Genomic DNA, 56,453 nt, shown 5'->3' with positions numbered 1-56,453 from the left:
ATTGGTGTCATGTTAGCCTCTAACCGCGCTCCTGTTTAAATTCTTGGCGCTTATGGTATACGCAAATTTCACGTACAAACGCGAGTTTATGCTCACTTAGCCGGAGCTTTAAACTTCGGGCCATTCTTCCAGCCCTGCACACGGCCAGACCGCTTGCTGATCTTCCTGTAGCTCCCGCCTAGCAGAATCTCCCAGACGCGCCCATTCTCTCCCAGCACGGGAAATACCTGGCCAGCTTCAATGCCAAGCCCTGCACAGACACATACCACCTCACCTTTCATCGCCGCCCCCCTAACGCAAACTGGTTGTAGTAGGCAGCAGCAGGGGAGGGGTCATTAAATTGACGCTGAATCTCTTCCTGTCTGCGCTTCAGTTCCTCCAAGGCGTTGCTGTTGTGGGCCATAGCCTCTTGCTTACGGGCTTCCCACTGTTCCGGTGTGCGGTGCAGTCTTGCGGTATCGACCTTTGCAACTGGTGATTTTTTCTTCTTGTCACTATTCACATTCTCGCGCGCGCGATCTTCTTTCTTGTAGTTCTGTCCTTGTAAGGGATCTAAAGGATTTAAAGAATTTAAAGACTTACCCTGACAGCCGTGACGGGAGGTGGTGACAATTTGGCTAAAAAGAGAACGCACAGCAGACCCCAACTTATACACAGACGGGAAGTTGAATCGCTCGTTCTCTGGGTGCTTACGCCGGAAGACGTTGAAGAAGTCGATCTCTTCCAGCTTCTTCAGTGCGCGTTGGACTGTTCGAGGTGAGTATGCCGACTTGGCGGCAATGGTTTTGACGCATAACGTAATCGCCCAGTCTTGCGCCTTATTTAGGCAACTGGCGATCACAAGGGCTACGTCTCGGGTGCTACGAGTGCCAAACGTGTTAATCGGGAGCTTGGCTAGGGTAGCTACAATCTGGTCACTGTGAGATAATGTGAGTTTGGTCATGGTACGAATCGTTCTCAGAATCTTACCAAAGTAGCGTCCTAAGTCACTGTTTTTACTGGAATTATAAAGAGCCCCCATGAAGTTCATTATCAAGCTGTTCCCGGAAATCACCATCAAGAGCAAGTCGGTTCGCCAGCGCTTTATCAAGATCCTGCAGGGCAATATCCGCAATGTCCTGCGCCGCTTCGACGACGATGCCCGCGTACGGATGGATTGGGACAAGCTGATCGTGAGCTCCCGCAATGACCAGTTCCGCGAGCAGGCAATCGAAGCCCTGGCCTGCATTCCCGGCATTCAGGCCTTCCTCGAGGTACAAGCCAGCAAGTTTACCGATCTGCACGACATCTTCGAGCAGGTGAAAGCCGTGTGGGGCGACCAGCTCAAGGGCAAAACCTTCTGCGTGCGCGCCAAGCGCCACGGTAAGCATGAGTTCTCCTCCCTCGAGGTTGAGCGCTATGTGGGCGGTGGATTGAATCAGCACTGCGAAAGCAATGGTGTGCGCCTCAAGAACCCGGATGTGAAGATCAACCTCGAGATCGACGGTGAGGAGCTCTTCATCGTCAGCGCCATCCATCAGGGCCTGAGCGGCATGCCCATCGCGACCCAGGAAGATGTGCTGAGTCTGCTCTCCGGCGGTTTTGACTCCGGTGTGGCGTCGTTCCAGTTCATCAAGCGCGGCTGCCGGGTGCACTACTGCTTCTTCAATCTGGGCGGTGCGGCCCACGAGATCGGCGTCAAGCAGGTGGCCTATCACTTGTGGAACCGCTTCGGTTCATCCCATCGGGTGCGTTTCACCGCTGTGGACTTCGAGCCGGTGGTCGCCGAGATCCTCGAGAAGATCGACAACGGTCAGATGGGCGTGGTGCTCAAGCGGATGATGATGCGTGCCGCTGCCAAGGTGGCTGACGAGTTCCAGATCCCGGCGCTGGTGACCGGTGAGTGTGTGGGTCAGGTCTCCAGCCAGACTCTCACCAACCTGAACGTGATCGACCGGGTGACCGACAAGGTGATCCTGCGCCCGCTTATCACTTGGGACAAGCCGGATATCATCAGTGAAGCCCGCCGCATCGGCACCCTGGAGTTCGCCGAAACCATGCCAGAGTATTGCGGTGTCATCTCCAAGAAGCCGACCGTGAAGGCCGAGCTCTCCCGCATTGAAGAGGAAGAGGCCAATTTTGACTTCTCCATTCTGGACAAGGTGGTCTCCGAGGCCCGTTACCTCGATATCCGTCGTATCGGTGAAGAGACTGCCGCTGAAGTGCAAGAGGTGGAAACCACCCAGGTGCTGGGTGCTGACGAGGTGATCCTGGATATCCGCTCTGCCGACGAACACGACGAGAAGCCGCTGGTGGTGGAAGGTCGTGAAGTACTGCATATCCCCTTCTTCAAGCTGGCCACCGCCTTTGGCGATCTGCCCAAAGAGAAGACCTACCTGCTCTACTGCGATCGCGGTGTGATGAGCAAGCTGCAGGCCCTCTATCTGAAAGAGAAGGGCTTTGACAACGTCAAGGTGTACCGCCCGTAAGCGTGTTTTTTACCTTCAATAAAAAAATCCGGCCAATGTGCCGGATTTTTTAATTTCACAGAGTGAGCCCTGACTATCAGGGACAGGGAACCGGAGTGAAGGAGTCTTGCCCCTGACAACGCCAGCCCATTTCCGCCTCCCGCATCTGCCACAGGTTGTTGCTGCGATAGAGGGTCAGGATGTAGATCATGTCGCTCTTACTGCCGTCGAGGGCGACTGAGAGCACCAGATCATTGTCCAGCTGCTGGGCATGGATGCGGCTGGGCGTGTCACCATGACCGACGAATCGCAGAGCTACCTCACGGTAGTCATTGACCCAGTTTTGCTGTTGATGGCTTGCCTGGCGTATCTGTTGGTTGAACTGCTGCACCGGCGCCGAGGCCAGTCGTCCAAATACCACTTGTGCTTCGGCGTGGGCTGCCGTCACGTTCGCCAGGAGGAGGGTGGTAAGCATACCGATTTTGCGCATGAGAAGTTCCGGCTAACAACGACTGCTTCTATGACAACAGAAAAGCCTATTTGGTTCAACGCGTGGCCCACAGCGACATGATGACGCTGTGGGCCTGCTCTCAATTGCGTTGCAGGGAGAAGGTCGGTAGCGAAAGATGCCAGTAGATAGCCGCGACCCGCAGGCCAAACACGGCCGTCATGCAGATGAGCATGGCAGTTACCCTGTCCATGTTTGCCTCCAGCGCCAGGGTATAGAGAATGCCGCCAAGGATACAGGCGGTGGCATAGATCTCTTTTTGCAGCACCATGGGGACCTCCCGCGCCAGTACATCGCGGATCATGCCACCGGCTACCCCGGTCATGGTGCCCATGATCACGGCAATCAGCCCCGGGGTGCCGAAGTTGAGGGCCTTCTGGGCACCGATCACGGTAAAGAGGGCCAGTCCGAAGGCATCCGCCACCGGCAGCACATACCAGGGCATTCTGCGGGGCAGTTTGACCATCCACATACCGATCAACGCCGTCGCAATAACGACCCAGATATAGAGGGGATCGCGCACCCAGAACACGGGGGTGGCTCCCAGGATCATGTCACGGATGGTGCCGCCGCCGATGGCAGTGACCGCCGCCAAAACCATGACGCCAAACCCGTCCATTCTGAGTCGGCCAGCCACCAATACCCCTGAAAACGCGAATACCGCAGTACCAAACATGTCGCTGATGTAAACAATCTGCTCAACCAGTGTCTGCATGGAGAACAACTCACGCCAAATTGTTGATGGGGCCGCGATTTTAGGGGCTGGTGAGCCCAATCGCCAACAGTGCTCGACAAAATTGAGAGTCGGGACGGATTTTTTCTCGCAGCACGAACGGTAGTGTCTCGTTTGCCCCCTGCCGTTGGCGAGCTTCAGAATGTTGAGTTTGTCACTGGTTTTGGCCCGATTTTTTCCTTAAGTATCCCCCCGACCCGCCGATATATAAGGTAAGCGGCGTTAATGCGATGAAGCGTTGAAAAAAATGCTAAAGACATCCAAAAACGAGCCGTTAAATAAGACGCATCGGGCACGGAAAATAATAAAGCCTGAGCGAATAGAAGAGTAAATTTAATAGCTTAGGAGAATAGTCATGGGCCTTTATATCAACACTAACGTTTCATCGCTCAACGCGCAGCGTAACCTGATGAATACGACCAAATCACTGGATACTTCCTACACTCGACTGGCATCCGGCTTGCGTATCAACAGCGCCAAAGATGATGCCGCGGGTCTGCAAATCGCCAACCGTTTGACGTCTCAGGTGAACGGTTTGAATCAGGGTAACCGCAACGCCAACGATGGTATTTCGGTAGCGCAAACTGCGGAAGGTGCAATGGATGAAGTGACTTCCATGCTGCAGCGTATGCGTACCCTGGCTCAACAATCAGCCAACGGCTCCAACAACACTGATGACCGTACCGCGTTGCAGCAAGAGTATGACCAGCTGATGACCGAAATTGATCGTGTGGCAAAAGATACCACATTCGGTGGTAAGCAACTGCTTAACGGTGGTTATGTCGGCTCTTTCCAGGTTGGTGCCGATGCGGCTCAAACCATTACTTTCAGAATGACCACTGCGTTTACCATCGCAGGTATGGCTTCGGCTGCCAAGGGCAATGCAACAATCTCTGCCGGTTCAACTGGTAGCAAAGAGCCTTTCAAAGTAACGGCCTCAACCAGCGCAGTGACTGTGGCAAACATGAATAGCATCAAGTTGGCGAGTTCGGCCCAGTCTGCTATGGCCAACCTCGACTACATGATTAAAGTTGTAGACAGCAAGCGAGCTGAATTGGGTGCAGTGCAAAACCGCTTCGATTCAACCATTCGCAATCAGGCGAACGTCTCCGAAAACGTTAGTGCTGCCCGCTCACGGATCCGTGATGCTGACTTTGCGACTGAAACCGCCAACCTGACCAAGCAGAACATTCTGCAGCAGGCCGCATCGACCATTCTGTCTCAGGCAAACCAGCGCCCGCAGTCTGCACTGTCACTGTTGCAAGGCTAACAAAAGAAAACAGGGCGGTTGTTCAGGCCGCCCTGGTCAAGAGATGGAACAAAGGGGTGTTCGGGTCGCACTCTGTTCTATCGGGAGAGATATAATCTCTACTAGTAATGCCAAGTGTTGTCCAGCTGTTCAGTTCTGTCACGCTTGGTCATATTCTCCTGAGCATATGCTCATCTTTAGGCCGGTTTACCGGCCTCTTTTTATTGTGTCGCCAAATTGACGTCACTCTGTCAGTTCAAAGCATGAATCGTGCCAACGCATCTTATCCCGTAAACGAGGTCATCATCAGCGGTGATTTGCATGGTGATGCTGCTCAATTCATGTTCTGTTGCCGCTTGCCGGAGAAAACTTGCCGCTTTAGGCAACAATTTTCCTAAAGCTTGTATCTGCGCTGCCGTTAAATAAAGTGAAGCAATCGAGGGGTGTTCGGAATCCAACGTTTGCACTACTGCGGGTGGCCTGTTCGTTCAAACAGACACCCGCCTGAAGAGACAGGCATGTTCAACCTGCTCTTCAAACGGTGGGACGTCGTGTTGTTTAGACGACGCAACCTGCAGTCGCATGTTCTTCGGGAGAATATTTTATGGCCATGTATATCAACACCAACATTTCATCATTGAACGCCCAGCGTAACTTGATGAATACCAACAAGTCTCTGGATACCTCCTATACCAGATTGGCATCCGGTCTTCGCATCAACACCGCCAAAGACGATGCTGCTGGCTTGCAGATCTCCAACCGTTTGACTTCACAGGTTAACGGCTTGAACCAGGGTAATCGCAACGCAAACGATGGTATTTCTGTAGCCCAGACCGCAGAAGGGGCCATGGATGAAATAACCTCCATGTTGCAGCGGATGCGGACTCTGGCGCAGCAATCAGCCAACGGTTCCAACAATACGGATGACCGCGTTGCATTGCAGCAAGAGTACGATCAACTGACAACCGAGATCGATCGCATCTCCAGTGATACCACGTTCGGTGGTCAGAAGTTGCTGGACGGTAAATATAAGGGCTCATTCCAGGTCGGTGCGGATGCTACCCAGACCATTACCTTCAAGATGACCAGTGCCTTTACCATTAGCGGTATTGCTGGCGCATCAAAAGGCAGTGCCACCATCGCCGCCGGTTCTACTGGTAGTAAAGAGCCGTACAAGGTAACCGCTGCGACAACTGCTGTAACTGTTGCCAACATGAACAGTATCAAAACAGCCAGTGGTGCCCAGTCTGCTATGGCCAACCTCGACTACATGATCAAGGCGGTTGATAGCAAACGTGCAGAGCTTGGTGCGGTCCAGAACCGTTTCGACTCGACCATTCGCAACCAGTCCAACGTGTCCGAGAACTTGAGTGCAGCACGTTCGCGTATCCGTGATGCGGACTTTGCGACAGAAACCGCCAACCTGACCAAGCAGAACATCCTGCAGCAGGCTGCTTCAAGTATCCTGGCGCAAGCTAACCAAAGACCGCAATCTGCGCTGTCCCTGTTGGGTTAACGGGTAGTGATGAGATAGAAAAGGAGCGACGATATGGCCAATGACATTGGAATTCCCTCATCGGTCACTCCTTCTTCTCTTCAGTCAAGTAGCAAGAGCGGCCAATCGGCCGCTCAAGTGCTATCTGGCATGGCGGAAGAGCAGCGGGTGATGACACAGGATGTGGAAAAACAACAAGAGGAGCGAGCCAAAGAGAAGGTTCGCAAATCCGATGTCTCAGATAAGGATATTGAAAAAGAGGTACAAAACTTGCAGGAGTTCAGCAAGTTGCAGGGATGGACCGTCAACTTCAGCGTCGAAAAGGATCTCGAGCAAGTTGTTATCAAGGTGATGGACGCCAATACCAAGTCAATGATCCGCCAGATCCCAAGTGAAGAGTTGCTGGCTATCAGCAAGCGGCTCAAGGATCTGCGTGAAGTTGATGTTATAGGTGGTGGCTCAAGAGTCGGATTATTGCTTGATAAAGAGATTTAATACGCAAGTTTTACGAGGAGAGTGAGAATGGCCACGATTACGTCTGCTGGTGCGGGTTCACAGCTGGACTTGGAGTCTGTCATTGCCGCGAGCGTCAATGCCAAGAAGGCGCAACTGATGCAGCCCATCACCACCAAAAAGACCAATGCCCAGATCACTCTCTCCGGGGTTGGACAGTTGAAGTCGGCCATCGCCTCTTTTGTGACGACACTTCAGGCCATGTCCAAAGATGATGCGTTCAACAAACGCTCGATTAATATTACCCAGGACAAGGACAAACCCGTTCTCAAGGTGGAGAGCAAGGCGGGGGCTTCCAACGGGCAATATGATATCAGCGTCGAACAATTGGCGAAGACCAGTAAATTTGACGGTACTTTCGACTCATCGACGACTCCCCTTATCACTGAGGATGGGAAGCTGACCTTCAAGGCTGGTGACAAGACCTTCGATGTCGATGTGAAAGCAGGGGATTCACTACAGTCCATCCGTAAACGCATCAACAATGACGCCGACAATTTCGGTTTGAGCGTCAATATAGTCAATACCTCCGATGGTAAATCCAAGCTGATGATCGATTCCGGGGTAAGCGGCAGCGGCAAGGACCTGCAGATCACTGGCAGTACTACCGACCTGACCGATAATCTCGTATCCAAACTGACCAAGCGCCAAGATGCTCAAGATGCCAAGATCACCGTTGATGGAAATACTCTGACCAGTTCATCCAATACCTTCGATGGCACCATTGTCGGACTTAAACTGACCGTGTTGCGGGAGTCGGATAGCACAACCTCTACCGATGCCAGCGGTAATCCGGTCAAGACCTACAGCTCTAACAAGGTTGACGTGACCACCGACAAGGCTGGCATAAAGGACATGGTCAAAAGCTTTGTCGACGGTTACAACGCGTTGGTGAAGAAGAGCAATGAGCTCGGCAAGCGTAATACGATCGTTGAAGGGAAGAGCAAGAATGATGGTGGGGCTCTGGCGGGCGATGCAACGACGCGTGCCGTAGTCAATATGATGAATGGCATCATCACCGAGCCTTCGAAAAACTCCTCTACTTATAAAACGATTTTTCAGATGGGCATAAAGATGGATAACAAAGGGGTATTGTCTATCGACGATACCAAGTTCAACGAGGCCATCGACAAGAATTTCGATCAGGTAGTGGCAGTTTTTGGCGGTAAGGATGGGATCGCCGGTCAGCTGGCCAGCCAGCTGGAAACCTACTCCAAGACCGGTGGTTTGTTGGCGAAACGGGAAGACTCTTTGAATTCCGATCTGCGCGAAGTGGGTCGTAAGGAGTCAGATGTTGCCACTCAGCTGACCAAGTATGAAGAGACCTTGCGGGCCCGTTACGGAAGTCTGGATGCTATGTTGGCCAAGATGAATAAATCTGCCTCATATTTAAGTATGCTAAATACAAACAATAGTTAATGTGAAGTCATGAGTGGTGTTTCATATGTATCATAAAAATATAAAGGCCTATACCACCCAGAATCTGCAATCCGAATTGGCAGTAGCCGATCCTTACCGCGTGATTCAACTTTTGATGCAAGGTTGCCTGGAGCGCTTGGCTCAGGCTCGTGGTGCTATCGAACGTCGAGATTTTGAGCAAAAATCCCAGTCTATCTCTAAAGCAATGGCCATTATCAACGGGCTGCAAGATTCACTTGATCTCTCTTATGGTAAGGTTCCCGAAGACCTTTCTGCGCTTTATGACTACATGAAAGCTAGGATGATGGATGCCAGCCGTGATATGGATATCACAGCTGTCGATGAGGTTATGAATCTGATGCTGACAGTTAAAAGCGGTTGGGATGCTATTCCTGTCGAGGAGCGAGATAAGGCCTTGGCTCAACAAAAAGTGGGCGGAACCGAATGAGCAATAACCGTTTGCCAGAATTAATCGCAGCAGGTCAAGAGTTACTGACCTTGTTCGAACAGGAGGATGTGCAAACGGCTGAACAGTTGATCGACCATTATCTCATTCTCCTTGATGCTGTTTTCCAGAATATCCCTCCACATGTGGTTCTTGACATGGATCACCAACAAGCATTGGTGCAGTTTCAAACCCTACATGAGCTGATAGAACATGCAAAGAATCAGACAGAAGCAGCTTTGTGGAAATTTTCAAAAGCAGGTCGAGCATCTGATATGTACAAGCTGAACGCAGGTTAGGCATACATGGATATTAAACAAGAAATTACAAATATCGAGAGTGAACTTGTTCGCCTTGAGAGGCAAAAGCAACAGGAAATTGCTATGTTGGAGGTATTGCCTGTTCGTTTTGCAATGAACATGGATGCCTTTAAAAAATTCATGCCAAGTATATATGATTTTTTTGAATCATATCAACCAGTACGGCCATTCCGTTTTTTTTGCAATGAAAATGGTATCCCTAATATATTGTGGCTTGATGAGCAAGTTTCGTTATACGGTGACGATCCATTCGCAGATGCTGAATCACAAATTGATGAAGTAATTGAACAAAGTATTTTGCAATGTATTGATTTTGCACCACAATGGTATTTTGATGACCAAATACATATAAAATATAACAACGAAATATCCAAGCTTAAACAACAATCAACGCTCGAAGGGTTATCACTCAAGAGTTCACTATCAATGGATATCCCATTATCCTTGATGTATGGAATAGGTTTGGGTTATCAACTGGGCTATTTATACGAGCGATGCAAAGTCAAGAATTTGTTCGCCTTTGAACCAGATCTTGATATGTTTTATGCATCTTTATATTGTTTTGACTGGTGCTCTTTGCTGGATTATATGGAGCAAGAGTCATTAAGCTTGCATTTATTTATAGGAGTTGACGAAAAATTATTAGCAGCCGATATGATGGAGGCGCTTCATCGTAAAGGGGCATTCTGGTCTGCAGCATATTTCTCATTCTGCCATTATCATTCGCCAAAGTTGCATTCGCTTATTAACCAGGTTGAAAATGAGTTCTATCTGCTGCGTACGGGTTGGGGTTTTTTTGATGATAATGTCTTTGCTCTAGCTCATAGCCATAGTCATCTGCAAGATGGCACACCATTTCTTCTGCGCCAACGTGATACGTCTTCATCTGAGACTATACCTGTATTTGTTGTTGGCAATGGGCCATCGTTAGATCAGAGCATTGATTTTATTCGAGATCATCAACGTCAGGCTATTATCATTGCCTGTGGCACTGCAGTCAGCGCACTTTATAAAGCTGGGATCAAGCCAGATATTTATGTTGCTGTTGAGCGTACCAAAAGTTCAGCAGATTTTTTGCATATTCTGGATGCAGGGGAGTTTCTCAAGGATAGTGTTTTTTTAAGCGTGGATGTGATTCATCCTGAGTGTAAGACGTTTTTCCGTAAAACCGGTTTGGCATTCAAACCAAATGAACCTATGTATAAACTGCTGACTACTAACTTTGGTGAACAGTTTGAGTTTGAATCAATCGAGTATTCAAATCCATTTGTTGGAAATACCGGTCTTAATTACGCAGCGTTGCTTGGCTTTAAGGATATCTATCTGTTTGGGATTGACAATGGGTATAAGTTTGCTGATAAGCATCATTCTAGTTTGAGCCTTTATTATAATGAAAAGCAGGAAGCAAAATACCATCTGGATCTGAACGAGACATTTCCAGCTCGTGGTAACTTTGGTGGTGAAGTCCGTATCAATCATTTATTTGGTCTCTCTATTCACAATATGGCTCAGGTTTTGGAAAATAATCCTGAAATACGTTGTGTCAATAGTAGTGATGGTGCTTATGTTGCTGGTGCCGAACCTCGTCGGGTTGAGCATATCAACCCCACTTGGCCAGATATTAATAAGCGAGCCTTCATTGATGATTTGCTATCACGTTGTTTCAAACCATTTAATGTAGCCAGTATTGATTTCCAATCTGCCATTAACGTGCCGTTTTTTAATGATGTAGTTAATAAACTGCTCGATGATTGGAAAGCAGTTCCTCGTGAACGCAACGCAATTCAATCGATGATGCAACGCCATCATGATTATCTGCTGTATTTGTTCATGAGTCGTGATAGCCATCTTTACCGTGTATTGATAGGATCAATAAATTATTTCTATGCCAATATCATCAGTTTGATGATGGCTCATATCAATGATTCTGATGATGCGCTGACAGAAAATTTGAATGCTACAATCACTATATTGGAACAGTTTTTTACTGATGCCAAACATATTTATGCTAGCGCATTGGAAAGACATGACACTGCCTATTTTATAGGCCTCAATATATTTAAGTAGCAGTCTATTATAACGTGTATCTATTGTCACGTTATACACGTTGTGTTCTAAATAAATTATCAGTCATTATTTGGAAACCTTAGCCCCAAACGTGACATGCGTTTGGGGTGTTATTGCGAGCAAGCTTGTTTATCATGCTCGCATATGAGATTCCCTTCGTTTCACCCGCTCAGCATTATTATTTCTCTGGTGTTGTAAGAAGAGTTGCAAACTCAACTTCAAGCCAGTCTGCCAATCCCAGCCAGTCATGGCGCTCCTGGCAAGCCAGCAGGGCACTCACTATGGTCACGGCATCGCCTTGGTGCTCCGGAGGTAGAGCATGCAATGCCTGCTCTACCAGAGCCGGTAGCTGCAGCGCACTTTCAACATGAAGGCCAAGGCGAAAATTGTGTGCCAGTGCAATGCACTGCTCTGTGATGGTCATTGCATCAGCTCCGGATGATAGTCACAACCGAGCAGGGCTGCACCGTCGCGGCTACTGTTCCAGAATTTGACTTCCGGGTGGCTTGCCATATAGCGTTCAAGCTCGATCTGATAGGTGGTGAAATTGGGGTTGGTGCTGACGCGCTGACCATGACCATCCAGTACCCAGCTGAGGGCCTGGCTGGCAACAGGACCCAAAGCACCATCATCCCAGCCGGTATGGGTCTGGCCACCGGGGAAGGCGAAGTCACAGCCGAGCAGAATGATCTCGCGACAACCCATCTTGACGGCGAGATCGACGGTGGGATGGATCACGCTGCCTCCTTGATGGAGTAACCCTTTGGGATGAGTATGACGAAGTTGCTCATACACGGGGCTGATGGAGTAGGCGGTAAAACGCGGCCCTTGCCAACTTGCGAGCGTCTCATGGGGCACCATGGGGGCATATACCAGAGGAACCGAAGTCAGCCCCTGGCTGGCCAGTCGATCCGGAGTCAGAGCGTCGTCGATAGTTACGACCAGATCCACACTGATGCCGTATTGTCGCAGAGGGGCGAGCGCAGTATCGACACAGAGTACCTTCCACTCGGGATGTTGCTGCAACAAGCCTGCAAGGCGAGGGAGATGGTGTTGCAGGCTGGGACCGCTGGCGATGACAAGTGCAGTAGCATCTGGGTGTGAGCCAAAAAGCGTGGCAACATCGCCATCTTCACCCACAAGTGGCAGATTCTCGGTCAGTCGTCCGGTAATGCGCGGCAAGTCGGGGACGAAGCGTTGTTTTGTGTAAGTCGCCATCACTTCGCTCACCAGTCGACCACGAATACGGCAGGCCGCATCTTCGGCCAGCTCCAGTTCGCTGGGGAGGGCGAAGAAGGGGAGGACAATCTCCTGTTCATCGGCCGCGAGGCTCAGCTCGACCCGGGGGTCTTGCAGCCACTCGTCGTGCTCGAGCAAGGCCAGCACCAGAGTGAATAGATTGTGGTGCATGATATGGACATGGAGGGTTTCTAACCGGGGGCGTGCCAGCAGCACCTTCTGCAGATCGCCGAGTCCGGTGCCATAAAGATGAAGCACGGGTCCATCGGGAAGAGTTGCCGCTTGCAGTTCTGCCTCGGCCACCCGGTCATGGCGGCTGGTGAGCTGGATGCCATTGACCAGCAGTGTGCTGCTGAGGCCTTCACACAACTCCACCTGCAGATCGCCCAGCTGTGCCACCGTGAGGTGGGCTGCAAGCCGTGGCCAACGCTGTTCGATGATCGCCAGATGGTGACGTAGCAGCTCTTCATTCATCTTGTGCAATCCACTCCCAGTTGAGAGGCTGATTGGCTGCCATGTCGCGGTTGACCCGCTTGCCGATGAGCCGATCGTAATCGGCCGGGGGCAGGCCGAGGGCGGGACGTACCGATTTGATGTGCGCTGCGGTGAGCACATCTCCGGCTGCAATATCCCTGACCAGATAGAGGGAGCGGCGAAACGCGCGGTTACCCTGTTCACTGGCTGTGAGCTGGTAATCGGCCACTCCGAGGGCGGCATGGGCGGTATTGACCGAGGTTACCAGTTCGGTAAGTTCCGCCGGCTCCATGGAGAAGGCGCAATCCGGCCCGCCGTCGGCGCGGGCCAGGGTGAAGTGTTTCTCGATAAGGGTGGCCCCGAGCGCGGTAGCGGCGATGGCTGTGGCCGACCCCAGGGTGTGATCGGAGAGCCCCACCTCGACCCCGAAGCGCTGGCGCAACATGGGGATGGTACGCAGGTTATATTCGGCCGCCGGCGCCGGATAGCCGCTGACGCAGTGCAGCATCGCCAGCTGGCCGTTGCCGTGCTTGAGTGCCATCTCGACGGCGGCGGCGATCTCGGCCTCGTCCGCCATGCCGGTGGACATGATAAGCGGCTTGCCGGTCTGGGCGGCGTAGCGAATGAGGGGAAGATCCACCAGCTCGAAGGAGGCTATCTTGTAGGCTGGGCAGTCGAGGGATTCCAGCAGGTCCACCGCACTGAAGTCGAACGGGCTGCTAAAGACCGTTAGGCCCAGCTCGCGGCCTTTGGCAAACAGCGCCTGGTGCCACTCCCAGGGAGTGTGCGCCCACTCATAAAGGTCATAGAGGCTGTGGCCATCCCACAAACCGCCGTGGATCTGAAATTCCGGTCGATCACTTTTGAGGGTGATGGTATCCGGGCGGTAGGTTTGCAGCTTGACGGCGCTGGCCCCCGCTGTTTTGGCGGCGGTCATGATGGCCAGGGCTCGGTCCAGATTGCCATTGTGGTTGGCCGACAGTTCGGCAATCACATAGGGGGCCTGTTCCTGGTTGATGGGGCGATGATCGATCTGCATCTGTGTTCAGATTCCTGTGCCAAGTTGCCAGCCTTGCGGCGCCGGTTGCCAGGGGGCAGGGGGCGCTATCTGCGGTGGCTCGGCAAGATAGAGGGGAAATTGGGAGAAAATTGTTTGCAAGCGATGTGCCAGCTCTTGCCACTCCATGGGCTGAAGTGACCGGGTGGCCTGCCATGTCAGCCGCTGGCCGTTCAGCGTCAGGGTGAGCAGCAGTTTGCCATCATGGCGTAGTTGCCACAGTTGGCCATCTGGTAACAGCTGATAATCCGATTGTTGCAGCAACCGGGCGGTGAGCCGATCCAGCCCCAGCCCGTCCACCTGCTGCTGGCCACGGCGGCGGTAGTCGTCTGAGTGTTGTTCAAGCCGTTGCAGAGCCTCCAGCAGTCGATCAGGCTCGGCCAGCTCGCTCAGGGTTAGCCGCTCGGCAAGCTGAAAGAGGGCGATCACCTGGTCGTTGAACTGCTGGTTGTCGACGATAGGGACTGCCAGGGTCGGCAGGCCGAGGCAGGCCCGCTCCCAGGTCATGCCGCCCGCTGCTCCGATAGCGAAGTCGTGTCGGCTCATCAGGTCGGCCATCTGGTCGCTCTGACGCAGCAGGGTGAGCGGCAGATCGGGCAGTTCGGCAACCCTTTGTTGCAGCTCTGGCCAGAAAGGATTTGCCCCACCGGCTACCAGAGTCCAGCTGACGGTTTTAGCCCATAGCAGTCGAGCCAGCGTGTTGAGGGTGATGAGGCAGGCTCCGGCTGGATCGGCACCACCAAAGCAGATGAGGCCACGTTGCCACCGGCTGACCTTTTGGCGTGCAAGCTGGCGATAGGCGGGGCGCAGCAGGGCATAGTCGGTGCCCAGCAGCAGCCGACAGTCGGCAGGGACGAGTGACTGGTAATCGGCTGTGCTGCGTAGTGGCCCCTGATCCAGCAGCAACTGACCATGATGAGGGCGATCGGCCAGATCGTCGATCACCAGCAACTGACCACAGTGACTTGCCAGTGTCTGCTCGATTTGCCGATCAATCTGGTAGTGATCACACACCAGCCACTCCGGGACCAAGGTGGGCAAGGGGCCTGCATCGTCCAGACCACAAAGAGCGTGATGCTGGTGGGATTGCAGCAGTGGCAACAGGTGGGCCGGTAGCTGATGGCAGAGAAAGTGGCACTCTGCTCCGGCGGCATGCAGCCGGTCAGCGATGGCCAGACAGCGCATCAGATGACCCAGTCCAATCTCGGCCCCGGCATCGAGCCGGAAGGCTACCTTAAACGTCATCTTGGGCCAGCACTTGATAGAGCAGTTCGGCCAGGTGCCAATCTTCCGGTGTATCGATATCGACCACCCTGTGTCTTGACAGAATATGGCCGATCCCCTCTCCGCCGACGGGGCTGATCCCGCCCAACCAGGCAGCCCGCGTCCCCCAATAGAACTGGCCTGCATCCTGATAGGCAGGCTCCAGATCCTGAGAGCGTTTCGCCATCTGCTCCGGCCAGAAGGGGGTGACCCGGCCCTGCTCATCCATGCGCACGGCGCGCTGGATAGGGAAGCCGAATTCGGCCACGGTGTAGACAAATGGAGCATGACTTGCGATCAGTCGCTGATGGGCGGCCTTCAAGTCATCGGCTTGAATAAGCGGGACAGTGGCATAGATGCAGCAGTAGTGCTCTGCCTGGATGCCGAGCTGGTCGAGCCGCTGGATGGTGTCGATCACCACAGGGGTGGTACCTGTGTGATCATCGGCGAGGTTGGCTGGCCGCAGAAATGGTACTTCCGCGCCCAGTTGACGAGCAACTTCGGCAATATCCTCATCATCGGTGGAGACCACCACCTTGCTGAAACAGCTCGATTGTTGCGCCGCCTGGATGGCATAGGCGAGCATGGGCTGGCCACAGAAGGGGCGGATATTCTTGCGTGGAATGCGTTTGCTGCCACCCCGGGCCGGGATAATGGCGATGGCCATGATGGGCTCTCTCCGCTGGTTCAATGACTGGCCAAAGCCAGGATAATCGATGACAACTCTTTGATTATTTTTGATATTATACTGTTTTTCTTGCTTGTATTATCGATTTTTACTACGGAATGGCAGCAGTGTGGTCGATAAGAGAGACAGGTCATGAAAAGTGGATGGCGTTGAAGATGAGTTATGGCGTTGAGCTACGCCCGATAGAACCGTGGGATCTTCCTGCCTTGCGACGTTGGCGCAATCAGGATGAGGTGCGAATGCAGATGGTATCACAGACGCGCATTTCGCCACGGCAACAGCGCCAATGGTTCACCGCCACCAGTGAGCGACGGGATCAGCAGCACTGGGTGCTCTGGTGCAAGGGCGTGCGAGCGGGTTACGTCAATCTGAAAGGTGAGTGCCAGGATGTGCTACAGGGTCAGGCGATTGCCGATGCGGGACTTTATCTGGGCAATTCGACCGTGCGGCATCCCATGTTGGCGATTGCTGCTGCCTTATCCCAGCTTGATCAGGGTTTTGATGAGTTGCATATCGGTTGTATCCGCACCCTGGTTCGGGAGAACAATCGCTCGGCCCTGCGCTTGAATGAACAACTGGGTTACCGCCAGATAGGACAAGATAACGGATTTTTCGCATTGGAACTGCAGCCGGCGGATTACTATGCCGCCCGTGAGCGGCTACGGAGATTTTTCAGATGACAATCGCATTGGAACAGGTTTTTGCCGAGGCTTTGGGTATTGATATCGGCAGCGTCAGCGATGGGCTGGCCTACAATAGCATCCCGCAGTGGGACTCCGTCGCCCACATGGGGCTGATTGCCCAGTTGGAGGATAACTACGGTGTATTGCTCGACACCGATGACATTATCGACATGAGTTCGGTCGGCAAGGCGAGGGAGATCCTGGCCAAATACGGGGTCACTTTCTGATGCAGGGGCTGTTGCAGGGCAAACGGGTGTTGATCACCGGTGCCGGGCGTGGCATCGGTTTTGCCATTGCACGCCAGTTTGCCTCTCAGGGGGCGGAATTGTGGCTGGGAGGCCGTGATGAGGTGACCATGAGCCAGCTGGCGACCGCGATTGGTACCGAGTTTGGCGTGCCTTGCCAGCCTCTCTGTTTTGATGTGGCTGATCCGTCGGCGGTCAAGCAGGCTTTTCAGCAGCTGTTTGCTCAGACTCGTCAGCTGGACGTGTTGGTCAACAATGCCGGCATGCTGGAAGAGGCGTTATTGGGGATGGCGAACCAGACCCATCTGCAAAAGACATTCAGCAACAATACCTTTAGCGTGATCTACTGCAGCCAGTATGCCGCCCGCCTGATGCAGCGAAGTGGTGGTGGCAGCATCATCAATCTCGCCTCCCTGATGGGGCAAGTGGGAGCGGCTGGGCTCAGCTGCTATGCCGGCAGCAAGGCGGCAGTGATCGGTATTACCCAGTCACTGGCCAAGGAGCTGGCCGCCAGCCAGATCCGGGTCAATGCGATTGCCCCCGGTTTTATCGATACCGATATGGCCCACGCCATCCCGCAAGATAAGTTTGCTGAGCGGGTGGCCAGCATCGCCATGGGGCGGATTGGTACGCCAGATGAAGTGGCCAAGGTGGCCCTGTTTTTTGCATCCGACTTGTCGAGCTATGTGACCGGGCAGGTGATTGGGGTCGATGGAGGGATGGTGATTTGATCCAGCCTGATTTGTTGACACATCTGGTTGAAAGTAATGACGAGCCAGCCTGGCGAGACCCGCAAGAGGGGTGGCTCAGTTATGGTGAGCTGGCTCGGCGTGTGGCGCAGTTGGCCACCATCTATCCTGCTGGCCGCCATTTGGTCTACCTACCATTTGTGACGTCCACCCTGCATCTGCTTCACTACTTGCTGGCCCTGCGTGATGGCCACGCCATCATGCTGGCCGATCCTGCACAGGATGCTCAGTTGCACCATGAGCAGTGCCAGCGCTTTAGTGTCAGTCTGCGGGTATTGGAGGATGGGGCAGTTGCGCATCTTGGCGATGCGCCCTCGCTTCACCCTGAGCTGGCCATGCTGCTGCCGACATCGGGCAGTACAGGCTCCTGCAAATGGGTGCGATTGTCGCGAACCAATCTTGATGCCAATGCTGCGGCCATCGCCGAATATCTGACGCTGAACGGGGGTGAGCGAGCCATCACCTCGTTGCCACTTTTTTACTCCTTCGGCATGTCGGTGCTCAACAGCCATCTTTTGGCTGGCGCCTCTCTGGTTTCATGCACTGCCAGCCCCCTTGAGCGCCACTTCTGGGATGAGGTCAATCTCCATCAGGTCACCAGTGTGGCGGGGGTACCCTTTACCTTTCAGATGCTTAACCGCTTGCGTTTTGACTGGGCGCGTTATCCCAGCCTGATGACACTGACCCAGGCCGGAGGACGACTTGAGCCAGCACTGGCAAAACAGTTTGCCGAGCAGGCAGCTGCACTGGGACGCCGTTTTTTCGTGATGTATGGCCAGACCGAAGCGGCACCGCGCATCGCCTGGTTGGCACACGATGAAGTGATGATTGCCCCGGATGCCATCGGCCGTGCCATACCGGGCGGGCGTCTCTCTTTGCGTCATGAGTCCGGGTTTCCCGATGGGGAGGGGGAGCTAGTCTACGAAGGGCCAAACGTGATGCTGGGCTATGCGGAGCGCCCTGAAGATCTGGCTCGGGGGCGTGATATGGATGCGCTCTTTACCGGCGATCTGGCTCGTTGTGATGAGGCGGGCCGATTTTATCTGACTGGGCGACTCAACCGTTTCCTGAAGCTGTTTGGCAAACGGGTAAGCTTGGCTGAAGTGGAGGCCTGGTTGCAGGGGAGGGGCTATTCCTGCGCCGCGACTGGCCGCGATGATCGCCTGCTGGTAGCCATCGAGGCAGATGCGTGCCCCAGTGACGCACTGCAGCTGGAGCTAGCCCGCTGGCTGATGGTGCCGCCATCAAGCGTACGCATCTACCAACATCATTTGCCACGACGCAGCAATATGAAAATTGATTATCCGGCCCTATTAACAGCGCTGGAGCAACTATGAACAAGCTGTTTGATGCGCCGGTTTTCGGGCTACCCCAACGTGAAAAAAGTGGGCTGCTCCTTGCTCGCCTGAATGAATTGACGCAGCGGCATGGGCAGGGGTGTCCAGCTTTTGCCAATATTCTGTCGGCGTTTGGCTGGGGTCAGGCTTCGACCTATCAAGAGCTTCCCTATCTGGCCGCCCGCCTGTTCAAATTGGCCCAATGGCAGAGCGTGCCGCAAGAAGAGGTATTCAAGGTGCTCACCTCGTCGGGCACCACGGGGACGCCGTCACGGATCGTGCTGGATCGGGATACAGCCGCGTTGCAGAGCAAGGTGCTGGTGAAGATCCTGCAAGAGTTCGTCGGCAAGCAGCGGCTGCCCATGCTGCTGGTGGAGCAACCAGCTCTTATCCAAAACCGCAGCGGTTTTTCAGCCCGCGGTGCCGGTGCGCTTGGGCTCTCCTTCCTTGGCCGAGACCATACCTATGCCCTCGATGAGCAGATGCGGCCCAACTGGCCGGTCATCGAGGCGTTTTGTGACAAATATGCAGGCCAGCCGGTCCTGTTGTTCGGCTTTACCTTCATGGTCTGGCAATGTTTGCTGGAGCCGCTGCGTGAGCGCGGTCTGCAACTGCCGTTGACGCAGGGCACGCTTTTTCACAGTGGTGGCTGGAAGAAGCTGCAACACCTCGCGGTGGATAATCCTGCCTTCAAGCAGCGTTGCCATGAGCAGCTGGGGGTGAGTCGGGTGCACAACTTCTATGGCATGGTGGAGCAGGTAGGGTCGGTGTTTGTCGAGTGTGAGCATGGCCATCTTCATGCTCCCCTTTTTGCCGATCTGCTGGTGCGGGATCCGCTGACTCATCGACCGCTCGGGGTCGGCCAACCCGGCTTGCTGCAAGTGCTCTCGGCCATTCCCCAAAGTTATCCAGGCCACAGTTTGCTCAGCGAGGATCTCGGCGTGCTGCTGGGGGAAGATAATTGCCCCTGCGGCCGTCGTGGCCGTTATTTTCATGTATCAGGACGTCAGCAAGGCGCCGAGGTGAGGGGATGCAGCGACACTTTCCAGTGATCCGGTCAGATGTAGAAGATGCCATCTGGCAAGCGGGGCCAGAGGTCGCTTTCGTGGCTCCCGTCAGCGGTTGGCAAGGTTTTGTCATTCGCCCGTTGCCAGGCTTTGCGCCCGTCATCTGCGACTTTGTGGCTGCGCTCTCTGCACGTCTGCAGCAGAAGGGGCGAGAGAATCCGGATTTGGCCGCCTTTGGTTTTTGGTTGCGGCCACGCCAGATTGAGGTACAGCGCAAACGCATGGCAGGGCGCGCACCCTTGGGGATGGTTTTTCATCTGGTCCCCTCCAACGTGCCGACCGTCGCGTTCTACTCCTGGGTCATGGCGCTGCTGATGGGCAATGGGTCCGTGGTACGTCTCTCATCGCGCATCGACCCGGTGCAAGAGGCCATGCTGGCCATCCTGAACGAGCTATTCTCTCTGCCCGAGTGGCAAGAGGTTGCCTCGCGTACCCGTTTTATCCGGTATGACCATGACGAGGGCGTCACCGCCTGGCTGTCGGCCCGGTGTCGGCTTCGCATTATCTGGGGAGGTGATGAAACCATCAGCCGGGTACGGGCTATTCCGCTCTCACCCCGCGCTCAGGAAATCGTGTTTCCGGATCGCCGCTCCATGGCGGTGTTGGATAGCCAATGGCTCGCCAACCTGGATGCTGTTGCGTGGAGGCAAGTGGTCGCGGCTTTGCAACAAGACTTTACCCGTTTCAATCAACAAGCCTGCGCCTCACCCACCACCATTTGCTGGTTGGGCTCTCCCGCCAGTGCATTGCGCCGTCGTTTGCTCGAAGCAGTCTTTGCACCCTTTGCAGACAGCGCGGCCCTGATGATGGAACGCCTTATCAATAGTCAACAAAATGCCGCCCATGATGGCCAGATGCAGCAGGAGACCTTTGCTGGCGTCAACTTATTGACTCCCATCGCCTCTTTGCGGCTTGAACACATCGGAGGAGGTACAGTTGCCGAATTCGTTGCCGATACCCTTGATGAGTTGCTTTTACAACCTTGGGATATGCAGACCTGTGTCTGGGTTGGGCCAGATAAAATGCGGCTTGAGTGTGCTCTACAGCTGTCGCCTTGCTGCCGTATCGATAGGGTGGCAAGTCCGGGACAAGCGCTGGCATTCGAATGGCTCTGGGACGGCATCGACATGCTGGTGGCCTGCAGCCGTCAGCTTGACCGTATTGAATAGTGGATTCCAAGTCACATAAATCAAGTCATATCAATGAATTAGCTTGGTCAGGCACGGCTCTTGCAGTAAATATTACCATGAAGGGCAGGAAGGGTTGACAGAGACCGTGCGGTAGCCTTGTCCATTTTCTCCAATTCGCTTCTTTTTTACTCTACTTCTGGATCCTCTATGAAAGTCAGCGTACTGGTGCCGGTGTATAACCTCGGGCGCTTTATCGAGCCCTGTCTGCTTAGTCTGCTGGAACAGCAAACCAATTTCGATTTTGAGGTCATTGCCATTGATGACGGCTCGAGCGATGACTCCTGGGCCATTATGCAGCGGCTGGCATTAGAGTGGCCCACACTGCGGACATTGCAAAACAAAAAAAACATAGGGGTGTGCCTGACCATTCGTGCCTTGTTGGAACAAGCTCTGGGCTCGTATCTGGTTTATGTCGATGGCGATGATTTGGCTCTACCTGGCAAGCTGCAGGCGTTGAATGATCATCTAGATAAGCATCCAGATTGTGGATTCGTTTATCACGAAGCGGAAGTATTTGATAGCGATTCAAATCGGATCACTTCGCTATTCAGCAAAGATTATTACAACGCCAAATATATTCCTGATCGAGCAAGTCCAGAGCACTTAGTGCTATATGGACTCTTTTTTAATACTAGTTCCTGCGCTTTTCGCCGGCACGAAAGAATGCTGGATGCGGTAAATTTAGATTGCCACATAGTGAATGATTACTCATGGCATATTCTTAATTCATCTTATCTGGGTGGAAATATAGACCGTATTTCGCAAGTATATGGGCGTTATCGTATTCACGATAGTAGCATATGTAGTGCCATTCGTTCCTCAGAAACTCGTCGCAAACTTGCTTTGCAAGACATGCTGGCGGCATGTGATTTGGCTCTTCATGCAGGAATGGATGAGTTGTTAGTAAAAAGGGGAAAAAGTCATCTATGGTTTTCCACCGCATTGTATTTCTTACGTGCCGGAAACTGGGCTCTTTTTGATCTCTTCATCACTTATTCCGTTCAGTATGAGTGGTTCTTTGATGAGCGTCATGAATTTGCATGGCAACATAAAAATGAGCCAGAACGCGTGCTTGAAAGAATTTTTGGCTGATTGACCGTGTATTTTCATTAACCTGACTAGGTAATTACATGAAAAAAACAATCCATATTGCCTTCTGCATTGATAACGCCTTTGCCATTCATTTGGCTGCTTTGATACATAGTCTTGGTAAGCATCTGAGTCAGAACTTTCAGCTAAAATGTCATATATTGGGCAGGCTTAATGAAGATAACATATTTAAGTTGACGTCATTGACTTCGCAAAATATAAAAATTGGTTTTTATGATGATTTTCCTGATTATAAAGAAATCCCAATCAGTAGTCTCTATAATAATAGATTGAACGAAGTTACTTATTATCGTTTTGCCATACCTGAAGTCTTGCACAATGTTGAAAAGGTCGTGTTCATCGATGCTGACATGATAGCGATTGGAGATATTAGTACACTTTGGTCGATAGATATGATGGATTCCATAGTTGCCGTGGTATCAGACCATATCTTGGGATGTGACAAAGAGAAGCAGCAAGTGCGTGGAATATCATCTGGAAGGTATTTCAACGCAGGTTTCATGTTGATGGATCTTGGGAAATGGCGAGAAAATAATATCAGTCAGCAGGCATTGAAACTGCTGATAGATAATAATGGTTTCGAGCACAATGATCAGGATGCCCTAAACATTGTTTTGCAAAATAAGGTTCTTTATCTTGATGAGAAGTGGAATGCTCAACCCAATCATCTTGCGAAAAAGGATATTTCCGAACCAGTTTTGGTGCATTTCTGTGGTCAGGAAAAGCCTTGGCATGTATATTGTGCTCATCCTTTCAAAAATAGTTATCTGGTAAGTCGTGCTGAGACTGAGTATGCATGTGAGCCACTTCAAACATATCTCGATCAAGATGATATGGATATCTTATCCCGCCTTAAAAATAAATTTCCTGATGGGGCACATATTGTAGTTTGGGGGGCTGGTCAGAGAGGGCGGCGTCTTTGCTATGAAATAATAAGAAATATGGATGGATATTTAATAGAGTACATTGTTGATAAGAGTGTAAGTGGCGAGTTCATGGGGGTGGAAATAAATAATCATCTTGTAAAGGTGGCGGGTATTGATGCAGTAATAATTGCTTCAATTCCTTATCGGGATGAAATCATAGATGAAATTAGTGAGGGTTCTTGTCTTGTTTGTATATGATATGTTTTTGCTACATAATTTTTCAGGATGATATAATGAATTTAATAATGTTTCCTTTTGATAGAGTCAATAAAGGTGCGACTATTGCCATTTATGGTGCTGGTGAGATAAGCAAGAGCTTTTTAAGTCAACTAAGTGCTATCAACTATTGCCAAGTCGATTGGCTAGTAGACCAAAAATTTGAATCAAAAGGACAGCAGGGGAAACTGATTTGTCTTCCCCCAAATATGATGGACTGGCAGCAACCAGAGCAAATTATAATCGCATCGCAGGCATTTAAAAATGAGATGACTGAGTATTTAATAACGAGAGGTGTTGCTGCTTCCAAGTTGATCACGATAGAAGATGCACAAGAGGTTGATGTACTTGATTTCATCCAAGCAAGATTGAGTGCTACTCCAGCTGCTTATGACTGGGGAGCTTATTACAAGTCAGCCGAACTTGCTGCTCAGGATCAATATAATAAATTTATAAAGCCTATTCTTGAAAAACTGGAAGGAGAGTTAGACTATAGCAATGTTCTGGATTTTGCCTGTGGAGAAGGACGCATTGCTGAGCTGATGCAGGAGCGTTGTCAACATTTACAGCTGATTGATGCCAGCACTAAAGCGGTTGATGTCTGTCGTGAACGCTTTGCTAAATATCCAAATGTGCAGGTCCAGTGCAATACGGCTGGAGCTCTGTCGATAGTTGATAGTTCACTTAGTCTAGTTTACTCATGGGATGCGATGGTTCACTTTTCATATAAGAGTATTGATTTCTATCTCTGTGAATTTAGTCGGGTATTACAACGGCGCGGATATGTGCTTATGCATCATTCTAACCTGGCAGCATTAACTAGTAAGATAAGTGTCTTTGATTTGTGGAGTTTGAATATAAATGGACGAAGTAATATATCTAAGGATGATGTTGCTTTTATAGCTAAGCATCATGGCTTCGATGTTATAAGCCAAAATATCATTGATTGGGGAGTTGCACATATAGACTGCATCACTGTTTTAAGAAAAAAATGATTTACATGCACATGGGTATAATACATATCATGTGATCTTTAATATTTATATTATCAATTGATTTTATTGAGAGATAAAACATATGTTGATCTCCATAATTATCCCATGTTACCAGCAAGAAGAGTATCTTGAGCGTGCTCTCGATTCTATCCAGCAACAAAAATATCACCCCTTGGAAGTTATTATCGTCGACGATGGTTCAGTAACCCCTGTCACACTGCCTGCTATAGAATATTCGTTTTCTATACAGTTGATCAGGCAATTAAACTTAGGCTTGTCAGCAGCAAGAAACACTGGGATAGATAATGCGGCAGGTAAACTGATCAAATTTCTTGATGCCGATGATACTCTTTTACCCGGATGCTTAATAGCACAAGCTGCGTGTATAAGTCAATCATCAGGAGTAGTCAGTGTAATTGGTTATAAAGAGATTAATGAAAATAGTGGCATATCTCGAGATGTATATCCTGCTTTCGGTGATGTAATTCCTGCATTGATGATTGATAACTTAGCTCCCGTGCATTCGTTTCTGTTTCATAAGAGTGATTTGATAGATGTTTCTGGTTTTGACATCACCGAAAGAACGAATGGAGGATGTGAGGACTATGACCTGATATTTAGAATGGCATTGAATAAAGTCGACTTTATAAGTTTGCATAAAGTTGGTGTTGCATATCATCGGCGCGATGGTTCAATGTCTACTAATACCGAGAAAATGAAAAAGGCAATCTTTGATGTATGGTTATACAATGTGTCAACCATGCTTAAATATAATGTTGATATGTCCTTTTCATATATCATCCCTATATTAGCAGGATTGTCATTGAGATTAGATAAAAGGCCTATATCTATGCCTCATGAACTTGAGACTCTGATTATGGATCTTATGACTATTGTTGTTAGTTCAAAAAAATTATTGAATCTAGGGGAGCTACAGTTCCTGCTGGGTACAATACAGAAGCATACTGAGTTATTCCCACTCTATCAATTGCTCAAATCGATAGTCAAGTCAGCAAGTTCGTCTCTGGTCTTAAAACCTCAAGAATTGCTTGATTATAGAATGTATTTGTTAGGAGCTGGATATCGCTTTGATGATCAAAGACTATATAAGATTTTATCTCTTGGCAAAAAACATAACAATAGATTTGCTATATATGGCGCTGGCGATATAGGTCGCAGGATTTATAATATATTGCAAGCGGCAGATATAACTCCAGTATGTTTTTTTGATAAAGATTACACCAAAAAAAAATGTACATGCAAAATACCAATTTTAATGCCCGATAAAATTAATTTTACAAAAATCAATGCCGTCATTATCGCGTCTGATGCCTACTATCAAGAGATATATACGTTAGTGAAAAGCATGAGTTCCGATATTGATGTTGTTTAATATAATTAGTGCTTCAGATGTGGTGGAAATCCACAAAATTATGCTAAATAGCTGTTCCGAATAGTAGATCACGGCATTGTGTACAGATCTAGTTATCACCTGACACCGGCCTCAAACCGGTGTATTGTTTACGCTACTTTAGTGCGCACTTCATTTGGTATCAATTTCAGACCCTTCTTGAACATGCAGTAGGGAGTCTGTTTTTCCATCATCCTGCCCTGATGTGGCCGCTGGGTGTTGTAGTGATCCAGGTAGCTGTCCAGGTCTGTCTGCATCTGCACCACCGACTCATACCAGGTCGTCCACCCTTGATACGGAAGTGTTCATCCAGCAAGGTTCGATGTAGCTGCTCGATAAAGCCGTTGCTCTGTGGCCTGCGTACCTTGGTGGTTTGGTGCTCAATCCCCTCCAGGTGCAGGAACAGCTCGTAGGTATGGTGGTCAGGTCGTCCACAGAACTCGCGCCCGTTATCCGACAGGATGGTCTAGACCCGAGCCTCATGGGCTTCGAAGAACGGCAGTACCGTTTCATTGAGCACATGAACCGAGGTTACCTGCAGCTTGCTGGTGCGTGGCGACTGTAGCAGTCCAGTACGGTTTGCAGATACACCTTGCCCACCCCCTTGAGTGCGCCGACGAAGAAGGTGTCGACCGCCACCAGTTCTCCGGTGTAGTGAACCTCAATCTGGCGTTCACGAAACTCGGGGCTGAAGCGCTTTAACAGGCGAATTTGCTCGTCATTGAGCTCAATGGTCTGCTCACGGTGGGTTTTCTCTAGGCGCAACAAGCGGTCGTGTTTGGAGAGCAAGTCGTGCCGTTGCCATACGCCACGCACGCCACCGGCACTGACATTGATGCCCTGCAGAGCGAGTTCTTGGACGACCCGCAGCGGGCCATGGGTTGGTCTGGTGAGGGAGTAATCGAGGATGGCCTGTTCAATCTCGGGCGCAACCCGATTGAGATGAGCCCCTTTACAACCGGGCTGTTTATCGAGCAAGTCCTCGGCGCCATAGGTCTGGTAATTACGGCGAATTTCGTAGACTGCTGACGGCTGTAGCCGATGAGCTTGCAGGCTTTGCTGACGTTATTGAGTTCTTTGGCGAGCTCTAGCAGGCTGAGTTTGCGACGTGCTACTTTCTCGTTGGTGGTCATACGGTGACTCCAGATAACACGGTAGGGGTACCGTTTTGTTATCCGGTTTGAAGCCGTATGACCACTCCCTTTTGGGTCAACTGTCAGGTGAATACCATTTCCATACATGTGCACTAAAGTAGCGTAAACAAGACACCGGTTTGAGGCCGGTGTCAGGTGATAACTAGATCTGTACATGCCATGTTGCTCTTCACTCTCCATCAGTTTCTTTCAGATGAGGCAATGCCCTTCTAACCCAACGAAGGAATGTGTGTTTGTGCAATATGAATATCATATCTATAAAAAGTTAATGTTGGTCCGTAATTTTATAAGACTTGGCTATTGTGGCGTGTATTATATGTTGCACATGATGAGCTATTTCGATAAATCAGTTTTAAATTAAAGTTTTGAAATGATAATATCATCTGATATCATCGGACTATTTTGGGGTGGGAGGGGATTTTGAAAGGTAAATGTACTTATTTTGTTTTTTTAGTGTTACTGCTTATGTCTGCGACATTCCTTTTTAATAAAAAAGAAATTGTGGTTAATGGCAAAGTTGGTGAGTATGTCAAAGTTTCAATTTTAAAAGAAAGTGATGGTATGCCGTTCACAGACTTAGGTCATGGTCTTTTTTATAAAAATGGCACTGTATTTGGTTGGCCAGATAGTACTGGTGGTTATAAGGTTAACAATGGTAAGTTTGATATAAAAATATTAATTAAACCTCTTGTGACTGAAGTTGTTGGTGATAAACACTCCAGAGTGACAATAGAATGGAATGCACCGGATAAAAACTATATCTCTCTTTATCATGATAATAACCACTCAGAGAATATATCATTAGGTATTCCTGGAATTAAATGGCAACTAGGTGCTAGCAGAGATCTTAGCTATATCTATTGGGTTAATTTTGAACCAAATGGAAGTGGTGATCGAGTAGTTGTTATGGATAGGGTAAGAAAAAATAGAGTTATCATTGGGAGTGACTCATCAATCCATAGAAAACCGATGATCAATGGAGAGTATATATATTGGTATCAAGATGATATTTCAAGTAAAGATCGAAAAATTAAAATAATGCGTATGAGATTGACGACTAATGCAGCGGAAGAGGAGGTATTGTCGAGTATATATCCAAATACAATAACAGATTACACAGTGTTGCCTAAGGGGGTGGTTGCTGTAGTAAAGAAAAATTATGACCAGCAGCGATCTGAAATAGATTTCATAGAGAATGGGAAGGTTGTAAGTACATTTTATGAAGATGATTCTTTCATTCAAAACATATTAACCAAGAATAATGGTGTCTTATTTGAAATAAAAAGACATCGAGATAGTTTTTGTACTGCGGCGATAAATGATAATTACGAGAAAACAGATATAACCTGCATAAGCGGAAAGGATGTTTTTTTATCTAACAATGGTGTGAATCTCGTTAAAAAAACACCTGGTGATTCAGTTATCACCTATAAAGCACTTCTTGAAAGATATTCACCTCCAATCACTGGTTTTTCTATTTATAATAATGACTATGCAATGCTGTCTATCACTGAATCTCCGGTGATACTATCTCTAATTAATATGTATAAAAAAACATCTGACATATCATACTTATATATAGCAGCAGAAAGGGCTTCGCATATAATCAGATCGAATGATAGAAGTGTATCTCATGATGATACGAAGTCAGGTTGGGACGTTAAAGTGTTCTCTAACAATAATAAGGCCACATCATTTCTTGTTCATGATGCAATAATTCTTGATTCATTACTTATGTTGGCAAAAGAAATTGCATCAAGTCAGGAATTGAACAAACGCTATCCTAATTATTTGAATGACTTGAAGAAGGTTTTTCAAAATAATTATGCGCATCATCATAAACAGTTTTATAATTATGATTCTGATGTTTTAGGAATTATTAAAAAAGGAGAGGCTTATTACACTTTTCCTGATGGGGATGGTTATAAATATGACAGAGTAAACCTACCTTTTAATATGATGAACGCGTATGTAAGACCTCTTATAAATTACGCTATAATCTCTCATGATGATAAATATCTGGAGATAGCAACTTCACTAGGTAAGTTATTTAAAAGACATTTGCAATATGTAGAGGATAGCAATTCCTACCTTTGGCCATATTGGTGGGGAATGTATAGGGATGGATGGAGTAAGGGACAGTTATCCAAGAACACTCCTAGTCAAGAAAAATCATCTTCGCCTGACTATGTGGATATAGATCATGCCTCACTAGATATTCGTGCTGTGTTAGCTTTAAAAGAGAATGGTCTTGTGTTTAATAATGATGATTTACAGCGTTTCTTAAATAGAATGCTCATCCTTGTGAAGGATGAAGATTATAAAACGCCACTTTTGATAGACGGAACAATAAAGTCGGCTAATTATAATTCTATAGAGTATTTATGGGGGCAGTTGTCTGAGTTGCGTCCTGATGCTCAGTGTGAGTTTTTAAAAGTGGTAGGCGGTTTTCCATATGTACAAGATGCATATACACCAACAGCAAGATTTGAACTTTTAGGGTATTCATATTTGGTTGATATGGTGGAGAACTATAAATGTAATATTAATGGTTATTAGGGCGTTGTTTCCCAAATCGATGCAGCTTGAATGGAACTAACTGAGGGTTCGGTGATCTGATCACCACCATCCTCTTCAAATCTGCATCAGCAACCTTCCTGATGCTCAAGGGGATTTTCAGCCTCACTCTGCGAGCAACACAGGGACTACTCGACTCCCTGTTCGAGTTGATGAATGTACCGCTGTGTGCACCGGACTATAGCTGTGTCAGCAAGCGAGCACGCACGGTGACAGTGGCTTATCGACAGCCCCCAAAGGGAGGCATTACCGACCTAGTTATCGACTCGACCGGCCTGAAGGTATTTGGTGAAGGCGAGTGGAAGGTCAGAAAACACGGCGCCGAGAAACGGCGAGTGTGGCGCAAGTTGCAGCTGGCGGTAGACCCGGTGACCCACGATATCGTGGCAGCAGAAGTGTCATTGGAGAATGTGCCAACCTTACTCAATCTACTGCGGCGTAAGCTGGGACGTGTTTATGCGGATGGCGCGTATGACAGCAATGCCAGCCATCAGCTTATCTCGTGCAAAGGGGCGACAGCCTGTATCCCGCCTCGCAAGAACACTGGACTCTGGAAAAAGGGACATCCAAGAAATGAGGCTGTGCTGGTAATGCGCAAGGAAGGGCTGGCGCACTGGAAGAAGATATCGGGGTATCACCGTCGCTCGCTGGCAGAGACGGCAATGTATCGGTTCAAGCCGTTGCTGGCGGGAAAAATCAGTCTGCGTAACTACAACGGCCAAGTGGGAGAAGTCATGGCGTATGTAAGCGCCATAAACAAGCTGAATACACTGGGCATGCCTGTCAGAAAGCCCCGAGTGTAACGGTCACCAAGGGCAGGGGAAGTCATGACTGCTGGCTGATTTGGGAAACAATGCCGTGATAACTAGATCTGTACACACCAAACTGGACTGAGTTCCCTACATCTGGTGATCTACTATTCGGAACGGCTATTTAGATCTGTACATATAAAAACATAATGCGTTTAACTACATTTTTTAAGTAAGAAATGAGCGTCATCGTGTTCTTCATTATCGTTGTAGAAGCAGGCATGAATCAGTTTGAAGCCATCTAGTTTTGAAAAAAAATGAGCTGCCCCATGGAAGTGATCAATGAATTCAGTACCATATCTTTGTTCTCGCGCAAAAGCATTCGATATGATTAAAAATCCATCATCCTCCAAAGTGGAGTAGATATTCGCCATAACGTTCGGAAGAGACTCAAGGATATACCAAAGTAACTGATTTAGAATGACAACATTCGCGCGAACATGTCCAAAGTCATATTTAAAGCGTGGTGATGTTATGTCAGCACAAATGAATTTTAAGTCTGGAAATAACAGTTTGGCTTTGTTTATGGCTGTCTCGCTAATGTCTAGCCCTACAATGTTATTGTTTTGTGGAAATTCATCTGAAATTAGTTTTGTCACATATCCCAAGCCGCAGCCAACTTCGACTATCATAGATTTTTCTTTAATTGTAGATAGTATTGACATCAGTCTTTGACGTGATAGTTGGTAATATATACTCATTTCAGATGAGGCTGATTGCCCCCAAGGGTCATTATCTTCCTGATAAAATCTTTCAAAATCACCAACGAAGACTAGTTTATCGTTAATCTCTTTGAAAATATAACTGCCTGATTTACTCATAATGTTCACTCTTGTAGTTTGAAAAGTCACTTATCGACTGATATGAAAAATAGCTCGCCAACAGAGAGGTCTTATTTGAAACTACCAAGTCGATGCCATTTGTACTAAAAATAGTATCGTTTAGCAGTTTGAGGTATGTAACCAAATCTAGACAGTTATACTTGTCCGTCAATACCGTGTTTACGGTTGCATGGCAAGTGTCTTCATCTCTACTCCAATTTACAGCAGCGTAGTCTTCATTTACTGCATCAATAGCTTTATTGTAGTGGATATTTTTCGGAAATGCATCCCAAAAGTATTGGTTGTTATTTAGATCAACCCCAACCAAACAAATTTTTTTATAGCCTTGTCGAACTGCAAAATTTATAACGCAATCAAGTGTTGAGCAATGATGGATCAATGGTTTATTCTTAGAAGGTGGAAAATAAAATAATTTTAAATACTTTTTTAATATATGTGTGTTCTTGCTCTGCATGGTTGTCGGAGAGTACAAATGAACACGTTCTTTATTCGATTTAAGCCTTGTCTCATTGTAAATTAGATGCCTAATCTGCATAAAAACAGGTTCGTTTCTTTCTTTGTTACATAATAAAAACTCATGAATACAATTGAAAGCCGCTTGAGATTTCCCTAATTCAACAAAATGTGCAGTTGGTTTGAAATCATGGAAGTAAAAATAATTAACTCCAATACTATCATGTTTACTAATTAAATCCCACTCTTCATCAGTAATGTTGTTAATACTGCTGCCACAACCTAAAATATATATTTTTTCTGATTTTTTTTCCCATGGTAGTTGGTATGCAGCTGTACCATTTACCTGCCAATGCTCAGATAAGAATTTCTTTGCAAGAAAACGGTCCCATAATGTAGACGCGATTTCCATCTGATCTTCTTTAGGTAAGGAAAACATTATTCTGCCATATAACTTCATTGCTTTAAATAATAATGGTGCATAGAACTTATATGCTAAAGTTTTGAAGTGAAGTTTAAACATATTTTATTCCAACGTTATCTGTAATGCTGAAACTATTTTGGAACCAAATTCTGTTATCATCTCTTTATTATGACAGAATCCAGTAAAAATAATACCATTGGTCGGCCAAAGAACATTCAGTTTCATCATGTTCTCACGAAAACGTTGCTGAATAGTGGTATCCAATTCGACTTGGTCTCTATGCGCCCTGTTTTGTATAGGGATATCAGTAAAATACAATCTATTAATCGATGCTTCTCCAGACAGGCGACAGGGGATGCCTAATTCAGTTAGTTTCTTATTTGTTTGCTCTCGAAGGGTGGATGCTAGATTGTCAATCAAAGAATAGTCTCTATGCTTTAAGCAGTTAATAACTGCGCATGCCGTCGTTGCCATTAATGGGTTGGCAGAAAATGTTCCACCTGAAAGAATTCTTTTTTCTTTATTTTTGAACGTTAATTGTGATACTTCATCAGTAAATGCGACGAGACCTACAGGTAATCCTCCACCTAAAATTTTACCGTAAGTGACGATATCTGGATTAAGCTTCCATTTGGTGCAGGCACCACCGATCCCTAATCTGAAGCCTGTTATGATCTCATCATAAATGACTAGAATACCATTATCTTTACAGAATGCTTCTATTTTTTTTAGAAATGAAATTATATCCCCTCTTGGGTTTGAACCTTGAATGGGCTCTATACAGATTGCCGCTAGCTGGTTCTTATTTTGAGATAATATATCAAATGCTAGTTGGTCGTTATATGGAAGTAAAATGCTGTGTTCGAGAATAGATAATGGAATACCGCTTGGTAATCTTATGTCTTGTCCACCAAAACGACCACCATCGTCTTGTAGTGTCCATTCATTCATACCATGCCAGCCACCATGAAAACTGGCTATTTTGTTCTTACTTGTGGCTGCTCTTGCATATCTTATTGCTCTTTGTGTGGCCTCTGAACCGCTATTGCAAAAAACAAAATTCTTTAACTCATGAGGGAGTACACAGCTAAGTTGCTCTGCTAATAAATGTATTTGAGGATTATTTTTTAAAAAGAGCATGCCTCTTTCCGCTTGCTCTTTTAATGAATGAATAACATCGTCATGGCAATGTCCAAGAATTTGACTTCCCGCACCCAGACCGGCATCAAAAATGGAACTACCATTTTCATTTATTAAAAACGCTCCTTTGGACGATATATATTTAGTCGCATCTTTTTCGTAATCAGCATGATGTATTGTATATTTTTCCATATGTTATTAGCCCTCTTTTTGTGCGATTACAAAAATATTTCCAGCAGTTTTTGTTTTTACCAAAAAATCAGCAAACAGATCTGCGAAATTTTGATCAGTAATATGGCTATTTAAAAAGGCACCTAAGCTTTTTTGAAATGATGGTGATGATTTAATTAATTTTTGTACATAGCTGATGTCTAATGAGCCATTCAAGGTGTGAGTTTCTATTAATTTAAAGCCAGATTTTTTTAATAAAATATCTATTGACGATAGGTTAAACAAATTAATATGCCCAGGAGGAAGAATTTGGACATGCTTGTCACCTGCCGTCATCCATTCAAAACTACTAGTATTCGGTGTTGAGAAAAACCAAAAACCATTTTTTTTAAGTAATGAATGAATTTTATTTGCGACAGTTATTGGGGCCATTACATGTTCTAATGTATCCCACATAGTAATAGCATCAAAGTACGAGGATATATTTAGATCTTCCACCATGCATTGGAATGTTTTGACATTGCAAAAATTTTCTTCAATAAGGCGGCAAGCTGACGCTGATGGGTCACAGGAGAATAATTCGTACGCTAAATTTTGCCGTGTTATGGCGGTTAAGAAAATGCCAATTGCGCTACCTACATCCAATAGCTTTCCGCATGAAAGATATTTTTTGATAATATCAATCCTGCGTTCAAATATTGGCACTCTATTTTCAAATGATTCTATAAAGAACTCATTTTCGAAATCTTTCATTTCACTATTATAGTAATAATCTAGCTGATTTTTATTTGGCATAGGATTGCAAAATATGTGTGCACACTCACAACAGCGTGAAAGCGTAAATCCATATCGCTCAGTAAAGTATTCGATCAAATGACTACCACATATTGTACATGAATCTGAAAATGGGGTGTCATTATCTAAAGCAATGATTTCTCTACATGTTCTCACCATCATCTCATCTAAATGCATTTGTTTCTTTATGGTGTGAATATTGTCGAACAAAATATTATTTTTTGTATTACTCATTTTAGTATTTCATTCCAAATAGTTGCGTGGTTATGTCCATGTAATGTGCCATCAGTATTGCACTTATAACATGGTGAGCATGTTCGATTGCCATTGATTAGTTTTTTACGGTAACTATTGAGTGCCTTGCTATTCCATATATCAACCAATGGTTGTTGAGACGCATTACCAAATTTTATTTTTTTATTCCAGTCTTGCATACATAACATTACATCGCCATTCCAATCAATGGTTAGTGAGTATGCCGTGTAATAGCAAGGGTGGGTTGGCTCTGTTTCCGGTTGATCACCGATCGTTATTGTACCAGCTCGGTTTGTTAATTTTAGCCCAAAACTATCTTCTTTATTATGCCAACGGTCTCTCAGAATGTAGCTATTTTCATTTAAGCCTGCATCGTTAAACATTTTTTTGAACTTCTCAGTTTGTTCTGGACCATCATACATACTTACTACAAAATAGTTTAATCCAGCTTCATATAGTCTTTTGATTTTCTCTGGCTTTAAAAAATCACCATTGGTCACCATTTCTAATCTTATTTTTTTAGGAAAAGCAGCTATAATTTCTTCTAGATGTGGACATTGCATTGGCTCCGAATATCCCGAGAACACAACTACACCGTTATAGTTTAGCATCTCAAGTTGATTTCCAATTTCTTTAGCTAAATCTATGCTCATATGTATATTTTGATTAGGGTATTTATCAGGGTCAACCCGGGGGCAAAAAATGCATTTTCTATTGCAGAGTTCAGTTACATTTATATCAATCCAACTAAATAGGGGGTGTCCTTCAACTATCTGGACAATGTCTATGTAACCTGATTTTCTTCGTAAATTTTCTTTTGTAGATTCATTCAACATATGCTATGTCCATAATAGTGAATTTATAGTTAAAATAGTAATGTTGAGATCCCTGTCCCCCAGTGCCGGAAACATAGGGATAGTCATACATGTTGAGTAAAATTTCGATGCGTTTACAAGTGGCTCATACTTTTCTTTGTAATATGGCTGCAAGTATATAGGGATATAATGAACGTTTATCCCAATGCCATTTTTATTTAAATGGCTGTATAAAAAATCCCTTTTTTTCTTGTTGACAAGAATGATCATTAGATGTCTGGCTGACTCCCTGTCATTAAGTTTTGTCAAGAATGAAGCATGTGATGTATCTATTTCTTGTTGATATTTATGTTCAATTATTTTCCGTTGTGTTAAGAATTCATCTAATTTCAGCATCTGGCTTAATCCCAGCGCTGCCTGGATATCGGTCATACGGTAGTTGAAGCCGAGCATCTGCTGCTCATAGTACCAAGGGCCGTCCGGCTCATTGATAAAGTCTTCCGGTTCACGGGTGATGCCATGGCTACGGAGCATGCGCATCGTCTTGGCAAGCGCAGGGTCGTTGGTCATGGCCATTCCCCCTTCACCAGTGGTGATGATCTTCACCGGGTGGAAGCTGAAGACGGTGATGTCGCTGTAGCGGCCGTTGCCGGTGGGTTCATCGTGATAGCGAGCCCCCAGGGCGTGGCAGGCATCCTCGATGATCCGAAAGCCATACTCTTGCCCTAGGCGGTGGATCTCCTGCATATCGCAGGGGAGGCCGGCAAAGTGCACCGGTATTACTACCTTGGGTAGTTTCCCTTCCGCCTTGGCGGCAATCAGCTTCCTCTCCAGTTCCACTGCGCACATGTTGCCGGTATCTGATTCAATGTCGACGAAGTCGACTTGTGCACCGCAATAGAGAGCGCAATTGGCTGATGCCACGAAGCTGATAGGGGATGTCCAGACCCAGTCGCTGGGGCCAACGCCCAGCGCCAGACAGGCGATATGGAGTGCTGCAGTACCTGAATTGACCGCCACCCCAAATTTAGCTCCACAGTAGTCGGCAACCGCTTGCTCGAAGCGTGGAACGACCGGCCCTTGGGTCAGGAAGTCGGACTTGAGCACTTCCACGACAGCATCGATATCTGCCTGGCTGATAGATTGACGGCCGTAGGGGATCATTCTGCTACCTTGCTCTGGTTCATCTTCTGTAGCTGTTCAATGGAGAAAAAGTCAGGGTTGCTTCGAGAGTTGTATTCAAATCCCTGCTCGACCATCTTTCCTTTTTCGCCCGCAGCTGTCTTGGAGAAGTCGTTGTTGCGATTATTGAAGTTGATTGTTGGGCCGATCACGAAGAAGTCATCAAATTCAAAGGTGTGATAAGAGTCATCGGCAGGGCACATCACTTCATGGAGCTTCTCTCCCGGACGAATGCCGATGATCTTGTGTGGCAGGTTTGGTGCCATGGCACTGGCCAAATCTGTGATGCGAACAGATGGCAATTTGGGAACGAATATTTCCCCCCCCTTCATCCGCCCAAAATTATCCAAGACGAAATCCACCCCTTGTTGCAAGGTGATCCAGAAACGAGTCATCTCTTCATGGGTGATGGGCAAGGCATCAATACCCTGATCAATCAGCTTTTGGAAGAAGGGAACAACAGAACCGCGGGAACCAACAACGTTGCCGTACCGAACGACTGCAAAACGGGTGGGGTCTTGCCCCGCAATGTTGTTGGCCGCCACGAAGAGTTTGTCTGATGCGAGCTTGGTGGCGCCATAGAGATTGATCGGGTTGGCAGCTTTGTCAGTTGAGAGGGCGATAACCTTTTTGACTTGATTGAGCAGGGCCGCCTGGATGACGTTCTCAGCACCATGGATATTTGTTTTGATGCACTCCATGGGGTTGTATTCTGCGGCAGGAACCTGTTTCAGTGCGGCTGCATGAACCACGTAATCCACTCCACGCATTGCCATGGTAAGGCGGTTGGCGTCTCTGACATCCCCAATGAAATAACGCATGCAGGAATCGTCGAACTCTTGCTGCATCTCGAACTGTTTCAGCTCGTCACGAGAATAGATGATAAGGCGTTTGGGTTTATAACGTTCCAGTACTGTCTTGACCAATCGCTGGCCAAACGAGCCAGTGCCACCAGTTATGAGTAGCGTTTTATCGTTGAACATTGTGGGCATCTCGTCTCAAAAACAGTAGATGAATCATATGCTAGCAAATAAAGTACCAGCTTTTTCTGTAAAGAGTGTGATCAATTCATAAAAACGGTTTTAAAGCCAAGGGTATCACTCAGGTCTTGGTCTCTTTGGCTTTTGTTACTTTCTGATCGCTCTGCATATATCTTCCACCGCATTGAGGGCTCTTGGGGTGAATCGGTGCAGCTCATCGGAGTTGACCAGCATCAGTCGGTGATGTTTCACCGCATCAAGGTTTGGCCACTGCTGCCAGTGACGCAGGGCGTCAGGATCTTGACTCCCTGCCAAGATCAGCGATGGGTTGACTCTTATCACCTGTTCCATGTCCACTTGGGGGTAGGGGGTCTTGGCATTCGCCATGACGTTGATCCCGCCGCAGAGTTCGATGGCCTGAGCCGGCCAGGCATTGCCACTGACGCTGGTGAGTGGAGGGTACCAGAGCTGGTAGAACACTTTTACGCCGGTTGGCTGGCTATAACGCTGTTGCAGGTCATGCAGACGCGCTAGATAGCGATCGGCGGCTTCGTTGGCACTCTTCTCCACTCCAAGCAATTTGCCCAGCGCCCGCATCTCGGTCGCCAGCGAGGCAAAATCGGTAGGCTCAGAGTAGAAAACCGGGATACCCAGCTGCTCCAGCGGGGCCAGCATGCGTGACTGGGCCGAGCGCCAGCCCAGGGTCAGGTCCGGTTTTTGCGCCAGCAGCGCCTCGACATTGATGCTGCGATAATTGGCCACCTTGGGCTTGTTTTTCACTTCTGCAGGATAGTCGGAGGCATCGTCGATGGCGACTAGCTTGTCACCGGCACCGATGTCATAAAGCAGCTCGGTAAGATGGGGTACTACGCTCACCACCCGGCTCGGAGTGGCTGCCTGCAGCGCAGCGGGCAACCAGGCAAGCAACACGCAGGGCAGCCAGATAGGCAATCGCAACCATCTAACCATGAAATAACCCCGCCACAGTGACAAGCAGCGCCAGCATCAACCAGCCCCAGCCAATTCCTTGCAGAATATTGAGCACCTTGCGCGGTGACTCACCGTCGGGGTCATCACCGCTGCCAAGTATCGGCCAGCGTTGCAAGGTTCCCTGATAGTAGCGGGGGCCGCCAAGGCGGATCCGGCACTTGTCAGCAAGTAGCGTCAACAGCATCCCGATGGTGGGATAGGGCCAGAGCGCACCATTGCGCAGCAGCTGTGCGGCCTGCTTGAGCCGCGGGAGCAGGAGCGGCAGCCCCAACAGCAGGATGGTGGGAGCATTGAGCCCCTGATAGAGGGCGCTGGTGGCTCGGCCAAAATAGCCAAACGCGGGATCCTTCATGCTCCAGCCCTGGCTCATCAGCTGAGTCAGCCGCCAGAGCAGTGCACCTTGTACCCCCGCGAGAGCGTACCCCATCAAGGGGCCAACCCATTGGCCGACCAGACGCAGGGCACAGCTCTCCGTCACTGCTTTGGCGAGCCCCATGGTCGAGAGATTACTGGTCTCCCGCTTGAGCCAGGGAGCCACCTGCAATCTCGCCAGCGGCAGTGTCTCCTGCGTGGCGAGCGAGCGGGTGGCATGGGCGAGTTCGCGCAGTGGACGGGATTCGATCATCAACAGCAGAAACAGCAGGTCGAAGATCGGCTCGCTCAGGGCCAGATTGCGCAGCGACCAGAGCCCGGCGGCGCAGGGGAGCCAGACTACCAGCATCGCCAGCAGGCCGGCCTGCATTTGCTGGCCGGGTGAACCATCGGGTCTGTGTACCTTGTGCCCCAGCCGGGTCAGCAGGGGCGTGACGGCCGAAAGACGCAGATGGGATGGCCACGGGATCACCGCCTCCAGCAGGGCAGCCCCCACCAGAATGGCCGCCGTCGTCGAGAGGAGGGCGTCGGCCATCAAATCAAACGAGCCGTTCTCGATCACAGCTTGCCGAGCATCTTGATAATCACTTCGGCGGAGTGCTTGCCGGCCACTTCGATGAAGGCATCGAAGGATTCAACCTGTTCCTTGCCAGCGATATCGGACATGGCGCGTACCACCAGATAGGGCACCTTGAACATGTGGCACACCTGACCGATCGCGGCACCTTCCATCTCGACCGCCAGCATCTGCGGGAAATCGGCGCGAGCCTTGGCGATGGCGTCCGGTTTGCACATGAACTGATCGCCGGTGCAGATAAGGCCGACCTTGGTCTGGTGCTTGCCCTGCTCGGCGATGCAATCCTGAGCGACCGCGATGAGCTTCTCGTCGCAGGGGAAGGCGGCAGGTTGCTGCGCCATCTGGCCCATCTCGTAACCAAAAGCGGTCACGTCCACATCGTGGAAACGCATCTCGCTGGCGATCACCACATCACCGATATGCAGGTCCTGGGCAAAGCCGCCCGCAGAGCCGGTATTGATGACGCAGTCGGGGGAAAACTTTTCCAGCAGCAAGCTGGTGGCCACGCTGGCGGCGACCTTACCGATACCGGAGCGGGTCAGGATCACCTCTTTGCCTGCCAGCATCCCTTGATAAAACTCGCAGCCGCCCAGTTGCAGGGTGGTGGGGTTACTCATCTGGCTGCGCAGCAGGGCTACTTCTTGCTCCATGGCGCCGATAATACCTACTTTCATTGCTGACCTCGTCTTGATAGCCGTGTGGCTGAATTTAAGTTGCTGTAGATCATAACAAAAGATGGCGTCGGCGCCGAGAGGCACAAGCGAAAGGAGAGATGAAGTGCGGCGCTCCATATGGGAGCGCCGCGGGTGATAAAAAGCATTGATGAGAGAGGGGCGAGGGCCTTTAGCCGAGCGCGGTATCGAGGGTCATCATCAGGGCAAAGCCCGCCATCAGGCCGAGGGTGGCATAGGTCTGGTGACCGTTGCGGTGAGTCTCAGGGATCACCTCGTGCGAGACCACAAACAGCATGGCGCCGGCGGCGAGCCCAAGTCCGATGGGGTAGGCGATGGCAAGGCCGCTGGAGAGCCCGACCCCGAGCAGGGCGCCAACCGGTTCGAGCAGGCCGCTGGCGATGGCAACCAGCACGGCGACAGAGGGGCGAAAACCGGCGGCGCACATGGCCAGCGCTACCGCCAATCCCTCCGGAATATCCTGCAGCGCGATGGCGGTGGTGAGCGGCAGCCCCACCGACATATCCCCCTGCGAGAAGCTCACCCCGATGGCCATCCCCTCCGGCAGGTTGTGCAGGGCGATGGCAAAGACGAACAGCCAGACCCGGGAGCAGCTCTCGTGGCCGGGGCCGCAGGGGCCGGTTTTGTCATGTTCGTGCGGGGTGAACTGATCAAGTCCCAGCATCAACAGCACCCCGAGGGTCATGCCGACCACCACTACGGCGGCGGCGCTAAAGCCGTTGCCGGTAATCCCCTCGGCGGCCTCCAGCCCCGGCAGCAGCAGGGAGAAGGCGCTGGCAGCCAGCATCATGCCGGCGGCAAAGCCCAGCATGGTGTCCTCTACCTTTTGCGGTACCGAGCGCAGAAACAGGGCGGGCAGGGCGCCGATGGCGGTGGCGGCAAACCCGGCGGCACCACCGATCAGGCCATAGCGCACGCCGCTGGTCACCTCGCCGGTAGCGAGCATGATGAGACTCTGCAACAGCAGCAACAAGACGGCAGCCAGCGCGATAAAGAGACCGAGGGCGGTAAGTGGCCGCGCCTGCAGTTGTTCACGCAGCTGGGCAGACCAGGTTGAAGCGGGCAGATACGAGCTGTTATCCATAAACAAGGCCTCTTGTTACAGCAAATTGTTACAACGAAGGGGGATGGCGCTCCGCCATCGGATTATGTTGGTCATTACAACGAGTTGATGGCCCCTTGTCCATGCCACTGCCTCGATTGCATTTATCGGTTAACTATTTGAAATGATTTGGTCGCTATAAATATTTTGTGATGAATGTCGGGTTGTGAAGGAAATCAGCTTGCATTCATTTGGTGAAATCTGGTGAAGGATTAGGCGATATTGTGATAGAGTGCGCGCCTCGCGAAATCGTCCTTCCCCCGCTTTCGCAACCTTCCATCTCCCGTCAGGAATGGCCGGGATCAGCTCATACGGATGTGATCGCTACTGTTTACCTGCTTGTCAGCAGTTGAGGATCAACAGCCAATCATGTTTTACAAGAATCTCTCCATCGGCAAAAAGATTGCCGTGGTTTTTGCGGTCATTGCCGCAGTCAACGTTGTCTTCGGTGTTTTTCTCTCCAGTGAATTGCGCGGTGTGCGTGATCGGGTGCTGAACTTTACCGACTCTACGCTGCCGAGTGTCCTGTCGGTTGAAACCCTGCTCTATGACGTCTCCTATGTCCGTCGTGCCCAGTTTGCCTTGCTGATGGTGAACGATGCCGCTGATCTGCAGGCTCGCCGCAGCCGGATCCAGCAGAATATCCAGAAAGTAGACAACGCATTTCACGCCTATGAGGCGACCGTCGGTGCTGATCATGAGCGCCAGGTGTTTAACCAAGCCAAACAACAGTGGCTCACTTATCAACGTTCGGTAAACGAGTTTGATATGCTGCTGGTGCAGGGCCAGCATGATCAGGCCAAAACCCAGCTGTTTGCCTCCAACCCGCTCTTCGGGGCGCTGGAGCAGGCGGTCAACTCGCTGATCCAGGTGAACCTCGGTTTCGTCAAAGAGAACCGTGGCAGCCTGCTTGGCAGCGTCAGCATGGTGACCACCTTCGCCATGGTGAGCATCGGCGCCCTGCTGGTGTTCATGGTGGTGATGACCTGGTTCCTGACCCGCCAGATCTGCCTGCCGCTGCAAGCCGTGGTGGCTCAGGCCAATGCCATTGCTGCCGGCGATCTGACCCATCAGCTGGAGCGTCAGCACATCGGCCGCGACGAGCTGGGCATGCTGGCCAAAGCCTCTCTCAAGATGCAGGACAACCTGCGCGGTCTGATTGAAGAGGTAGTGGCTGCGGTCACCCAGCTTGGCACCGCCATCGACGAGGTGAGCGCCGTCTCCGAGCAGTCCGCCAAGGGCATTCAGAGTCAGCAGCAGGAGATCTCGCTGGTGGCGACCGCCATGACCCAGATGAAGGCCACCGTGGCCGATGTGGCTGGCAATACCGAAACCGCCTCCAGCTCTGCCAGCTCAGCCAATGCGCTGGCCCGCAACGGCAATCAGGATGTGCAGCGTTCGCTGGTGGCAATCACCCGGGTTGCCGAAGAGATCGAGCAGGCCGGTACGCTGGTGACAGAGCTGGAGCGTGAATCCGCCCAGATCAACGTGGTGGTGGATGTGATCCGCGGCATCGCCGAGCAGACCAATCTGCTGGCCCTCAATGCGGCCATCGAAGCCGCCCGCGCCGGCGAGCAAGGCCGTGGCTTTGCCGTGGTGGCCGACGAGGTGCGCACCCTGGCGGGTCGTACCCAGGCATCGACCGGCGAGATCGTGGCCATCATCGAAACCCTGCAGGCGCGCGCCAATCAGGCCAAAGAGGTGACTGGCCAGAGCTGCGAGATGATCCGCCAGTGTGTGGATCAGAGCGAGCAGACCAGCAACGGCATCCAGCAGATTGAAGAGGCGGTCGCCCAGATTGCCGACATGGCGATCCAGATTGCCAGCGCCTGCGGCGAGCAGGATGCGGTCTCCGACGAGCTGGGCCGCAACGTCGAGCGGATCAACGAGTCCGCCAATGAGGTGGCGCAGGGGGCGGATCATACTGCCCGCGCCTGTCTGGAGCTGAGCCAGCTGGCGGTGGGTCTGAAGCAGACCATCGGTCGCTTCCGCCTCGCCTGATAAAGGGGCTGGCGTACGCCGGCCTCTTCATTCATAAAAGTCGGGGCGCTTTGTATGCCCTCACGACACCCGGCCATGTGCCGGGTGTTTTTTTATCTGGCAATCGTTACGAGGCCTGATGGTTGGGGTTCTTCATAAGAGGATGAAGGTCAGGGCGAACAGGGAGGTCAGATGATTATCCCGGCCTGTACGCGGTGATATTCGAGAAGGTTGGTTAAGGCGTATTTGCTAACGAGAGAAGGGCGACGAACGGTTTTGGGGATGGGGAACGGGGCGAGCGGTTGGGGTGTGCGCTACGGGGAAGAAGAGCATAAGCAGTTGGTTGGAATGCCCGAACAGGGCATATCGCAGCAATAAAAAAACCGGCTTGCGCCGGTTTTTTTATCTGTCTGCTCGAAGGCTGGCTTATTTAGCTAGAGACTCCGGCAGCTCTTCACGGATCTTGCCCAGCATCTCTTTCAGGACACGCGGGTTGGCAACCACGATGTTGCCGGAGTTTTCGTAGTTGTGACCACCTACGAAGTCGGTGACGATGGCGCCGGCTTCTTTGGCCAGCAGTTCACCGGCAGCGGTGTCCCAGGGCTTGAGGCCGATTTCCCAGAAACCGTCGACGCGACCGGCAGCCACGTAGGCCAGATCCAGTGCGGCAGAGCCGGAGCGACGGATGTCGGCACATTCGATGAACATGCTCTGGAACATTTTCAGGTAGGACTCGATGTGGTGCTTTTGTTTGTAGGGGAAACCGGTAGCCAGTACGGTGCCAGCCAGCTCTTTGGCTTTGCCGACACGGATACGGTAGCCGTTCAGCTGTGCGCCGCTACCACGGGTAGCAGTAAACAGCTCGTCACGGATGGGATCGTAAACAACGGCTTGTTCGGTTTTGCCTTTCACGCGCAGGGCGATGGAAACGGCAAAGTGCGGAATGCCTTTGACAAGGTTGGTCGTGCCATCCAGTGGGTCAATGATCCATTGGTAGTCCGGATTGGTACCGGCAATCTCACCAGACTCTTCAGCAACAATGCTGTGCTCAGGGTAAGATTTTTTGATGGTGTGAATGATGGCCGCTTCGGCTTCACGGTCAACGTTGGTCACGAAGTCATTGCTGCCTTTTTGGATAGCCTCAATGTTCTCGGGCTGGGAGAAGGCTTTTACTACAACTTGACCGGCGTTGCGCGCAGCGCGCACGGCGATATTCAGCATCGGATGCATAGGTTCACCACTGGATGTTAAAGAACGGGGGATAAAAGGACGCGGTATGATACCAGTATTTTGTGCGATGGCAACTGTTATCCCCCTACGACCAATTGATTACCACTGCCAGATTTGACGGCTCCAATATAGACCAGATCTGCGCTAGTCTTATCCCAGCAGTCGGATACAGGCTGTCATGAGCATAGGGATGTGAACCATGAATTTGTCATTAGTGAGTCAGAACGTGTCAGCTGCCAGCGAGGGACTGTTGGCCATCTTGCGGTCATCACCCGAGTATGGTGATCACTTTGCCCACATCACCGTGACCCCCCTGGCCCAGTGGCAACCGGCCAAGACGGAGGCGGCGATCCTGCTGATCGACGGCGATGCGCCCTGGCAGGATGCCGGATTTGCCCGGGGAGAGGATGAGACGATCGGTTTGCCGGTCTTGCCGCTGTTGATCCGCAAGGGGGACAAGGAGCTGACGGTCTGCGGGCCGGATGTGCGTGACCCCCGTTTCTATTTTGTCTCAAACGGCATCGTGCTGGATGAGTCGGAGCTGGCCGAGCCTGCCTGCAGCCGGGTGCTGTTGCGCAAGCTGGAGTCCTACTTCCCGCTGCTTTCCCGCCTGATCATGCTGCGCCAGCGCAAGCCGGTCACCGTGATCAACTAATATCTACCATTGCCAGAGCGCACCAGCGGCGCACCGTGGCCTTGTTTGGCCTACGGTGCGCCGCTTTTTAATGGTCTGGAGCCGGTCACTTGTTGCAAGATGAGGCGGCTATGGTGTTGCACCCAGTTCCAACCGTGCAATCTGGCTATGACCAACAAGGAGTGAATCATGATCGACTTTTACACCGCCGCAACCCCCAATGGCTTCAAGGTGGCCATTGCACTGGAAGAGCTGGGATTGCCCTATCGGGTTATTCCTCTCGATCTCTCGGCACTGGATCAGAAGAAGCCGGAATTTTTGGCCATCAACCCCAACGGCCGCATTCCGGCCATTGTCGATCGGGATAACGAGGATTTCGCCGTATTCGAGTCGGGCGCCATCCTTATCTATCTGGCGGAGAAGGCGGGCAAATTGTTGCCGGCGGATCCCAAACGCCGCTCTCAGGCCATTCAGTGGTTGATGTTCCAGATGGGCGGGGTAGGGCCCATGATGGGGCAGGCCAACGTCTTCTATCGCTACTTCCCCGAGAAGATCCCCGCCGCCATCGAACGCTACCAGAAAGAGGGGCGCCGCCTGTTCGAGGTGCTCGACAGCCATCTGGCTCATCACGAATATCTGGCGGACGAGTACAGCATCGCCGATATCGCCACCTGGCCCTGGGTGCGGATTTATGACTGGAGTGGCATCTCCATCGAAGGGTTACCCCATCTGCAAGCCTGGATAGATAGGATGGCCGAGAAGCCTGCCTGCCAGAAGGGGATCACCATACCGCCGCGCAAAGAGCAGCCGGATGAGCTGATCAAGCAGGCGCAGCAGATGGTAACACGTTGATTTTGAACTGCAGACGGGGCGTATTGCCCCGTAATATTAGAAAAACTAAGGCAAGCCGATTATAAAGATTCGTTCGTTTTCTGTGAGCTGAATCACTATGATGCCCCCATACCACCAAGCGTCCTGTGCGGTGGTCTGGCGGGCTCCCCGCCTACTGTTTCCAACACTGTTTTTGATTGCATCACAGCCTCTGTGATCAGATTCCTCTGGGCCATTTTGTGCCAGAGGGCGGCAGCATTTTTTCGATTTTTTGGGACTGATATGGATCGGCACAGTTTTTATCCGTTGTTTTTACTGACCATTCTGATGGTCGCTGTGGGCCAGATGACCCAGACCCTCTATGTCCCCTCCATTCCCATGATGGCGGGGGACTTCAATGTGGCCTCGGGCCAGTTGCAGGCGGTGATGGCTTGCTACCTGATCCCCTATGGCCTCTCCCAGTTTGTCTACGGACCGCTGTCGGATCGCATCGGCCGTCGTCCGGTGCTGATCGTCGGCATGATGGTGTTTCTGGTGGGAACCCTGATCATTCAGGTCATCCCCCATTTTGCCGCCCTGCTGGTGGGCAGCTTTATTCAGGGGCTGGGTACCGGTGCCGGTGGCGCCATGAGCCGTACCGTGATGCGCGATCGCTACAACGGCGCCGAGCTCAACCGCGCCAACAGTCTGGTCAGCATGGGGGTGATCTTCTCCCCGCTGCTGGCGCCTGTGCTGGGTGGCTGGCTGACCGAGCTGTTCAACTGGCGTGCCGGTTACTGGTTCCTGTTCGGTTTTGGTGCCGTAGCTACTCTGGCGATCATGGCCTGGTTTGGTGAGACTCTGCCTGCTGCTGCTCGTCAGCCACTGCGCGTCGGTGCTGCCTATCGCCATGTACTGGGCAACCCCAAGTTTCAGGGCAACCTGCTCTGCCTGATGGCGACCTTTGCGGGACTGGCGGTATTTGAAGCGGCGGCCGGTGTGCTGCTGGGTGATGTGCTGAAACTGAGCGCCCGTACTGTGAGCGTGCTGTTCGTGCTGCCGCTGCCCGGCTATCTGTTCGGTGCCTGGCTCTCTGCCAAGCTGAGCTTCCGTTTGACTCAGGGCAAACTGATGCGTCTTGGCATCGCCTTTCTGGCGCTCGGCTCCCTCATCATTCTGGTACCGGGGCTGTTCGGGGTGGTGAGTGCTGCCTCGCTGGTCGGTGGTGCGGCTGTCTACTTCATCGGTAGCGGCATTCTCTACCCGACCGCCACTTCCTGTGCCATCGAGCCCTTCCCAGGTCAGGCCGGCACCGCTGGTGCCATTCTCGGCGGGATGCAGAATCTGGGGGCCGGTGTGGTGACCCTGCTGGCGGCCGGTTTCCCGATGACCGGTCAGGTGACTCTGGGTGCCATCATGACCCTGATGGTGCTGATCGTGGCGCTGAGTTTTGTCTGGTTACGCCACCATGGCTCCCCCCACGAGCAGATGGCCATCTAAATTTGCTTGCCTGCTGCAAAACAAAGCCCGCCTTTTGGCGGGCTTTGTCGTTATGGCTGTGTCCGCTTCACACCTTGTCCCATCGGGTTCTCCATTTATTGGGGGGAAAGGTGTAAACCATATTCAGGACGGGACAGTTCGTTGATCATCAGGCAAAGAAAAAGCCCGTCACGCTGGTGACGGGCTTTTGCTGTTGGTACCCCGAGATGCCGTTGCCGGTTTGGGCCCTTGAACCGTCGGTTCAAGGCGGGGATCGGATCTGACCGCAGGCTTCTCGGTCGTGCCGAGCATGCGCAATAGCCAGAAGGCAGATCCCCTGTTTGGTATGAATATCGGCTCGGGGACTTGAACCGGCTGACAAACATCCCAGGGAATTTTAAAACGGTTTGCGATTAGGGCTGTTGCCCCTCTTCGCTGGAATCACCATACTGTCCGTGCTCGATCAGGGCCGCTTCGATGGTGCGCTGCAGCATCTTGATCCGCTTGTCCATGGTCTCAGAGTATTGGTGGTTCTTCTCTTTTTCAAGGCAGAGCTCATGACAGAAATTGAGCGCCGCCATGATAGCCAATTGCTCGTTGCTGGAGACTTTGGAACGTTGACGCAGGTCGATCAACTTGTCGGTCAGCTGCTCGGCGGCCTGGCGCAGGGCATCCTGCTGTCCCAAGGGACAGGATACCTTGTAGGGACGTCCCAAAATGACGATTTCTACGGCCTCTGTGCTCATGCCTTCCTCAATACGGCGGAGCTGATTTCCGCCTTTATCCACGTGGACAACTGGGCGGGACTATATAGCGCAGATGCATAAGTTTCAAGGCCTTGCTGGCTCTGCAAGAGGGAGAATGCTAGGATCCTGACCATTAATTCTGCAAATTTGACTGAACTTTGAGCGGATCCTCTATGAGCAAAACAAACCCCCTTAAATATGCGGCTGTGGCCGACATCATGGAGCAGCATGAGCTGATGGCCAGTGCAGTCGAGGCCCATGGTGTGATCTGCGGTCTGGTGTGCGGCGGTGTTGCACTGGACGACAAGAGTTGGGTGCCCCATTTCAACGATCTGGTGAACGACGGTTTTGGCCTGCCGGCCTCGGTGCGCCAGGTGATGACCGATCTTTATCACAATGTGGTCGAGAGCTTGATGGCTCAGAAAGGCGTCGAGCTGCTGCTGCCAAGTGATGATGCCCCCCTTGATGAGCGCATCGATTCGCTGGTGGACTGGTCACAGGCGTTTCTGGCCGGTTTCGGCGTGGTGCAGCAGGAGCTCTCCCGCGCGTCGGAAGAGCTGCAGGAGATGATCCAGGATATCGCCAGCATCACTCAGGTCTCCGCCGAGTTCGATCAGGAAGATGACGAGAACGAAGCCTCTTTCCTGGTGCTCTACGAACACGTCAAACTGGGTGTCATGATGGCCTTCGAAGAGTTTGGCAAGCGCCCCGATACCCCGAGCTCGCCGCCGACCCTTCATTGAGGTGCGGGTCAACGAGACCCTTACTGAATCAGCAAGAGCGCCTGATGGCGCTCTTTTTTATTTCCTTGTGGTGGCTAACCCTGTGAGGCGCAACCGGTTTTTTGCCGGTGACCTCGCATTCGGCCAGCGGCTTTGTGATAGCATGAGGCCACCTTTTTCACTTCTTCCTCTCTGCTTATGTCTCAATCTGATGTGCGACAGGTCGATGTCACCCTGGTCGGCGGTGGAATGAGCGGTGCCGTGCTGGCCCTCTCGCTGGCAGCCCTGTTTCGATCCGATGGCTCCCCCCTCGAGATCCTGCTGCTGGAGGCAAGCGTCCCCGAACAGCACACCCATTCTGGGTTCGACGCTCGCGCCATTGCGCTCTCGGCCGGTACCTGTGATGCGCTGTTGCGACGCGGACTCTGGCCGCTGTTTGCCCCCTATTGCGCCCCCATTACCCAGATTCATGTCTCGGATCGGGGCCACTTCGGTCAGGCTCGCCTTTCGGCTGCCGAATACGGTTTGCTTGCTCTGGGCCAGGTGATCGAGCTTGCAACTGCCGGTCATGAGCTGCAACGGGCGATGGCGGCCTCGCCCAATCTCCGGGTCTGTTGTCCGGCCCGGGTGAGCGAGATTGCGCCCGATGAGGAGAAGGTGACCCTCACCCTCGAGAGCGGTGAACAGATTGAGACCCGCCTGCTGGTGGCGGCGGACGGCGGCAACTCCTTTGTGCGTCAGCACTTCAAGTTGCCGGTGACCCGCCACGACTTTGAGCAGCACGCCATCATCGCCACGGTCAAAACGGCGCAAGACCCTGAGGGACGCGCCTTCGAGCGTTTTACCGAAGGGGGGCCGCTGGCCCTGTTGCCGATGCAGGAGGGGCTCTCCTCGCTGGTATGGAGCGTCGGGCAGCATGAGGTGGATGAGCTGATGGCCCTCGATGAGGCGGCGTTTCTTGCCCGTCTGCAGCAGGCCTTTGGCTGGCGGCTCGGTCGCTTCGAGCGATGCGGCGTGCGTAATGTCTATCCGCTCATTCTGACCGCCTGCGACTATCCGCTGGCCCAGCGCACCGTGCTGGTCGGTAATGCCGCCCACGCCCTGCACCCGATTGCCGGACAGGGCTTCAACCTCGGGATGCGGGATCTGGACCTGCTTACCGGCGCCGTAGCCAAGGCGTTAGCAGAGGGGGAGGATATCGGCAGCTTCAAGGTACTGAGTGGCTACTGGCAGCAGCGTCAGCGCGATCAGGCGCAGACCGTCTGGCTCACTTCTTCGCTGGCCCAGCTCTTCTCCAATGGTCACGACCCGCTGGTGGCTGGGCGCAATCTGGCGCTCACCCTGATGGGGCGATTCCCGTGCCTCAAGGCGCCGCTTGCCTCGCGCACCCTGGGCTTTGTCGCCGATGTGTGCGGCAACTAGCCAGCACTTGTTGAGTGGAACCTGTTGACCGGAAGATGGTGACCGTCATTCGTTGATCAAAACCTATTGAATAAAGAGGTGATGCCTGCGGGCGTCCCCTCGCTGGCCAGTCGGTCAGCCCTGAAAGGATGAGATGATGCAGATGCAAAATGTGGATGTGGTGATTGTCGGTGGCGGCATGGTGGGGCTGGGGCTCGCTGCGGCCTTGAAACATAGCGCCCTCAAGGTGCTGGTGGTGGAGGGACAACTGCCCGACCCGCAGCTGGGGGAGGTGGCCGATAACCGGGTCAGCGCCCTGAGTCTGGCCAGCCAGCAGATCCTGCGCCATGTCGGCGCCTGGGACGGCATTGAAGCGCGCCGCCTGCAGGCCTACGACAAGATGGCGGTGTGGGAACGGGACAGCTTCGGCCATATCGACTTCGATGCCGCCAGCCTGCGTCAGGCCAACCTCGGCCACATCGTCGAGAATCGGGTGATCCAGCTGGCACTGCTTGATGAGATTGAAGGTGCCAGCAATATCCAGTTGCTGACCCCCGCCAGAGCCAAGAGCCTGCAGAGCGGCCCGGCGGGCGCCCTGCTGCTCCTTGAAGATGGTCAGGCCATCTCGGCCAAACTGGTGGTGGCTGCCGATGGCGCCCACTCCTGGGTGCGCCGTCAGGCTGATATCCCGCTTACCAGCTGGGATTATGGCCACCACGCCCTGGTGGCGACGGTGCGCTGCGCCGAACCCCATGAAGCTGTTGCTCGCCAGATCTTCACCCCGGATGGTCCGCTCGCCTTCCTGCCACTGTGGCAAGAGAACCTCTGCTCCATCGTCTGGTCGCTGCCTGCGGCTCGTGCCGAGGCGCTCTGTGCCTGCGATGACGAGCAGTTCAATCGCCAGCTCACCGCCGCCTTCGATGCCCGGCTCGGTCTGTGCAAGGTGGAGGGGCCGCGCAGCGCGATTCCGCTTACCGCCCGCTATGCTCGCGACTTTGCCCGCGAGCGGCTGGTGCTGGTGGGAGATGCCGCCCATACCATCCATCCGCTGGCGGGGCAGGGGGTCAACCTTGGCCTGCTGGATGCTGCCGCGCTGGCGGAGCAGATCTTGCAAAATCATGCCGCGGGTGAGGATATCGGCCTGCTCGCCAACCTGCGCAGCTACGAGCGCTGGCGCAAGAGCGAAGCGGCTCGCATGCTCGCTGCGATGGAAGGGCTCAAGCGGCTGTTCAGCGGGGCCAACCCGCTCAAGAAGCTGGTGCGGGGCGTGGGATTGCGGGCAGCCAATCTGCTGACGCCCTTCAAGGAGGGGGTGATCCGCGCCGCCATGGGACTGGAGGGCGAGTTGCCCGCATTGGCCCGTCCTGACTGGGTCGTTGCGGCGACCAAGGGCAGTGCCATGCAGGCCAAGGGTGAAAAAAACTAATATTACTCGCCATTTTTGACAGCAAAAGTAATCCGACAAGGCTGATGACCCGTTTTGGGTGTCAGCCTTTAATTTTGCTCTGGAGCGAAACGTTTTTCTGCAAATTGTGACGAAACGGTAAAAATCAAAATTTAATCTCGCCTGAGTCGGCTTATGGCTGTTTTTATCACTGCATTTATCTTAGTGTCTGGAGTCAGTTTTACGGGAGGGGATTAGTTTTTTTTGAGCGGCACGCTCGCCTGCTTGTCATATAATCCGCTCCGTTCAAGGAATCCCTCTTGCCTGGCAAGGGCAGGAGCGAGCACACACTTTTGGATCCGGTCGCTTTTTGCTGTACGTAGTGCAGTCAGAGCGGTGGCGCGGGTCGCAAGGGTGGTCGCCAAAGCGAAAAGGCTTTTTGCTAAGGAAAGAATGCGATGATCCAGACTACTGTACTGCATCCCAAACACCTGGAAGCCGGCGCCAAGATGGTGGACTTCCACGGTTGGGAAATGCCCATCAACTACGGCTCCCAGCTGGAAGAGCACCACGCGGTGCGCAGCGATGCCGGTATGTTCGATGTCTCCCACATGACCATCGTCGATTTGACCGGCGAACGGGTCAAAGCCTTTCTGCAACACCTGCTGGCCAACGATGTGGCCAAACTCACAGCCCCCGGCAAGGCCCTCTACAGCGGCATGCTCAATCCGGAAGGCGGTGTGATCGATGACCTCATCACCTATTACCTGACCGATACCTTCTACCGACTGGTGGTCAACTCCGCTACCCGCGAGAAGGATCTGGCCTGGATCCGCCATCACGCCATCGATTTCGACATCACAGTGACCGAGCGTCCCGAGCTTGCGATGATTGCGGTGCAGGGCCCCAACGCCAAGGTCAAGGCCGCAGCCGTGCTGAGCGCCGCTCAGCGTACCGCCGTGGTGGGGATGAAACCCTTCTTCGGCGTGCAGGCTGGCGATCTCTTTATCGCCACAACCGGCTACACCGGCGAAGATGGTTATGAAATCGTGGTGCCGCAAGAGAAAGCCTGCGAGCTGTGGCAAGCGCTGCTGGATAACGGCGTCGCCCCGTGCGGCCTCGGTGCCCGCGATACCCTGCGCCTCGAAGCGGGGATGAACCTCTATGGTCAGGATATGGACGAGTCAGTCTCTCCACTCGCCGCCAACATGGCCTGGACCATCGCCTGGGAGCCGAGCGATCGCAATTTCATCGGCCGTGACGTGCTGGAAGCGCAGAAAGCGGCGGGCAACCAGCCCAAGCTGGTGGGTCTGGTGATGGAAGAGAAAGGGGTGCTGCGTGCCGGTATGCCCGTTACCTTCACTGCGGCAAACGGTGAGAAGCGGGAAGGTGTGATCACCTCCGGCTCTTTCTCCCCCACCCTGGGCTACAGTATTGCCCTGGCACGGGTGCCCCGTGATATCGGTGAACTGGCCGAGGTGGAGATCCGCAAGAAACTGGTCACCGTGAAGGTCACCAAGCCCGCTTTCGTCCGTAACGGCCAGAAGCTGGTTTAACATCGTCTTGGGGGAGGGCAGTGCCTCCCCCATCCCTTTTCATATTCGTTTTTAAACGCGACTCAAAGATCAAAGGAAGCACAAATGAGCCATATCCCGAGCGAACTGAAATATGCCACTTCCCACGAGTGGATCCGTGTTGAAGCCAACGGCGAGGCCGTGGTCGGTATCACCGAGCACGCCCAGGAGCTGCTGGGTGACATGGTGTTTGTCGAGCTGCCGGAAGTGGGCAAGCAGGTCAGTGCCGGTGACGACTGCGCCGTGGCCGAGTCGGTCAAGGCGGCCTCCGATATCTACAGCCCGGTGAGCGGCGAGATCATCGCCGTCAACGAAGAGCTGGAAGGGAGCCCCGAGCTGGTCAACTCCGACCCCTACAGCGCTGGCTGGCTGTTCCGCATCAAGCTCGATGACGAGAGCGAGCTGGCCAACCTGCTGGATGCCGAAGGCTACCAGAACGTGGTGGACGAAGAGTAATGCCCCCGGGCCCTGCCAACACAGCAGGGCCCCTTTGTATGACCGCCAGCCGGGCAAGCACCGGCCGGTGGAAGGGTGAAGTCGCCCGCGCCTGCCGTTTGCCAGCCTAGGAGCCTAGGGGCAAACAGGTCGGTTCGCAACAAGGCGATCCCCTCTTGATGCTGCCGCAGCATCCGGTGCCGCACCCTGTCTGCGGGACCCAGAACATGAGTGGAGTCGGTATCAGCCGACGATCAGGAACATCAGGTCTTGGTTATCAGGATGTCATGCCAGGACTTATTTATCAGGAAATAGGGAAATGACCCAGTCACTGTTTGAACTCGAGCAAAAAACCGATTTTGTCCGCCGCCATATCGGCTCGGGCGAGGAAGAGCTGCGCCAGCTGCTGGCGACCGTCGGGGCCGAAAGCCTGGACGATTTGATTGAACAGACCGTGCCCGCCGCCATTCGCCTGCCGGGTCCGCTGGGGATCGGTGCCGGCATGACCGAAGTGGAGGCGCTGGCCAAGCTCAAGGGCTATGCCGCCCAGAACAAGATTGCCAAGAGCTATATCGGCATGGGTTATCACGATACTCATGTGCCTCACGTCATTTTGCGCAACGTGCTGGAAAACCCGGGCTGGTATACCGCCTACACCCCGTACCAGCCCGAGCTGGCACAGGGCCGTCTCGAAGCCCTGCTCAACTTCCAGCAGCTGACGCTGGATCTGACCGGCATGGATCTGGCGAGTGCCTCCCTGCTGGATGAAGCGACCGCCGCCGCCGAGGCGATGGCGCTGGCCAAGCGGATGGCCAAGTCCAAATCCAACCTCTTCTTCGTGGCCGATGACGTGCACCCGCAGGTGATCGACGTGGTTAAGGAGCGCGCGGTTCACTTTGGTTTCGACGTGGCGGTTGGAGCCGCGAGCGACGCGGTGAGCGAAGAGGTGTTCGGTGCCCTGTTCCAGTACCCCACCACCACAGGTGAGGTGAAAGATCTGCGCGCCCTGATTGCCGCGGTACAGGCCCAGAAAGGGCTGGCCTGCGTCAGCGCCGACCTGCTCTCCCTGCTGCTGCTCAAATCCCCGGGCGAGCTGGGCGCCGATGTGGTGTTGGGCTCCGCCCAGCGCTTTGGTGTGCCCATGGGTTACGGTGGCCCCCACGCCGCCTTCTTCGCCACCCGCGATGCCTACAAGCGCTCCATGCCGGGCCGTATCATTGGTGTCTCCAAGGATGCCCGTGGCAAGAGTGCCCTGCGTATGGCGATGCAGACCCGCGAGCAGCACATCCGCCGCGAGAAGGCCAACTCCAACATCTGTACCGCTCAGGTGCTGCTGGCCAACATGGCGAGCTTCTACGCCGTCTACCACGGCCCGGTGGGACTGAAAACCATCGCCTCCCGCGTGCACCGTCTCACCACCATTCTGGCCCTTGGCCTCAAGGCCAAGGGCATGCCCCTCAAGCATGCCAGCTGGTTCGATACCCTGACCGTGCTGACGGCAGATAAAGCAGCACTTATTGCCAAGGCTGAAGCTAATGGCATCAACCTGCGCGCCGATCTCGACGGTGCGGTAGGGGTCTCCCTCTCTGAAACCACCACTCGCGGCGATGTGGCCGAGTTGTTCGAACTGTTCCTAGGGGCAGGCCATGGCCTCGACATCGAGGCCCTCGACAAGGTGGCGCAGGCCCATCACGCCATCTCGCAGGATCTGCTGCGCACCGACGCCGTGCTGACCCACGAGGTGTTCAACAAGTACCACTCCGAAACCGAGATGCTGCGTTATATCCACCGTCTCGAAGCCAAGGATCTGGCGCTCAACTACGCCATGATTTCACTCGGCTCCTGCACCATGAAGCTCAACGCCACCGCCGAGATGATCCCGGTGACCTGGCCCGAGTTCGGCAAGTTGCACCCGTTCGCCCCGCTGGCACAGGCCAAGGGCTACCAACTGCTGCTGGCCGACCTCGAAAACTGGCTGGTGAAGGTGACCGGTTACGATGCGGTCTGCATGCAGCCCAACTCCGGGGCGCAGGGCGAGTACGCGGGTCTGCTCGCCATCAAGAAGTACCACGAGTCCCGTGGTGAAGGGCATCGCGACATCTGCCTGATCCCAGCTTCTGCCCACGGCACCAACCCGGCCTCTGCCCAGATGGCGGGGCTCAAGGTGATCGTCACCGCCTGTGACAAGTCCGGCAACGTGGATCTCGACGATCTGCGCGCCAAGGCGGCCGAGGCGGGGGATCAACTCTCCTGTTTGATGGTGACTTACCCCTCCACCCACGGGGTGTATGAGGAGACCATCAAGGAGGTGTGCGACATCGTTCACCAGCACGGTGGTCAGGTCTATCTGGACGGCGCCAACATGAATGCGCAAGTCGGGTTGACGGCGCCGGGCTTTATCGGGGCGGACGTCTCTCACCTCAACCTGCACAAGACCTTCGCCATTCCTCACGGTGGTGGCGGCCCGGGCATGGGCCCCATCGGCGTGAAGAAGCATCTGGCACCGTTCGTGGCTGGTCATGCCGTGGTCAAGACCGACAAGGAGAGCCGTGACAACGGCGCCGTGTCGGCGGCACCGTTCGGCTCGGCCAGCATCCTGCCCATCAGCTGGATGTATATCGCCATGCTGGGGGACGAGGGGCTGAAGAGATCCACTCAGGTAGCCATCCTCAACGCCAACTATCTGGCCAAGAAGCTGGGTGAATCCTTCCCGGTGCTCTATTCCGGGCGCAACGGTCGGGTGGCCCACGAGTGCATCCTGGATATCCGTCCGCTCAAGGAGGCTTCCGGCATCAGCGAGATGGACGTGGCCAAGCGGCTGATGGACTACGGCTTCCACGCACCGACCATGAGCTTCCCGGTAGCGGGTACCCTGATGGTCG

The 56,453-nt window shown here is 51.9% G+C and carries 52 protein-coding genes, 1 other RNA gene and 2 pseudogenes (1 of these 55 running past the window's edge); 30 read left to right on the top strand and 25 right to left on the bottom strand.

Annotated features, from left to right (window positions below; translation table 11 throughout):
• Together AACR14_RS09935 and AACR14_RS09930 are read right to left on the bottom strand one after the other, a co-directional pair.
• Positions 1-11, bottom strand: partial view of a hypothetical protein gene (locus AACR14_RS09935; protein WP_019446047.1) — the beginning only. The gene continues 508 nt to the left of window position 1, outside the view; only the first 11 of its 519 coding nucleotides appear in the window; the start codon lies at positions 9-11; its stop codon lies off the left edge, out of view.
• Between the two features lie 266 nt (positions 12-277).
• Complete coding sequence (locus tag AACR14_RS09930) at positions 278-943, bottom strand: helix-turn-helix domain-containing protein (RefSeq protein ID WP_156808807.1); 666 nt, start codon at positions 941-943, stop codon at positions 278-280.
• 76 nt (positions 944-1,019) lie between these two features.
• Between AACR14_RS09930 and thiI the strand changes: the two genes are divergently transcribed.
• Positions 1,020-2,468 (top strand): tRNA uracil 4-sulfurtransferase ThiI, encoded by a 1,449-nt coding sequence (gene thiI, locus AACR14_RS09925; RefSeq protein WP_019446044.1) that lies wholly within the window; start codon positions 1,020-1,022, stop codon positions 2,466-2,468.
• 76 nt (positions 2,469-2,544) lie between these two features.
• Here thiI and AACR14_RS09920 read toward each other — a convergent pair whose 3' ends face one another.
• Together AACR14_RS09920 and AACR14_RS09915 are read right to left on the bottom strand one after the other, a co-directional pair.
• On the bottom strand, positions 2,545-2,937 hold the full coding sequence (locus AACR14_RS09920; protein ID WP_005333978.1) for a hypothetical protein: 393 nt from the start codon (positions 2,935-2,937) through the stop codon (positions 2,545-2,547).
• Between the two features lie 100 nt (positions 2,938-3,037).
• Positions 3,038-3,670, bottom strand: coding sequence for a trimeric intracellular cation channel family protein (locus AACR14_RS09915; protein WP_005333975.1), 633 nt, complete (start codon positions 3,668-3,670; stop codon positions 3,038-3,040).
• Positions 3,671-4,043: 373 nt separating this feature from the next.
• Between AACR14_RS09915 and flaA the strand changes: the two genes are divergently transcribed.
• On the top strand, positions 4,044-4,958 hold the full coding sequence (flaA, locus tag AACR14_RS09910; protein ID WP_019446043.1) for a flagellin A: 915 nt from the start codon (positions 4,044-4,046) through the stop codon (positions 4,956-4,958).
• A 230-nt stretch (positions 4,959-5,188) separates the two neighbouring features.
• Here the strand turns inward: flaA and AACR14_RS09905 are convergent, their stop codons facing one another.
• Entirely contained in the window at positions 5,189-5,395 is a 207-nt protein-coding gene (locus AACR14_RS09905; RefSeq protein WP_141108820.1) for a hypothetical protein, read from the bottom strand.
• Between the two features lie 146 nt (positions 5,396-5,541).
• On the opposite strand from AACR14_RS09905, the gene flaB reads away from it, so the two are divergent.
• Genes flaB through AACR14_RS09875 form a run of 6 tightly spaced genes read left to right on the top strand, consistent with a single transcriptional unit; the run spans position 5,542 to position 11,196 of the window.
• Complete coding sequence (flaB, locus tag AACR14_RS09900) at positions 5,542-6,453, top strand: flagellin B (protein WP_019446042.1); 912 nt, start codon at positions 5,542-5,544, stop codon at positions 6,451-6,453.
• A gap of 33 nt (positions 6,454-6,486) precedes the next feature.
• On the top strand, positions 6,487-6,927 hold the full coding sequence (locus AACR14_RS09895) for a flagellar protein FlaG (protein ID WP_019446041.1): 441 nt from the start codon (positions 6,487-6,489) through the stop codon (positions 6,925-6,927).
• Positions 6,928-6,954: 27 nt separating this feature from the next.
• The gene (fliD, locus tag AACR14_RS09890) at positions 6,955-8,364 is read left to right on the top strand and encodes a flagellar filament capping protein FliD (protein ID WP_019446040.1); all 1,410 of its coding nucleotides are present in this window, start codon (positions 6,955-6,957) and stop codon (positions 8,362-8,364) included.
• 25 nt (positions 8,365-8,389) lie between these two features.
• Positions 8,390-8,812, top strand: a complete 423-nt coding sequence (fliS, locus tag AACR14_RS09885; protein ID WP_019446039.1) for a flagellar export chaperone FliS — start codon at positions 8,390-8,392, stop codon at positions 8,810-8,812.
• Positions 8,809-9,108 (top strand): hypothetical protein, encoded by a 300-nt coding sequence (locus tag AACR14_RS09880; protein WP_019446038.1) that lies wholly within the window; start codon positions 8,809-8,811, stop codon positions 9,106-9,108. The genes fliS and AACR14_RS09880 overlap by 4 nt, the downstream gene beginning before the upstream one ends.
• 6 nt (positions 9,109-9,114) lie before the next feature.
• Entirely contained in the window at positions 9,115-11,196 is a 2,082-nt protein-coding gene (locus AACR14_RS09875) for a motility associated factor glycosyltransferase family protein (protein ID WP_019446037.1), read from the top strand.
• A gap of 178 nt (positions 11,197-11,374) precedes the next feature.
• On the opposite strand, the gene AACR14_RS09870 is transcribed toward AACR14_RS09875, so the two are convergent.
• From AACR14_RS09870 to pseF, 5 genes are read right to left on the bottom strand one after another with little or no spacing between them, the layout of a single operon-like run.
• Positions 11,375-11,620, bottom strand: a complete 246-nt coding sequence (locus AACR14_RS09870) for a hypothetical protein (RefSeq protein WP_019446036.1) — start codon at positions 11,618-11,620, stop codon at positions 11,375-11,377.
• The gene (locus AACR14_RS09865; protein WP_019446035.1) at positions 11,617-12,909 is read right to left on the bottom strand and encodes a motility associated factor glycosyltransferase family protein; all 1,293 of its coding nucleotides are present in this window, start codon (positions 12,907-12,909) and stop codon (positions 11,617-11,619) included. The genes AACR14_RS09870 and AACR14_RS09865 overlap by 4 nt, the downstream gene beginning before the upstream one ends.
• A complete protein-coding gene (gene pseI / locus AACR14_RS09860; RefSeq protein WP_019446034.1) occupies positions 12,902-13,948 on the bottom strand; it encodes a pseudaminic acid synthase in 1,047 nt (348 codons plus the stop codon). The genes AACR14_RS09865 and pseI overlap by 8 nt, the downstream gene beginning before the upstream one ends.
• 6 nt (positions 13,949-13,954) lie before the next feature.
• Positions 13,955-15,211, bottom strand: a complete 1,257-nt coding sequence (gene pseG / locus AACR14_RS09855; protein ID WP_019446033.1) for a UDP-2,4-diacetamido-2,4,6-trideoxy-beta-L-altropyranose hydrolase — start codon at positions 15,209-15,211, stop codon at positions 13,955-13,957.
• Positions 15,201-15,896, bottom strand: a complete 696-nt coding sequence (gene pseF, locus AACR14_RS09850) for a pseudaminic acid cytidylyltransferase (protein ID WP_019446032.1) — start codon at positions 15,894-15,896, stop codon at positions 15,201-15,203. The genes pseG and pseF overlap by 11 nt, the downstream gene beginning before the upstream one ends.
• A gap of 164 nt (positions 15,897-16,060) precedes the next feature.
• Here pseF and AACR14_RS09845 point away from each other — a divergent pair, with 164 nt between their 5' ends.
• From AACR14_RS09845 to AACR14_RS09800, 10 genes are all read left to right on the top strand, one after another.
• Positions 16,061-16,597 carry a GNAT family N-acetyltransferase gene (locus AACR14_RS09845; RefSeq protein ID WP_019446031.1) on the top strand — a complete coding sequence of 179 codons (537 nt, stop codon included), beginning with the start codon at positions 16,061-16,063 and terminating at the stop codon, positions 16,595-16,597.
• Positions 16,594-16,827: an acyl carrier protein gene (locus tag AACR14_RS09840; RefSeq protein ID WP_019446030.1), complete on the top strand. Its 234-nt coding sequence runs from the start codon at positions 16,594-16,596 to the stop codon at positions 16,825-16,827. Before AACR14_RS09845 ends, AACR14_RS09840 begins: the two co-directional genes overlap by 4 nt.
• Complete coding sequence (locus tag AACR14_RS09835; RefSeq protein ID WP_019446029.1) at positions 16,827-17,576, top strand: SDR family NAD(P)-dependent oxidoreductase; 750 nt, start codon at positions 16,827-16,829, stop codon at positions 17,574-17,576. The genes AACR14_RS09840 and AACR14_RS09835 overlap by 1 nt, the downstream gene beginning before the upstream one ends.
• Entirely contained in the window at positions 17,573-18,931 is a 1,359-nt protein-coding gene (locus AACR14_RS09830; protein WP_019446028.1) for an AMP-binding protein, read from the top strand. The genes AACR14_RS09835 and AACR14_RS09830 overlap by 4 nt, the downstream gene beginning before the upstream one ends.
• On the top strand, positions 18,928-19,983 hold the full coding sequence (locus AACR14_RS09825) for a LuxE/PaaK family acyltransferase (RefSeq protein WP_019446027.1): 1,056 nt from the start codon (positions 18,928-18,930) through the stop codon (positions 19,981-19,983). The genes AACR14_RS09830 and AACR14_RS09825 overlap by 4 nt, the downstream gene beginning before the upstream one ends.
• Entirely contained in the window at positions 19,962-21,167 is a 1,206-nt protein-coding gene (locus AACR14_RS09820; RefSeq protein ID WP_019446026.1) for an acyl-CoA reductase, read from the top strand. Before AACR14_RS09825 ends, AACR14_RS09820 begins: the two co-directional genes overlap by 22 nt.
• A 168-nt stretch (positions 21,168-21,335) precedes the next feature.
• Positions 21,336-22,280 (top strand): glycosyltransferase family 2 protein, encoded by a 945-nt coding sequence (locus AACR14_RS09815; protein WP_019446025.1) that lies wholly within the window; start codon positions 21,336-21,338, stop codon positions 22,278-22,280.
• 38 nt (positions 22,281-22,318) lie between these two features.
• Positions 22,319-23,422: a glycosyltransferase family 8 protein gene (locus tag AACR14_RS09810; protein ID WP_019446024.1), complete on the top strand. Its 1,104-nt coding sequence runs from the start codon at positions 22,319-22,321 to the stop codon at positions 23,420-23,422.
• A 35-nt stretch (positions 23,423-23,457) separates the two neighbouring features.
• The gene (locus AACR14_RS09805) at positions 23,458-24,435 is read left to right on the top strand and encodes a class I SAM-dependent methyltransferase (RefSeq protein WP_019446023.1); all 978 of its coding nucleotides are present in this window, start codon (positions 23,458-23,460) and stop codon (positions 24,433-24,435) included.
• Positions 24,436-24,517: 82 nt separating this feature from the next.
• The gene (locus AACR14_RS09800) at positions 24,518-25,828 is read left to right on the top strand and encodes a glycosyltransferase family A protein (RefSeq protein ID WP_019446022.1); all 1,311 of its coding nucleotides are present in this window, start codon (positions 24,518-24,520) and stop codon (positions 25,826-25,828) included.
• 128 nt (positions 25,829-25,956) lie between these two features.
• On the opposite strand, the pseudogene AACR14_RS09795 reads toward AACR14_RS09800, so the two are convergent.
• A pseudogene (locus AACR14_RS09795) lies at positions 25,957-26,979 on the bottom strand (IS481 family transposase).
• 441 nt (positions 26,980-27,420) lie between these two features.
• Between AACR14_RS09795 and AACR14_RS09790 the strand changes: the two are divergent.
• Both AACR14_RS09790 and AACR14_RS09785 read left to right on the top strand, forming a co-directional pair.
• Positions 27,421-29,559: a hypothetical protein gene (locus tag AACR14_RS09790; RefSeq protein WP_156808806.1), complete on the top strand. Its 2,139-nt coding sequence runs from the start codon at positions 27,421-27,423 to the stop codon at positions 29,557-29,559.
• Positions 29,560-29,651: 92 nt separating this feature from the next.
• A pseudogene (locus tag AACR14_RS09785) lies at positions 29,652-30,380 on the top strand (IS5 family transposase); the annotation flags it as partial.
• Positions 30,381-30,541: 161 nt separating this feature from the next.
• On the opposite strand, the gene AACR14_RS09780 reads toward AACR14_RS09785, so the two are convergent.
• From AACR14_RS09780 to AACR14_RS09730, 11 genes are all read right to left on the bottom strand, one after another.
• Positions 30,542-31,207 carry a class I SAM-dependent methyltransferase gene (locus AACR14_RS09780; protein ID WP_019446020.1) on the bottom strand — a complete coding sequence of 222 codons (666 nt, stop codon included), beginning with the start codon at positions 31,205-31,207 and terminating at the stop codon, positions 30,542-30,544.
• Positions 31,200-32,204 (bottom strand): hypothetical protein, encoded by a 1,005-nt coding sequence (locus AACR14_RS09775; RefSeq protein WP_141108818.1) that lies wholly within the window; start codon positions 32,202-32,204, stop codon positions 31,200-31,202. Before AACR14_RS09775 ends, AACR14_RS09780 begins: the two co-directional genes overlap by 8 nt.
• A 3-nt stretch (positions 32,205-32,207) precedes the next feature.
• Positions 32,208-33,437, bottom strand: a complete 1,230-nt coding sequence (locus tag AACR14_RS09770; protein WP_083851946.1) for an aminotransferase class III-fold pyridoxal phosphate-dependent enzyme — start codon at positions 33,435-33,437, stop codon at positions 32,208-32,210.
• Positions 33,438-33,443: 6 nt separating this feature from the next.
• Complete coding sequence (locus tag AACR14_RS09765; RefSeq protein ID WP_075115159.1) at positions 33,444-34,445, bottom strand: class I SAM-dependent methyltransferase; 1,002 nt, start codon at positions 34,443-34,445, stop codon at positions 33,444-33,446.
• Positions 34,442-35,302, bottom strand: coding sequence for a radical SAM/SPASM domain-containing protein (locus AACR14_RS09760; RefSeq protein ID WP_075115158.1), 861 nt, complete (start codon positions 35,300-35,302; stop codon positions 34,442-34,444). The genes AACR14_RS09765 and AACR14_RS09760 overlap by 4 nt, the downstream gene beginning before the upstream one ends.
• A 3-nt stretch (positions 35,303-35,305) precedes the next feature.
• Positions 35,306-36,445 (bottom strand): UDP-4-amino-4,6-dideoxy-N-acetyl-beta-L-altrosamine transaminase, encoded by a 1,140-nt coding sequence (gene pseC / locus AACR14_RS09755; protein WP_019446018.1) that lies wholly within the window; start codon positions 36,443-36,445, stop codon positions 35,306-35,308.
• Complete coding sequence (gene pseB, locus AACR14_RS09750; RefSeq protein WP_019446017.1) at positions 36,442-37,446, bottom strand: UDP-N-acetylglucosamine 4,6-dehydratase (inverting); 1,005 nt, start codon at positions 37,444-37,446, stop codon at positions 36,442-36,444. Before pseB ends, pseC begins: the two co-directional genes overlap by 4 nt.
• Positions 37,447-37,590: 144 nt before the next feature.
• Positions 37,591-38,412 (bottom strand): cobalamin-binding protein, encoded by an 822-nt coding sequence (locus tag AACR14_RS09745; RefSeq protein WP_026035014.1) that lies wholly within the window; start codon positions 38,410-38,412, stop codon positions 37,591-37,593.
• On the bottom strand, positions 38,405-39,367 hold the full coding sequence (locus tag AACR14_RS09740) for a cobalamin biosynthesis protein CobD/CbiB (protein ID WP_019446015.1): 963 nt from the start codon (positions 39,365-39,367) through the stop codon (positions 38,405-38,407). Before AACR14_RS09740 ends, AACR14_RS09745 begins: the two co-directional genes overlap by 8 nt.
• Entirely contained in the window at positions 39,364-40,056 is a 693-nt protein-coding gene (mtnN, locus tag AACR14_RS09735; protein WP_019446014.1) for a 5'-methylthioadenosine/S-adenosylhomocysteine nucleosidase, read from the bottom strand. The genes AACR14_RS09740 and mtnN overlap by 4 nt, the downstream gene beginning before the upstream one ends.
• A 169-nt stretch (positions 40,057-40,225) precedes the next feature.
• Entirely contained in the window at positions 40,226-41,158 is a 933-nt protein-coding gene (locus AACR14_RS09730; protein WP_019446013.1) for a ZIP family metal transporter, read from the bottom strand.
• Between the two features lie 387 nt (positions 41,159-41,545).
• On the opposite strand from AACR14_RS09730, the gene AACR14_RS09725 reads away from it, so the two are divergent.
• Positions 41,546-43,177, top strand: a complete 1,632-nt coding sequence (locus AACR14_RS09725; protein ID WP_019446012.1) for a methyl-accepting chemotaxis protein — start codon at positions 41,546-41,548, stop codon at positions 43,175-43,177.
• A gap of 405 nt (positions 43,178-43,582) precedes the next feature.
• Here the strand turns inward: AACR14_RS09725 and suhB are convergent, their stop codons facing one another.
• The gene (suhB, locus tag AACR14_RS09720) at positions 43,583-44,386 is read right to left on the bottom strand and encodes an inositol-1-monophosphatase (RefSeq protein WP_005352992.1); all 804 of its coding nucleotides are present in this window, start codon (positions 44,384-44,386) and stop codon (positions 43,583-43,585) included.
• A gap of 199 nt (positions 44,387-44,585) precedes the next feature.
• Here suhB and AACR14_RS09715 point away from each other — a divergent pair, with 199 nt between their 5' ends.
• From AACR14_RS09715 to emrD, 3 genes are all read left to right on the top strand, one after another.
• On the top strand, positions 44,586-45,041 hold the full coding sequence (locus AACR14_RS09715; protein WP_019446011.1) for a hypothetical protein: 456 nt from the start codon (positions 44,586-44,588) through the stop codon (positions 45,039-45,041).
• 168 nt (positions 45,042-45,209) lie between these two features.
• Complete coding sequence (locus AACR14_RS09710) at positions 45,210-45,872, top strand: glutathione S-transferase family protein (protein WP_019446010.1); 663 nt, start codon at positions 45,210-45,212, stop codon at positions 45,870-45,872.
• 261 nt (positions 45,873-46,133) lie between these two features.
• The gene (gene emrD, locus AACR14_RS09705; RefSeq protein WP_005333920.1) at positions 46,134-47,330 is read left to right on the top strand and encodes a multidrug efflux MFS transporter EmrD; all 1,197 of its coding nucleotides are present in this window, start codon (positions 46,134-46,136) and stop codon (positions 47,328-47,330) included.
• A 194-nt stretch (positions 47,331-47,524) separates the two neighbouring features.
• On the opposite strand, the gene ssrS is transcribed toward emrD, so the two are convergent.
• Both ssrS and zapA read right to left on the bottom strand, forming a co-directional pair.
• Positions 47,525-47,706, bottom strand: a non-coding RNA gene (ssrS, locus tag AACR14_RS09700) — 6S RNA.
• A 16-nt stretch (positions 47,707-47,722) separates the two neighbouring features.
• The gene (gene zapA, locus AACR14_RS09695; RefSeq protein WP_005333910.1) at positions 47,723-48,055 is read right to left on the bottom strand and encodes a cell division protein ZapA; all 333 of its coding nucleotides are present in this window, start codon (positions 48,053-48,055) and stop codon (positions 47,723-47,725) included.
• A 173-nt stretch (positions 48,056-48,228) separates the two neighbouring features.
• On the opposite strand from zapA, the gene AACR14_RS09690 reads away from it, so the two are divergent.
• From AACR14_RS09690 to gcvP, 6 genes are all read left to right on the top strand, one after another.
• Positions 48,229-48,798 (top strand): UPF0149 family protein, encoded by a 570-nt coding sequence (locus AACR14_RS09690; protein ID WP_019446008.1) that lies wholly within the window; start codon positions 48,229-48,231, stop codon positions 48,796-48,798.
• 177 nt (positions 48,799-48,975) lie between these two features.
• Positions 48,976-50,199 (top strand): 2-octaprenyl-6-methoxyphenyl hydroxylase, encoded by a 1,224-nt coding sequence (gene ubiH / locus AACR14_RS09685; RefSeq protein ID WP_019446007.1) that lies wholly within the window; start codon positions 48,976-48,978, stop codon positions 50,197-50,199.
• 136 nt (positions 50,200-50,335) lie between these two features.
• A complete protein-coding gene (locus AACR14_RS09680; protein WP_019446006.1) occupies positions 50,336-51,604 on the top strand; it encodes an FAD-dependent 2-octaprenylphenol hydroxylase in 1,269 nt (422 codons plus the stop codon).
• 416 nt (positions 51,605-52,020) lie between these two features.
• Positions 52,021-53,118, top strand: coding sequence for a glycine cleavage system aminomethyltransferase GcvT (gcvT, locus tag AACR14_RS09675; protein WP_005346577.1), 1,098 nt, complete (start codon positions 52,021-52,023; stop codon positions 53,116-53,118).
• 84 nt (positions 53,119-53,202) lie between these two features.
• Positions 53,203-53,592, top strand: a complete 390-nt coding sequence (gene gcvH / locus AACR14_RS09670) for a glycine cleavage system protein GcvH (RefSeq protein WP_005333898.1) — start codon at positions 53,203-53,205, stop codon at positions 53,590-53,592.
• 298 nt (positions 53,593-53,890) lie between these two features.
• Positions 53,891-56,453, top strand: a 2,563-nt coding sequence (gene gcvP, locus AACR14_RS09665) for an aminomethyl-transferring glycine dehydrogenase (RefSeq protein ID WP_019446005.1), incomplete at its 3' end; no start/stop codon positions are given.

The sequence above is a fragment of the Aeromonas sp. 159 genome (assembly GCF_963862045.1).
Classification (GTDB): domain Bacteria; phylum Pseudomonadota; class Gammaproteobacteria; order Enterobacterales; family Aeromonadaceae; genus Aeromonas; species Aeromonas veronii.
The sequence above is the reverse complement of the archived record's forward strand: the minus strand, read 5'-3'. Positions and strand labels throughout refer to the sequence as shown.

What these genes read in the sequence shown, in the direction of transcription:
- AACR14_RS09815 (WP_019446025.1), top strand. Translation starts at nt 21,336, where the DNA reads ATGAAAGTCAGCGTACTGGTGCCGGTGTATAACCTCGGGCGCTTTATC.
- AACR14_RS09780 (WP_019446020.1), bottom strand. Translation starts at nt 31,207, where the DNA reads ATGAGTAAATCAGGCAGTTATATTTTCAAAGAGATTAACGATAAACTA.
- zapA (WP_005333910.1), bottom strand. Translation starts at nt 48,055, where the DNA reads ATGAGCACAGAGGCCGTAGAAATCGTCATTTTGGGACGTCCCTACAAG.
- AACR14_RS09820 (WP_019446026.1), top strand. Translation starts at nt 19,962, where the DNA reads ATGCAGCGACACTTTCCAGTGATCCGGTCAGATGTAGAAGATGCCATC.
- AACR14_RS09880 (WP_019446038.1), top strand. Translation starts at nt 8,809, where the DNA reads ATGAGCAATAACCGTTTGCCAGAATTAATCGCAGCAGGTCAAGAGTTA.
- flaB (WP_019446042.1), top strand. Translation starts at nt 5,542, where the DNA reads ATGGCCATGTATATCAACACCAACATTTCATCATTGAACGCCCAGCGT.
- AACR14_RS09870 (WP_019446036.1), bottom strand. Translation starts at nt 11,620, where the DNA reads ATGACCATCACAGAGCAGTGCATTGCACTGGCACACAATTTTCGCCTT.
- pseB (WP_019446017.1), bottom strand. Translation starts at nt 37,446, where the DNA reads ATGTTCAACGATAAAACGCTACTCATAACTGGTGGCACTGGCTCGTTT.
- fliD (WP_019446040.1), top strand. Translation starts at nt 6,955, where the DNA reads ATGGCCACGATTACGTCTGCTGGTGCGGGTTCACAGCTGGACTTGGAG.
- AACR14_RS09825 (WP_019446027.1), top strand. Translation starts at nt 18,928, where the DNA reads ATGAACAAGCTGTTTGATGCGCCGGTTTTCGGGCTACCCCAACGTGAA.
- pseI (WP_019446034.1), bottom strand. Translation starts at nt 13,948, where the DNA reads ATGCAGATCGATCATCGCCCCATCAACCAGGAACAGGCCCCCTATGTG.
- suhB (WP_005352992.1), bottom strand. Translation starts at nt 44,386, where the DNA reads ATGCATCCGATGCTGAATATCGCCGTGCGCGCTGCGCGCAACGCCGGT.
- AACR14_RS09760 (WP_075115158.1), bottom strand. Translation starts at nt 35,302, where the DNA reads ATGTTGAATGAATCTACAAAAGAAAATTTACGAAGAAAATCAGGTTAC.
- AACR14_RS09745 (WP_026035014.1), bottom strand. Translation starts at nt 38,412, where the DNA reads ATGGTTAGATGGTTGCGATTGCCTATCTGGCTGCCCTGCGTGTTGCTT.
- AACR14_RS09715 (WP_019446011.1), top strand. Translation starts at nt 44,586, where the DNA reads ATGAATTTGTCATTAGTGAGTCAGAACGTGTCAGCTGCCAGCGAGGGA.
- AACR14_RS09690 (WP_019446008.1), top strand. Translation starts at nt 48,229, where the DNA reads ATGAGCAAAACAAACCCCCTTAAATATGCGGCTGTGGCCGACATCATG.
- AACR14_RS09730 (WP_019446013.1), bottom strand. Translation starts at nt 41,158, where the DNA reads ATGGATAACAGCTCGTATCTGCCCGCTTCAACCTGGTCTGCCCAGCTG.
- ubiH (WP_019446007.1), top strand. Translation starts at nt 48,976, where the DNA reads ATGTCTCAATCTGATGTGCGACAGGTCGATGTCACCCTGGTCGGCGGT.
- AACR14_RS09775 (WP_141108818.1), bottom strand. Translation starts at nt 32,204, where the DNA reads ATGTTTAAACTTCACTTCAAAACTTTAGCATATAAGTTCTATGCACCA.
- gcvT (WP_005346577.1), top strand. Translation starts at nt 52,021, where the DNA reads ATGATCCAGACTACTGTACTGCATCCCAAACACCTGGAAGCCGGCGCC.
- AACR14_RS09810 (WP_019446024.1), top strand. Translation starts at nt 22,319, where the DNA reads ATGAAAAAAACAATCCATATTGCCTTCTGCATTGATAACGCCTTTGCC.
- flaA (WP_019446043.1), top strand. Translation starts at nt 4,044, where the DNA reads ATGGGCCTTTATATCAACACTAACGTTTCATCGCTCAACGCGCAGCGT.
- AACR14_RS09805 (WP_019446023.1), top strand. Translation starts at nt 23,458, where the DNA reads ATGAATTTAATAATGTTTCCTTTTGATAGAGTCAATAAAGGTGCGACT.
- AACR14_RS09800 (WP_019446022.1), top strand. Translation starts at nt 24,518, where the DNA reads ATGTTGATCTCCATAATTATCCCATGTTACCAGCAAGAAGAGTATCTT.
- AACR14_RS09915 (WP_005333975.1), bottom strand. Translation starts at nt 3,670, where the DNA reads ATGCAGACACTGGTTGAGCAGATTGTTTACATCAGCGACATGTTTGGT.
- AACR14_RS09770 (WP_083851946.1), bottom strand. Translation starts at nt 33,437, where the DNA reads ATGGAAAAATATACAATACATCATGCTGATTACGAAAAAGATGCGACT.
- AACR14_RS09930 (WP_156808807.1), bottom strand. Translation starts at nt 943, where the DNA reads ATGACCAAACTCACATTATCTCACAGTGACCAGATTGTAGCTACCCTA.
- AACR14_RS09840 (WP_019446030.1), top strand. Translation starts at nt 16,594, where the DNA reads ATGACAATCGCATTGGAACAGGTTTTTGCCGAGGCTTTGGGTATTGAT.
- AACR14_RS09865 (WP_019446035.1), bottom strand. Translation starts at nt 12,909, where the DNA reads ATGAATGAAGAGCTGCTACGTCACCATCTGGCGATCATCGAACAGCGT.
- pseF (WP_019446032.1), bottom strand. Translation starts at nt 15,896, where the DNA reads ATGGCCATCGCCATTATCCCGGCCCGGGGTGGCAGCAAACGCATTCCA.
- pseG (WP_019446033.1), bottom strand. Translation starts at nt 15,211, where the DNA reads ATGACGTTTAAGGTAGCCTTCCGGCTCGATGCCGGGGCCGAGATTGGA.
- AACR14_RS09835 (WP_019446029.1), top strand. Translation starts at nt 16,827, where the DNA reads ATGCAGGGGCTGTTGCAGGGCAAACGGGTGTTGATCACCGGTGCCGGG.
- AACR14_RS09680 (WP_019446006.1), top strand. Translation starts at nt 50,336, where the DNA reads ATGCAGATGCAAAATGTGGATGTGGTGATTGTCGGTGGCGGCATGGTG.
- fliS (WP_019446039.1), top strand. Translation starts at nt 8,390, where the DNA reads ATGTATCATAAAAATATAAAGGCCTATACCACCCAGAATCTGCAATCC.
- AACR14_RS09725 (WP_019446012.1), top strand. Translation starts at nt 41,546, where the DNA reads ATGTTTTACAAGAATCTCTCCATCGGCAAAAAGATTGCCGTGGTTTTT.
- mtnN (WP_019446014.1), bottom strand. Translation starts at nt 40,056, where the DNA reads ATGAAAGTAGGTATTATCGGCGCCATGGAGCAAGAAGTAGCCCTGCTG.
- AACR14_RS09875 (WP_019446037.1), top strand. Translation starts at nt 9,115, where the DNA reads ATGGATATTAAACAAGAAATTACAAATATCGAGAGTGAACTTGTTCGC.
- thiI (WP_019446044.1), top strand. Translation starts at nt 1,020, where the DNA reads ATGAAGTTCATTATCAAGCTGTTCCCGGAAATCACCATCAAGAGCAAG.
- AACR14_RS09765 (WP_075115159.1), bottom strand. Translation starts at nt 34,445, where the DNA reads ATGAGTAATACAAAAAATAATATTTTGTTCGACAATATTCACACCATA.
- gcvH (WP_005333898.1), top strand. Translation starts at nt 53,203, where the DNA reads ATGAGCCATATCCCGAGCGAACTGAAATATGCCACTTCCCACGAGTGG.
- AACR14_RS09920 (WP_005333978.1), bottom strand. Translation starts at nt 2,937, where the DNA reads ATGCGCAAAATCGGTATGCTTACCACCCTCCTCCTGGCGAACGTGACG.
- pseC (WP_019446018.1), bottom strand. Translation starts at nt 36,445, where the DNA reads ATGATCCCCTACGGCCGTCAATCTATCAGCCAGGCAGATATCGATGCT.
- emrD (WP_005333920.1), top strand. Translation starts at nt 46,134, where the DNA reads ATGGATCGGCACAGTTTTTATCCGTTGTTTTTACTGACCATTCTGATG.
- AACR14_RS09895 (WP_019446041.1), top strand. Translation starts at nt 6,487, where the DNA reads ATGGCCAATGACATTGGAATTCCCTCATCGGTCACTCCTTCTTCTCTT.
- AACR14_RS09845 (WP_019446031.1), top strand. Translation starts at nt 16,061, where the DNA reads ATGGCGTTGAAGATGAGTTATGGCGTTGAGCTACGCCCGATAGAACCG.
- AACR14_RS09710 (WP_019446010.1), top strand. Translation starts at nt 45,210, where the DNA reads ATGATCGACTTTTACACCGCCGCAACCCCCAATGGCTTCAAGGTGGCC.